Below are 54593 nucleotides of genomic sequence, written 5' to 3' on the forward strand. Positions count from 1 at the left end.
GTAGACCGCCGAGCGCACGAGCGGGTGGTACAGGGACACGACGCCCTCCTCGACGCGCAGCAGCCCGGCGCGCTCGGCCTCGTCCAGGGCGTCGTCGCCGGCACCGAGACGCTCCGCGGCGTCGCGGACCACGGCCGGCCGGCCGGTGTCGTCGGCCGCGGCGACCAGCAGGAACCGCTGTGCCGGCTCGCCGAGCCGCCGGAACCGGTCGAGGAACGCCCGCTCCACTCCGCCGGTCAGCGGCAGCTGCGCGGGCAACGGCGCCCGCCCGGCCAGCTGGTCGGCGGTGAGGGCGTCGGCGAGCTCGCCCAGCGCCAGCGGGTTCCCCCCGGTGGCGGTCACCAGCCGGTCGCGCACGCCCGGGTCCACCGCAGCACCGGACCGAGCGGCCAGCAGTGCCCCGGCGGCCGCGCCGGTGATCCCGCCGAGGACGACGGTGGGCAGGTCGGGCGCGTCGAAGGAGCGGCCCTCGCCGTCACGGACGGCGAACAGCAGCGCGACCCGCTCGGCCTGCAGCCGGCGCGCGGCGAACAGCAGCGCGGCCGCGGAGGCGTCGTCGAGCCAGTGCGCGTCGTCGACGACGGCCAGCACCGGCGCCTCCTCGGCGGCGTCGGCCAGCAGGCTCAGCGTGCCCAGGAACGCCAGGAACCGGTCGCCCTCGCCCTCGGCCTCGCCCAGCGCCGCACCCAGCGCCCGCCGCTGCGGTGCCGGCAGCGCGTCGAGGCCGCCGTGCAGTGGCCACAGCAGCCGCTGGAGCGCGGCGAAGGCCAGCGGCGACTCCGACTCCACGCCCTGCGTCCGGAGCACCCTCGTGCCCGTCGCGGCGGTCACCGCCTCGGCGAGCAGCGCCGACTTGCCCGACCCGGCCACGCCGCGCACCACCAGCGCCCCGCCCCGCGCGTCACGGGCCGCGTCGAGCAGGGCGGCCACCGTCGCCCGCTCGGCGTCGCGGCCGGCCAGCACGGCGCCGACCGTACCGGCCCGCGGGCGCCGGACCCGGCCCCGCGATCCCGGCGACGTCGCCGGTCCGAGCGCCTCCGGTCCCCGGCGACCCTCGGGTGGCACCCCACCCCACCGCCGCACCTGTTGGAGGACCCCGTGAGCAGCACCGCCGTCCGAGGCCGCCGGGACGACCACGGCCTGCGCACACCCGTGGCGTGGGGCGTCGTCCTCGGCGTCCTGCAGGCCGCCGCCCCGCTGGCCTTCCCGTGGCTGGCGCCCGTGACCGTGCACGCCCTGGGGCTGACGCTGATCGCCGCGGTCTACGTCGGGTTCGCCGTCGCCGACGGGCGCCGGCACGTCCTGGTCGTCGAGGTGGCCGTCGCGTCGGCCTTCGTGGTCCTCGCCGCGGCCGCGGTGCCCGGGTCGGGCTGGCTGGTGGTGATCGGCCTGGTCGGCCACGGCCTGAAGGACCTGTGGCAGCACCGCACCGGCTTCGTGGCCGGCACCCGCTGGTGGCCGCCGTTCTGCGCCACCGTGGACGTCGTGGCGGCCGCGCTCGTCGCCGTCGCGATCACCACCGGGCTGCCCGTGGCGCCCTGATCACGCGCCGGCGCGTCGGCCCTCGGGGGACGGCGCGGTCAGGACCGGGCCGAGTGGCGCCAGCCGCGGCCGTCCCGGGTGATGAGCGCGTCGGCCTCCGGCGGGCCCCACGTGGCCGCCTGGTAGAGCGGGATGGGCCGCGGGTCGGCGGCCCAGTACCGCATCACCGGGTCGACGATCCGCCACGACCGCCCGACCTCGTCGGCGCGGATGAACAGCGTCGGGTCGCCGATCAGGGCGTCGAGGATGACCCGCTCGTAGGCGTCGGGGGACTGCTCGTCGAAGCTCTCGTAGGAGAAGTCCATCGACGCCTTCTGCACCCGGAAGGCGTGGCCGGGCACCTTGGCGCCGAACTTCAGGCTCAGCCCCTCGTCGGGCTGGACGCGCACGACCAGCGCGTCGGGTTCGAGCCCCTCGGCCCGGCCGGGGAACAGCGGCAGCTGCGGCGGGCGGCGGAACTCCATGGCCACCTCGGTGAGCCGCGCGGGCAGCCGCTTGCCGGTGCGCACGTACACCGGGACGCCGGTCCAGCGCCAGTTCTGCACCTCCAGGCGCATCGCCACGAAGGTCTCCGTGGAACTCAGCGGGTCGACGCCGGGCTCGTCGCGGTAGCCGGCCATGAGGTCCTCCCGGGTGCCGCCCCGGGTGTACTGCCCGCGGACCGCGTTCGCCGCTATCTCCTCCTCGTCCTCCAGCGGCCGGATCGCGCGCAGCAGCTTCACCTTCTCGTCCCGGATCGCCTCCGCGTGGAACGACGTGGGCGGCTCCATCAGGAAGAGGGAGAGGACCTGCAGCACGTGGTTCTGGACGATGTCCCGCATGGCGCCGGTGGTCTCGTAGAACCCGCCGCGGTCGCCGACGCCCAGGGTCTCGGCGACGGTGATCTGCACGTTGTCGACCCAGGTGCGGTTCCAGATCGGCTCGAAGATCGAGTTGGCGAACCGCAGCGCCAGCAGGTTCTGCACCGTCTCCTTGGCGAGGTAGTGGTCGATCCGGAAGATCTGCTCCTCGGTGAACGCCGACGACAGGTCCGCGTAGAGGTCGCGGGCGCTGTCCTCGTCCCACCCGAAGGGCTTCTCGACGACGGCGCGGACGAAGGCGCCGTCGGTCGGCGCCGACAGACCCGCCTTGCCGAGGCTCACCGCGATCGGCCCGAACAGCCGGGGCGGCGTCGCCAGGTAGTACACCCGGTTCCCGGCGGTCCCGTGCCGCTCGTCGCACTCGGCCAGCACCTCGGCCAGGCGCTGGTAGGTGGCCGGGTCGTCGTAGCCGCCGTGCACGTAGCGGGCCGCCGCCGTGAGCTCCCGCCACCGCGGGTCGTCCCCGGACACGCTGCGGCGGCACAGCTCCCCGAAGTCGGCGTCGCTCATGGGGGTGCGGGCGACACCCACCAGGGCCACCTCCGGCGGGAGGGCCCCGTAGCCGGCCAGCCGCTCGAGTGCCGGCAGCAGCTTGCGCGCGGTGAGGTCACCCGAGGCACCGAAGATCACCAGCACGCACGGCGGGGAGCGGCGGTCCGGATCGAGGTCCACGTGCTGAGCATGCCGGGACCGGACGGCCACCGACAGTCCCCGGCCGGGCGCGGACGCCGGCCCGACCGACCGCTACTCGCGGACCACCCACACCTCGGCGGGCCCCTCGGGGGTGTCGCGCACCTGCACCGGCTCGTACCGCTGGTAGACGCCGAACCACCGGGGCCCGTCGTAGACCAGCACCGAGGACGTCAGCATCTCGGCCCGCAGGTCGTCGACCTCGCCGTGTCGGGGCCCGCCCCAGTGCAGCACCAACGGCATGACCGGCAACGTAGCCGGTCGGGGACCGCAACGGCGTCCCGGGGAGGTCCGCAGCCGGACACGCCTCCGTGGTGTCACGCTCCGCGAGCACACCGTGCGCCGTCTCCCGCCCCGACCTCCCGGGAGACGGCGGCGTCCGAGCGGGCAGGTCCCACCGGGGACGCCCGGCCCGACCTGTTGCCTGCGTCACACCGTGGGGTCGATGCTGCGCTGCATGACCTCGAAGCAGCGGTCCGGGGCGTCGGTCGAGGAGGCACCACAGTCGACCGGCAAGGTCGACACCGCGTGGTACGAGCGGGAGGTCGCGCGCCTGCAGGTGGAGCTGGTGAAGCAGCAGGAGTACGTCCGCGCACGGGGACTCCGGGTGGTCGTCGTCTTCGAGGGCCGTGACGCCGCCGGCAAGGGCGGGGCCATCCAGCGCATCACCGAGACGCTCAACCCGCGCGCCGCCCGCGTCGTCGCCCTCGCGGCACCCACCGAGCGCGAGCGGGGGCAGTGGTACTTCCAGCGCTACGTCCCGCACCTGCCGACCCGCGGCGAGATGGTCCTGTTCGACCGGTCCTGGTACAACCGCGCCGGCGTCGAGCGGGTCATGGGCTTCTGCACCGACGAGGAGTACGAGGAGTTCCTGCGCTCGTGCCCGGAGTTCGAGCGGATGCTCGTCCGCAGCGGCACCATCCTGGTCAAGTACTGGTTCTCGGTCAGCGACACCGAGCAGGAGAAGCGGTTCCAGAAGCGGCTGCAGGACCCGACCAAGCGCTGGAAGCTCAGCCCGATGGACCTCGAGGCGCGCAACCGCTGGGTCGACTTCTCCCGCGCGAAGGACGCCATGTTCGCCGCCACCGACATCCCCGAGGCGCCGTGGTGGGTCGTCGAGGCCGACGTGAAGAAGCGCGCCCGCATCAACGTGATGACGCACCTGCTCGGGCAGGTGCCCTACGAGGACCTCACCCCCGACCCGCCCGCGCTGCCCCCGCGGCCGCCGATCACCGACGACTACGTGCGGCCGCCCAAGGACAGCCAGCACATCGTCCCCGACGTCGTCCCCTGACCCACCCCCTGCCGGCCGCGCGGGGACGGTGACGACACCGATCGGATGACGGCGGCGAGGCGGACGCGCACGGAGCTTGCGCAGGTCGGCAGACTGCCCGGGTGACGGAGAGCGCCGACAGCACCGGGACGACGTCCCCGGCCTCCGTCCCGGCGCCCACCGCCGACACCCTGCTCGTCCCCGGCGAGACGTGCTGGCGCATCGAGCGGGCCGACCGGCACGCCGTCTTCGTCGACGCCGCCGACTACTTCGCCACCCTCAAGCAGGCGGTGCTGCGCGCGGAGCGGCGGGTGCTGTTCATCGGCTGGGACTTCGACCCCCGCATCCGGCTGGACCCCCGCGCCCCCGGCCGTGCCCACGACGACCGGCTGGGGCCGGTGCTCGAGCGGGCCGTGCGCGCCAACCCGCAGCTGGAGATCGGCGTCCTGCAGTGGGACCTCGGCATGGTGGTGGCGCTCACCCGGCGGATGGCGCCGATCGTGCTGCTCAACCGCCGCTCGCCCGACCGGCTGCGGTTCAGCGTCGACACCCACCACCCCATCGGCGGCGCGCACCACCAGAAGATCGTCGTCATCGACGACTGCCTCGCCTTCGCCGGCGGCATCGACGTGACCGCCGACCGCTGGGACACCTCCGAGCACCGCGACCGCCACCCGCTGCGCCACCGGCCGCACACCACCCGGCTGAGCGGGCCGTGGCACGACGTCACCAGCCTGGTCTCCGGCCCGGCCGCCCGCGCGCTCGGCGACCTCGCCCGGGAGCGCTGGGAGAGCGGCACCGGCGAGCACCTCGAGCCGGTGGACGACGTCGAGGCGTGCTGGCCCGACGTCGAGACCTTCCTGACCGACGTCGACGTCGCGATCTCCCGCACCCGCCCCGAGCACGGCGGGGCCGAGCTGGTCCACGAGATCGAGCTGCTGTGGCTCGCGGTGATCGCGGCCGCCCGGGAGACCGTCTACATCGAGACGCAGTACTTCGCCAACCGCCGGATCGCCGAGGCGATCGCCGACCGGCTCGGCGAGCCCGACGGCCCGGAGTTCGTGGTCCTCAACCCGCAGACCGCCGAGAGCTGGCTGGAGACCCGGGCGATGGACACCGCCCGGGTGAAGCTGCTCGACCTGGTCCGCCGCGCCGACCGGTACGACCGCTTCCGGCTCTACGTCCCGGTCGCCGAGGGCCGGCGGCCGGTGTACGTGCACGCCAAGGTCACGGTCCTCGACGACCGGCTGCTGCGCATCGGCTCGTCCAACCTCAACAACCGCTCGATGGGTCTGGACACCGAGTGCGACGTGTCGATCGAGGCGCGCACCGGCGACCCCCGCGAGGCGGAGATCCGGGCGGCGGTGCTCGGGATGCGGCACCGGCTGCTCGGTGAGCACCTCGGCGTGGAGCCCGGGGAGGTGGCCGCCGCCGTCGAGCGCTGCGGGGGCTCGCTGGTGCGCGCCATCGAGTCGCTGCAGCGGCCCACCGGCCGCTCGCTGGTCGCCTTCGAACCCCCCGAGCTCGCGCCGGTCGAGCGGTTCCTCGCCGAGACCGAGCTGCTCGACGCCGAGCACACCCCCAACCGGTGGCGCCGCGTCAAGCAGGCCTTCGGCGGCCGCCGGCGGCGTCAGCGGGGCTGAGTCCCGCCTGGTCGCGCTCCCCGTGGCGGGGTAGGGCACCGGGGGTGCCCTCCGCGCGCCCCCTCGACCTGCTGGCCGCACCCTCCAGCGCCGCGGCGCACTGGCCCGGGCAGGAGCGGGCCTGGGCCGCGCTGCAGCGGGCCGGGCTGCCCGGCGCCCTGGCCGCCGGCGGCGTCGACCTGCGCACGCCGGCCGACAACCCGACCGGCGTCGCCGACTCTATGGCGCTGGCGCACGTGCTGGCGCTCGACGGGTGCGACCCCGACCTGCTCGCCGTCGGGCCGGTGCCGCTGCTGCCGGTGGGGCGGGTGCGGGCCGTCGGGGTCCGCGCGACCGAGCCCGACGCCACCACCGCGGCGCGCACCGGCCCGGCCGTCGTCGGCGCCGCGGAGGTCGCCGCCGACCCGGCGGGGGTCGCGGCGGACGCCGTCGCGGCGGTGGGGGGCCCGGCGGGTTCCTCGTCCACTCGACGTCGTCACCGAGCTCGACCCCGACCACGCCGCCGGCCCCGGCGAGGTCCCGCGGCTGGTCGACGTGCTCGCCCGCGCGCTGGCGTGACCGCGCGCCCGTGCCGGGTAGGGCGCGGGTCATGAGCGGCTCAGCGACCTTCGACTTCACCGGCTCCGTCGTCCTCGTCACCGGCGGCGGCACGGGCATCGGCCTGGCCATCACCCGCGCGTTCCTCGACGCCGGCGCCACCGTCGCGGTCACCGGACGCCGGCGGGAGCGGCTGGAGGCCGCACTCGACGGCGTGCCCGCCGACCGTGGGGCGGCGCTGCCGTCCGACGTCTCCGACCCCGCGCAGGTGCGGCGGCTGGTCGACGACGTCGTCGACCGCTTCGGCCGGCTCGACGTCGTGGTGAGCAACGCGGCCGGCTACGAGAGCGGGGAGGTCACCGACCTCGCCGACGACGCCTGGGAGCGGATGCGCGCCACCAACGTCGACGCGTTCTTCCACCTCGCCAAGGCCGCGCTGCCGCGGCTGGCCGAGTCCGGCGGCACCCTGGTCGCCGTCTCCTCGGTGTCCGGGCTGCGCGGCGACTGGGGGCAGGCCGGCTACAACGCCACCAAGGCCGCGGTCACCAACTTCGTGCGGTCGCTGGCGCTGGACTGGGGCCCGCGGGGGGTGCGGCTCAACGCCGTCGCGCCCGCCTTCACCTTCACCGAGCTCAACGCCGACGCCCCCCGCGACGACGAGTCGCTCGCGCCGTTCCGCAACCGCATCGCGCTGGGCCGCCCCGGCGAGCCCGAGGACATCGCGCCGGCGGTGCTCTTCCTCGCCTCCGAGGGCGCCCGGTACGTCACCGGCGCGGTGCTGGCCGTCGACGGCGGCACCAGCGCCTCCACCGGCCAGGCGCACGTGTGAGCCCGCACGCCGCCTCCGACCGGCTGGCGTTCGTCGCCGGCGTGGTCGCGGCGGCGCCGGGGGAGCGCGTGCTCGAGGTCGGCTGCGGCGCCGGCGTCCTGGTCACCGAGATGGCCGTCGCGGTCGGCGGGGGCCGCGTGGTCGCCGTCGACCGGTCGGCGCGGATGGCCGCGGCCACCACCCGGCGCAACCGCGCGGCGGTCGACGCGGGCCGGGTCCGGGTGCTCGCCGCGCCGCTGCTGGACGCCGACCTCGACGGCGAGCGCTTCGACGCCGTGGTTGCCGTCGACGTCCGCGCGTTCTGGACCCCGCCGGCCCCCGAGTGGGACGCCGTCGCGGGCCTGCTCGCCCCCGGCGGGCGGGTGGTCGTCGGCTTCTCGGTGATGCGCCCGCAGGACCGCGACGAGGTGCCCGCCGCGGTGGCCCGCCTCGCCGGCCGGCGCGGGCTGGCGGTGACGGCGACGGCCGAGGCGGCGACGCTGCCGTACCCGACGGCCGCCGTCGCGTTGCGGGCCGCCGTCGCGGGTAGGTGAGGGCGACCCGACCGACGGAGGACCCGTGATGACCGACGAGCTGCCCGGCGACCTCTACGGCTACGAGACGCTGCTGACCGACGACGAGCGCAAGGAGCTGACCGGCATCCGGCGCTTCCTGAACGAGGAGGTCCGCCCGCGGGTCAACGACGCGTGGGCCGCCGCCGAGTTCCCGATGGACCTGGTGCCGCGCTTCGCCGAGGAGGGCATGGTCGGGCGCAGCTACGACCTCGAGCACCGCCCGCGCGCCTCCCGGCTGTTCACCGGGTTCATCGCCCTGGAGACCGCGCGGGTGGACCCGTCCATGGCCACCTTCCTCGGCGTCCACAACGGCCTGTCGATGGGCTCGATCGTGCTGCTGGGCTCCGACGAGCAGCGCGCCCGCTGGGTGCCCGGCATGGTGGCGCTGGACCGGATCGGCGCGTTCGCCCTCACCGAGCCGCACGGCGGCTCCGACGTCGCCCGCGGCCTGGAGACGACGGCCCGGCGCGACGGCGACGAGTGGGTGATCGACGGCGCCAAGCGCTGGATCGGCAACGGCACCTTCGCCGACGTCGTCGTCGTGTTCGCCCGCGACGTCGCCGACGACCAGGTGAAGACCTTCGTCGTCGAGAAGGGCACCCCCGGCTTCACGCCGGCGAAGATGGAGGGCAAGTACGCGCTGCGGACGGTGCAGAACGCCGACATCGTGTTCGACGGCTGCCGGGTGCCGGCGGAGAACAAGCTCGAGCACGGCAACTCCTTCAAGGACGTCAACCGGGTGCTCAAGCTGACCCGCGGCGGCGTCGCGTGGTCGGCGGTCGGCTGCCAGATGGGCGCGTTCGAGGCGGCGATCGCCTACGCCAAGGAGCGCTCGCAGTTCGGCCGCCCCATCGCCGGGTTCCAGCTGATCCAGGACCTGCTCGCCCGGATGGCCGGCAACGTCACCGCGAGCCTCGGCATGGCGGTGCGGGTGTCGCAGCTGCAGGAGGAGGGCGTCTTCCGCGACGAGCAGGCGGCGCTGGCCAAGTCCTTCGTCACCGCCCGGGCCCGCGAGACCGTGGCCCTGGCCCGCGAGCTGTTCGGCGGCAACGGGATCCTGCTGGAGAACGACGTCGTGCGGTACTTCGCCGATGCCGAGGCGCTGTACTCCTACGAGGGCACCCGCGAGATCAACAGCCTCATCGTCGGCCGCGCGCTGACCGGGGTGAGCGCCTTCGTGTGATGAAGGGCCCCCTCGCCCCCCACCGCTCGCGAGCTCGCGGCCGGCCCCTGCGAGGGGGCCGCGCGGCGGCAACTGCTCACTCGGCCGAGCGAGCCGCCGCTCCCCGGCTGCACCTGCCGCACCGCCGCGCCGAAGCCCTGCGGGAGACGGGCGGGACCGCCGCCCGCGGTGGGGAGGTGCGGTGGCCGCGCAGTCGGTGCTCGTCGTGGAGGACACCGCGGAGATCCGCGAGCTCGTCGTCACGGTGCTCACCCGCGCCGGACTGGACGTGCGCGCCGTCGGGTCGGCTGCCGAGTGCCTGGCCGAGGTGCGCCGGTCGGCGCCGGACCTGGTCGTGCTCGACCTCGGACTGCCCGACGGCGACGGCACCGAGGTCTGCCGGCAGCTGCGCGTCGAGAGCGGCTGCTACGTCCTCATGCTCACCGCGCGCGCCGAGGAGGTCGACCTGCTCGTCGGCCTCGCCGTCGGCGCGGACGGGTACATGGCCAAGCCGTTCTCCCCGCGGGAGCTCGTCGCCCGCGTGCAGGCCATGCTGCGCCGGCCGCGGACCGTCCCCGCCGCGACGGCGCCGGACACGGCCCCCGTCCGGCTGGCCGACCTCGAGATCGACGAGGACAGCCGCGAGGTGCGCGTCGACGGCGCGGTCGTGGACCTGACCCGCACCGAGTTCGACCTGCTCGCGGCGCTGGCGTCCCGGCCGGGCCGGGTGCTGCAGCGGGAGACGCTGCTGCGCGAGGTGTGGCGCACCGAGTGGGCCGGCAGCCTGCGCCTGGTGGAGGCACACATGTCCAACCTGCGCCGCAAGCTGCAGGCCGCGGGCCTGGCCGAGGCGCAGATCCGCACCGTCCGCGGGGTGGGCTACCGGCTGGTGGCCTGACCCCCGCGGGGCGCCGGCACGGTCCCGGCGGTCTCGGTCAGTTCGGCGACCAGTGCGTGCGCGACGACGCCGCGGCGGGCCTGCCGGGCGATCGCCCCGGACAGCCGCGCGACGGCGGGGTCGCCGAGCTGCCCGCTGCTGCCGGCCAGCGCGGTGGCGCCGTCGGCCAGGGCCGCGGCGTCCCCGGCGCGGGCGGCCCGGCCGATGGCGGCCAGCCGTCCCGGCAGGGCGTCGGCGTGCGCCGCGCGCAGCCGCTCGACGACGGCGGGGTCGACGACGGCGGGGTCGACCGCGGCGGGGTCGGAGGGGACGGCGGGCGCCGCCGCGGCGCGGTCCTCGAGGAAGGCCAGCAGGCGGGCGGGCAGGTCGCCGTCGGTCACGAGGGTCGTCCGTCGCTGCGGGGTGCGGTCCGCCGTGCTCACGCGGGGAGCCTGCCAGCGGGCCCGCAGCGCCTCCGCGCGACCCCCGCACGATCGGCGCAAGACCGGTGTGCTCAGCGGGGCAGGACCAGGGTGGCCGTGGTGCCGCGGCCCTCGGTGCTGACCAGCTCCAGGCGGCCGCCGTGCGCGGTGGCGATGGCGCGGGTGATCGCCAGGCCGAGGCCCGCGCCGGGCACCGACCGGCGCACGTTCGACCCGCGGGTGAACCGGGTGCCCAGCCCCGCCTGCTCGGCGGCCGGGACACCGACGCCGGTGTCGGCGACCGACACCCGGACCTCGTCCGGGGCGGCAACGACGGTGAGGTCCACCCGCCCGCCGCGGGGGGTGAACTTGACCGCGTTGGAGACCAGGTTGTCCAGCGCCTGGCCCAGCCGGACGGCGTCACCGGGCACCACCGGGCCGCCCGCGGGCACCCGCGCGGCGAGGGTCACGCCGGCGGCCGCCGCGGTGACCCGCGCGGACTCCTCGGCGGCGTGCACGAGGGTCCCGAGGTCGGCCTCGCCCGGCACGAGCGGGAACCGGCCGGCCTCCACCTGGGCGGTGAAGAGCAGGTCGCCGACCAGCCGTTCCAGCCGGGCGGCGTTGCGGGCGACGACGTCGAGGTACCGGCGGGTGTCCGCGCCCAGCGCCGGGTCGTCGAGGACGAGCTCGAGGTAGCCGAGCACCGACGACAGCGGGGTGCGCAGCTCGTGGCTGACCAGCGCGACGAACTGGTCCTTGAGCCGCTCGGCCTCGCGCACCCCGGTCACGTCGGTGCCGACGAAGGTCCACCCGCCGGGGCCGCCGTCGTCGGCGCGCGGGGTGACCGCCACCGACACCGTGCGGCGGGTGCCGTCGGCGGCGACGTAGGTCCAGTCGCGGACGTCGCTGCCGCGCTCGGCGGCGGTGGCCACCAGCGCGGCCAGGCCGCGGCCGGCGAGCTCGGCGGGGTCGTGGAAGTCGGTGACCCGGTGGCGGCGGACGACGTCGGCGCGGGGGAGGCCCAGCAGCCGCTCGGCGCCGGGGTTCCACACCCGGACGACGCCGTCGGAGTCGGTGCCGACGACCGACTGCTCGGTGATGGCGTCGACGACGCCGGTCATCGTGGCGGCGCGGGCGCGCAGCATCCGGGCGGCGACGGCGAGCTCCTCGCCGCGGTCGTCGACCAGCGCGGCCAGCGCCGACCGCTCGGCCTCCAGCTCGGCCACCCGCGCGCGCAGCGCGGCGAGCTCGGCCCCGGTCCCGGTCACGGGGGAGAGGTCGGCCCGGCCGGGGTGCCGCTGCAGCCGGGGCGGGGCCGGGTCACCCGGGCAGGGGAGGGCCCGGACACAGCAGCGCCCCGCCGGGTGGACCCGGCGGGGCGCTGGTGCGGTGCGGGGTGCTGTCAGGAGCTGGAGGTCTGGCTCTGCACGGACTCGCGGGACTGCTGGGCCTGGCCCTGCACGTCCTGCGCGGCCGACTGGCCCTCCTGCTTGACCGTCTGGGCGGCGTCCTGGGCGGTGCCCTTGACCTCCTGGACGGCCTCCTGGGCGGCCGGCTTCAGCTGCTCGCCGACCTCCTGGGCGGCCTGCTTGGCCGGGGCCAGCAGCTCGTCCTTGTGCTCGCGGAGGGCGGACTCGGCCTGCTGGGCCAGCTGCTGCTCCCTCTGCGTGGCCGGCAGCAGGCTGGAGACCAGCCAGCCGACGCCGAAGGCGATGAGGCCGGCCGCGAGGGGGTTCCCCTGCGTCTGGCGGATCACCGCGTCGGGGGCCTGCTGCACGGCCGAGGCCGCCTGAGAGGCGGCGTCCTGCACGGTGCCGGCCGCGTTGGAGGCGGCGCCCTGCACGGAGCCGGCCACGTTGGAGGCCGTCCCCTGCACCGAGCCGGCCACGTTGGAGGCCGTGCCCTGCACCGAGCCGAGCGCGTTCTGAGCGGTGCCGCGCGTCGAGGACCGGGTGTCGTGGGCCGAGCCCATGACCTTGTCCTTGACGTTGGCGAAGCGGCCCTTGGCCGCGCTCATCCGCCGGTCGACGACGCGGGCCGGGTTGACCTTCTCGTTGAGGGCGTCGACGTCGTAGCTGAGCTCGCGCCGCGTCTCCTCGATCTGCCGCCGGATGGCGTCCGGGTCACTGCTGGTCATGTCTGCTCCAGAGAGGTGTGGGGGCCGTGGGCCCGGGGTCAGTGGGGCTTCAGGGCGCCGGGGACCTGCTGGAGCGTGTCCACGGTCCGTTCGGGCTTGGGGTTGACCTGCCGGAACTTCTTGCGGCCCATCGAGAACGCGACCGCGCCGATGATCGCCCAGAGGACCGCGACGATGAGGGCCGACCAGCTGTGGCCGACCAGGTGGGACAGGGCCCACCACAGCGCGATGCTGAGGAAGATCACGGTCATCAGCCCGGCCAGGCCCGCGGCGCCGAACATGCCCGCGCCCTGCCCGGCCTTCTTGGCCTCGACCTGCAGCTCGGCCTTGGCCAGCGCGAGCTCCTGGCGCATGAGCACCGAGAGGTCCGTGGTGACCTCGCTGATGAGCTGCCCGACCGAGACGCCCTCGACGTCGGGCCGGCCGGCCTCGGTGGTCGGGGTGCCCAGGTTGCCGGCGTGGGCGCCCGTCGAGGCGCCGTAGGACTCGTCGGCGTAGGACTGCTCGCCGTAGGCGCTGCTGCCGGCCTGACCCTGGTCGTACGTGGGCGGGACGGCGTAGTTGGCCGGCGGGGGCTCCGGCGGGTAGCCGGACTGGCCGCCCACCGGCGTGGCGCCGGAGTAGGGAGAGGACATGGCTCAGACCCCCGTGCCCGGGCGGCGGGTGGGGTCGTCCCAGCCCGCGGGAGTGGTCGGCGGGACGACGCCGCCGGCCGGCGGGGTGGTGCCGTACGGCGGGGGCGGCAGCGGCGTGCCGGTGGTCCCGGTCTCGCCGTAGCCACCCGACGTGGTCGTCTCGTAGGTGGTGGTCGTCTCGTAGGACGGCGTCGACTCGTAGCCCGAGGTCGTCTCGTAGCCGGAGTAGGACGGCGTGGTGTCGACGAAGTTGCCGGTGCCCTGGGTCGTCCCCGTGTAGTGCCGGCCCGACGACGAGCTGGTGTCGGAGTGCGCGGCCTTGACGCCGCTGGTCAGCCGGCCCGCGAGGACACCGGCGAGTGCGGCGCCGAGCAGGAAGGAGCCGGGGCGGCGACGGGCGAAGCTGCGGACGTCCTCGAGCAGGTCGCCCGGCTCGCGGTTCTGCAGCATGCGGGCGAACTCCTCGACCCGGCCGGCGCCCTGCTGCAGCAGGTCACGGGCGGGGCCGGGGGCCGGGGCGTTGCCCTCGACCATGCCGCGCAGCTGCTCGGCGAGGCTCGCCAGGCTCTGCCCGGCCTTCTGCTGCTGGGAGACGACCTGCTGACGCACCTGGGTGCGGCCCTGCTGGACGAGGCCCTGGGCCTGCTGCTGTGCCTCGGCGACGACCGTCTTCGCCTGGTCGGCGGCGGTCGAGGCGACCTGGCTGCCGGCCTGCTTGGCCGTCTGCCCGACGTTGCGCGCCTCGTCCTTGGCCACGTCGGTGGTGGAGGGCGAGCCGGTGGTGGTCGTGGTCGAGGTCGTACTCGTGTCCCCGTAGCCGGTCGCACCCGAGGAGGGCGGCGGCGGGAGGGGGGCGTCGATGGAGTGGGTCATCGTTCCTCCTGAGTGGATCTCGGTCGGCGTCCTGCTACCCCGGAATGGATCACGCACACATCACCGGGCGACGGCCGTCGCCGGATCGTGTGCAGGTCGATCGGGGTCGGCACCGGGGGCGGTGCCGGCCCGTGAGTCGTGGGGAAGGGTGGTCGGGCGCCGTCCGGGGGAGCGGCGCGCGCCCGATGACGGCGCCGGGGAGGGCGTCGTTCCCGCAGGCCAGGGGCTACCCGGACGGAGCGGTCCGGAAACGGCGCCGACCTGCGGTGCACCGGAGGTAAGGTGAGCCTTCCCTGTCCTGAGGAGGGCCTGTGGCCGACCCGACCCCGCGCCGCCGGCGCACGCCGCGCACCGGCACCGTGATGAGCACCACCCGGCCGACGCCGCACCTCGTCCGCGTCGTCCTGGGCGGCGACGGGCTGGCCGGCTTCGCGCCCGAGCACACCGACTCCTACGTCAAGCTGCTGTTCCCGCCGCCGGGGGCGCCCTACACCGCGCCCTTCGACCTCGACGAGGTGCAGGAGCGGCTGCCCCGCGAGCAGTGGCCCTCGACCCGCACGTACACCGTGCGCTCCTGGGACGCCGCGGTCGGCGAGCTGACCATCGACTTCGTCGTCCACGGCGACGAGGGCGTGGCCGGACCGTGGGCGCTGGCCGCCCGCCCCGGGGACACGCTGCAGATGTTCGGGCCCGGCGGCGCGTACACGCCTGCGGCCGACGCCGCCTGGCACCTGCTCGCCGGCGACGAGACGGCGCTGCCGGCGATCACCGCCGCGCTCGCGGCGCTGCCCGCCGACGCCCGCGCGGAGGTCTTCGTGGAGGTGGCCGGGCCGCAGGAGCAGCAGCCCCTGCCCGGCGGCCCCGGGGTCCGGGTCACCTGGGTGCGCCGCGGCCGCGCGCCGGGCGTCGCCCTGGTCGCCGCCGTCCTCGGGGCCGACCTGCCCGAGGGCGACGTGCAGGTGTTCGTGCACGGCGAGGCCGGCGCGGTGCGCGAGCTGCGCCGGTTCGTGCGCTCCGGGCTCGGCGTCCCGCGGGAGCGGATGTCGGTGTCGGGCTACTGGCGGCTGGGCAGCACCGAGGACCGCTGGCAGGCCGAGAAGCGGGAGTGGAACGCCGCCGTCGAGGCGGAGGAGGCCGGCCTGGGCGTCGCCTGACCCCCGCGAGGTCCCTTCGTGGCGCTGTCGGCACCGTCGGGGGGTCAGCCGCGCCAGGGGAACCGGGGTGCGCGGCGCTCGGCGAAGGCGGCGACGCCCTCGGCGAGCTCGCCGGCGGCCGCGGTCTCCCGGTACCAGCGCCCGGCCAGCTCCTCGGCCCGGTCGTCGTCGCCGTCGTCCAGCGCGGCGGTGATCTCCTTGGCCGCCCGCTGGGTCAGCGCCGAGCGGCCGGCCAGCACCTCGGCGAACCGCCGCACCTCACCGGCCAGGTCGCCGGCCGGCAGCAGCCGGTCGACCAGCCCGGTGCGCAGCGCGGTCGCGGCGTCGACCAGCTCGCCGGAGTAGAGCAGGTAGCGCGCCGTCGCCGGCCCGACCAGCCGGACGAGCTGGCGGGTCGACGTCGGGGTGAAGACGATGCCCACCTTCGCCGGGGTGACGCCGAAGACGCCGGTCGGGTCGGTGAAGCGCAGGTCGCAGCAGGTGGCCAGCTCCACGCCGCCGCCGATGCAGTGCCCGCGGATCATCGCGATGGTCGGCTTGGGGAAGTCGCGCAGCGCGGCCTGGGCGGCGAGGTTGGCCTCCCGCACGGCCGCCATCGGGTCGCCGGCGTCGGGGCCGCCGAGCAGGTCGGCGATGTCGGCCCCGGCGCAGAAGCTCGGCCCCGCGCCGGTGACCACGAGCACCCGCACCGCGGGGTCGTCGGCCAGCTCGGCGAGGATCCCCGGCAGCGCCGCCCACATCTGCGCGGTGAGCGCGTTGCGCTTCTCCGGGCGGTCGATGACCAGGGAGGCGACGGCGCCGTCGCGGCCGGTCCGGAGGTCCCCGGTCACCGGCTCAGCCGAGGTCGTCGGTGGCGAAGGTGTCGCACTGCGCCGGGTCGCCGGTCTCGTAGCCGGTGAGGAACCACCGCTGCCGCTGCTCGGAGGAGCCGTGGGTGAAGGTGTCCTGGTCCACCGAGCCCCCGCTGAGGTTCTCCTGGATGAAGTCGTCGCCGATGCGGGCGGCGGTGTCGAGCGCGCGGTCGATGTCGTCCTGGGTGATGTCGGCGATCAGCGGCGCGCCGGACTCGTCGGGCACCGTCTCGGCGTGGTTGGCCCACACTCCGGCGTAGCAGTCGGCCTGCAGCTCCAGCCGCACGGTGCCGCTGGTGGGGCCGGTCTCGCCGGGGGTCACCAGCCGGTTGGTGCCGAGCAGGTTCTGCACGTGGTGGCCGTACTCGTGGGCGAGCACGTAGGCGTTGGGGAACGCCCCGCCCTCGGCGCCGAACTGGGTGCGGAGGGTGTCGAAGAAGGTCAGGTCGATGTACACGAGCTGGTCGGCCGGGCAGTAGAACGGCCCCGAGCCGCTGGTGGCGCCGCCGCACTGCGTCTGCACCTGGCCGGAGAAGAAGACGGTGTCGGTGGCCACGTACTGCCCGCCGAGCGCCTGGGACCAGTAGTCCTGGATGGAGTCGATGTCGGCGACGACGGCGCACTCCACCGAGTCGTTGGCGTCGCCGCTGTCGTCGCAGGACTGCTCGAGCGCGGTGTTGTCGGCCGTCTCGCCCTCGGCCAGGCCGCCGGAGAGCGCGCCGAGCCCGGCCCCGGCCCCGCTCCCGCCGCCCAGGACCTGGACGAGCACGACGACGAGCAGGCCGACGATCCCGAGCCCGCCGCCGCCGACGGCGAGCCCCCGTCCGCCGCCGAGCCCGCCGCCCCGGCCGCGCCGGTCCTGGACCGACGACGTGTCGAGCCGCCCGCCCTCCCTGTACCGCATCGCCTGCGCCCTCCCGGTCGTGTGTGCCGCTCGACGGTGCCACCGCCTCCCGGGCCCCGCGACCGGGAGGCGGCTCAGCGCCGCCGCCGGCGGGTGCCGAACAGGCCGCGGGTGAGCTCGCGGCCCAGTGCCGAGGCCGCCGACCGGGCGAAGCTGCGGAACACCGGCGAGGCCATGACGTCGGCGAGCACGCCGCCCTCCCCGGGCTCCTCGCGCCGGCGCGCCGGTTCCTCCCGCGCGGCCTCCCGCGGCGGCCCGGGAGGAGCCGGCGGGGCCAGCCGCGCGGCCAGCAGCTCCCGCGCGGACTCGCGGTCGACGGCGGTGCCGTAGCGGGGCTGCAGCGGTGAGGCCGCCACCGCGGCGGCCATCGCGTCCGGCGCCACGGTGCCCATCGAGGCCCGCGGTGCGCGCAGCACCGTCCAGGCCAGCGGCGTGGGCGCGCCCCGCTCGGACAGCACGGTGACCGCCGCCTCCCCGGTGCCCAGCGAGGTGAGCAGCGCGGCGACGTCGTCGTAGACGTCGCCGGCCGGGAAGGTGCGCACGGTCTTCCTCAGCGCGTCGGCGTCCTCCGGGGTGAAGGCGCGCAGCGCGTGCTGCACCCGGTTGCCGAGCTGGCCGAGGACGTCCGAGGGCACGTCGGTGGGCTGCTGGGTGACGAAGAAGACGCCGACGCCCTTCGAGCGGACCAGCCGCACCGTCTGGGTGACCGCCGTCAGGAACGCCCTGCTGGCGCCGCTGAACAGCAGGTGCGCCTCGTCGAGGAAGAAGACCACCTTCGGCTTCTCCAGGTCGCCGACCTCGGGCAGCTCCTCGAACAGCTCCGCGAGCAGCCACATCAGGAACGTGGAGAACAGCGCGGGCCGGTCGGCGACGGCGGGCAGCTCGACGGCGCTGATCACACCGCGGCCGTCGGGGGCGGTGCGGATCAGGTCGGCGGGGTCGAAGGCGGGCTCGCCGAAGAAGACGTCGCCGCCGAGGTCCTCCAGCGCCACCAGCTCGCGCAGCACCACGCCCACGGTCGCCTTCGACAGCCCACCCAGGCCCGCGAGCTCGGCCTTCCCCTCGGGCCGGGTCAGCCAGGTCAGCAGCGCGCGCAGGTCGGCCAGGTCGAGCAGCGGCAGGCCGGCCTCGTCGGCGTGGTGGAAGACCAGCCCGAGCGAGCTCTCCTGGGTGGCGTTGAGGCCGAGCACCTTGGCCAGCAGCGTCGGGCCGAAGTCGCTGACCGTGGCCCGTACGGGGACGCCGGTCCCGAGCCCGCCGAGGGCCAGGTACTCGACGGGGAAGCCGGTCGGCGTCCACCGGTCGCCGGTCTCGGCCGCCCGGCGGGTGATCCGCTCGCTCGCCTGCCCCGGCTCGGCGAGCCCCGCGAGGTCGCCCTTGAGGTCGGCGAGCACGACCGGGACGCCGGCGGCCGAGAGCTGCTCGGCCATGAGCTGCAGCGTGCGGGTCTTGCCGGTGCCGGTGGCGCCGGCGATCAGGCCGTGCCGGTTGAGGACCGACAGCGGCAGCCGCACCTGCGCGCCGGGGTGCGGGCGGCCGCCGACGGACACGGCGCCGAGCTCGAGGGCGGGCCCCTCGACCGCGTAGCCGGCCGCGATCCGGGCCGCCGCCTGCTCGTCGGGCTCCGGGCTGCTGGGGTCGCTCACGCGGCGACCGTAGCGGCGCCCCTGCTCAGGCGCGCTCGGCCGGCTCGGCGCCCGTGCGCGGGGCGGCGTCGGGTGCGTCGCGCAGGAACAGGTACCAGTAGGAGGTCCCGACGAAGACCACCGCGCCGACGAGGTTGCCCGCGCCGGCGAGCAGCCAGTTGGTCAGGGTGTCGCCCCAGTTGGCGCCCTCCACGCCGGCGAACTGGGCGGCCGGCAGGAAGAACATGTTGGCCACCACGTGGTCGAAGCCCATCGCGACGAAGGCCATGACCGGGAAGAAGACGGCGAGGATCTTGCCCGCGACGCTCGTGGTCGCCAGCGACATCCACACCGCCAGGCAGACCAGCCAGTTGCACCCGACGCCGCGCAGGAAGGTCTCCCACGCGGTGTGGTGGGTCTTGCCGTCGGCGATCTCCGCCAGCCGCGCGAACGTGAGCCCGGCGCTGCCGGTGCTGTCCGGGTCGCCGATGACCCCGGTCGAGACGGCGAGGAAGTAGGCGACGAACAGCGCGCCGATCAGGTTGCCGACCAGCACCAGCGACAGGTTCCGGAGGACGTCACCCACGGTGATCTTGCCGTTCATCGCGCCCAGCGGCACCAGCATCATGTTGCCGGTGGCCAGGTCGGAGCCGGCGATCAGCACCAGGACCAGCCCGAGGGTGAAGGCCGCGCCCATGAACAGCGTGGGCAGCGTGCCCCAGGTGGCCAGGTCCAGCCCGGAGGAGACGGTGATGGCGACCAGCGCGCCGAAGGAGATGTAGGCACCGGCGAGGAAGGCGCTCACCAGCACCCGGTCCCAGGTCCGGTGCACCTTCTTCGCCCCGGTCGCCGCAGCGACCCTGGCGACCTCGGCGGGTTCCTTGGCGGTCATCACGCCTCCCCGGGGCACGACGGCGTCGGTGCCCGGACCGTAGCGGCACGGGACCGTCCGCGCCGCCCGGCGGCCGTCCGGGGAGGCGACACGGCCTAGGGTCGGGGCGTCCACCGAGGCGGGAGGGGTCCATGGCGTTCTCGAACCGGGTGCGCAGCGCGTTGACGACGACGGTGCTGGCCACCGCCGCCACCGGGTTCCTCGCCGGCTGCGGCAGCGACGACGAGGAGGAGCAGGTCGCCTACTGCACCAACGAGGACGGCGAGATCGTCGACGACGACTACTGCGACGACGGCTACCGCGGGCCCGGGCTGTTCTTCCTCTACCTCGGCGCCTTCCGCCCCGGCCTGCCGGTCGGCACCGTGCTGCCCCGCGGCGGCACCCGGATCAACCCCGCCGACACCGCCGCCCGCCAGCGCTACGGACTGCCCGGCAGCGGCAAGGTCACCGGGGGCCAGCGGGTCTCCGGCGGCATCGGCTCGGGCACCGGCGGCACCGGCAGCTCGGGCTCCTGAGGCGTGCGGCGCGTCGAGGCCGGTGTCGTCCGGCCCGGGTGGGAGGCCGAGGTCGAGGCGCAGGGCCTGGTCTACAACCGCACCGCCACCCCCGGCGGTGAGGTGCGCAGCTACTGGCGCGAGGGCCCGTACTACGACTTCACCGCCGCGGAGGTCACCCGGCTCGAGGGCTGGGTGGCCCAGCTGTTCGAGATGTGCGTCGCCGCCGGCGACCACGTCATCGAGCACGACCTGTTCGACCGGATGGGCATCCCGCTGATCGCCCGCTCCGGCATCCGCGCCACCTGGGAGGCCGAGCCGCCCAGCGTCTACGGCCGCTTCGACCTGCGCTACGACGGCTCCGGGCCGCCCAAGCTCCTGGAGTTCAACGCCGACACCCCGACCGCGCTGGTCGAGGCGGCGGTCACCCAGTGGAACTGGCACCTGTTCACCGGGCAGGGCCGCGACCAGTGGAACGCGCTGCACGAGAAGCTCGTCGCGGCCTGGCAGCGCAACCTGACCCGCTGGGAGCGGCGGACGGGGGTGCGGCCGCGGGTGCACATGGCGTGGAGCAGCGCGGACACCTCCGGCGAGGACCGGATGACCGTCGCCTACCTCATGGACACCGTCGTGCAGGCCGGCTACGAGGCGGTGGAGGTCGTCGTCGAGGACATCGCGCTCGACTCCGGCGACGGCCGCTTCTACGACCCGGCCGGGCGCCACCTCGACGTCGTCTTCAAGCTCTACCCCTGGGAGTGGCTGGTCGACGACGAGTTCGGCGCCGCCGTCCTCGCCGACGCGGCCCGGCCCGGCGGCACCACCTGGATCGAGCCGGTCTACAAGATGCTGTGGAGCACCAAGGCGCTGCTGCCGGTGCTGTGGCGGCTCTTCGGCGGTGACCCGGTGCTGTCCGAGCTGCTGCTGCCGGCCTACTTCGCCGACGAGATGCCCTCGAGCTGGCGCGACTACGTGCGCAAGCCGCTGTGGGGCCGCGAGGGCGCCAACGTGCAGATCGTCCGCGACGGGCAGGTGGTGACGGCGATGCCCGGCCGCTACGGCACCGAGGGGTTCGTGGTGCAGGGGTTCGCGCCGCTGCCCGACTTCGCCGGCGTCGACGGCCCGCACCACCCGGTGCTCGGCGCGTGGGTGGTCGACGGCGAACCGGCGGGCCTGGGCATCCGGGAGAGCGACGGGCTGATCACCGACGACCTGAGCTTCTTCGTCCCGCACACCGTCGACGCCCGCTGAGCCGCCCTCACGCCGGCCGGTAGGTCAGCAGCGTGACCCCGGAGCGGAAGGTCCGGCCGCTGCCGGTGGCGGTGAGCCGGACGTCGGTGCCGTCGGGGAACAGCCGCCGGCCGCGGCCGAGGACCCGCGGGAAGACGAACAGCCGGTACTCGTCGACCAGCCCCGCGGCGATGAGCGCGTGGCAGAGGGTGATGCTGCCGGTGACGCCCACCTCGCCCTCGCGATCGGCCACCAGCCGGGCCACCTCCTCGACCGGGTCGCCGGCGAGCACGGTGGTGTTCGCCCAGCCGGGCTCGGTGAGCGTCCGGGAGACGACGGCCTTCTCCACCGCGTCGAGGTGGGCGGAGATGCCGGTGGTGTCGCCGGCCTGCTGCGGCCAGAAGCCGCGCATCTCCTCGAAGGTGCGCCGGCCGACGAGGAAGACCGACTGCCCGGCCATGTGCTCGCGGACGACGTCGAGCTGGTCGGGGGTGTCGGCGCCGTCGTCCTGCGGGACGAACCAGCCGCCGGTGGCGTCGACGACGCCGTCGAGGGTGCTGTTCTGCGTGATCACGAGCCGGCCCACGGGCCCTCCCTGTCGGTCGGGGTCTCGCGAGGGGTGACCGGCCCGGCGGCGCGGACTCATCGGTCCTACCGTCGCGGCATGCCACTCGAGGGGGAGTACGAGCCGAGCACGCAGGGCTGGGTGCGCGAGCAGGTGGAGCGCTACGAGGCCACCGGCGGCCGGGAGGCCAACACGCTGCGCGACACCGGGCTGCCCGTCGCGATCTTCACGACCCGGGGCGCGCGGACGGGCAAGGTGCGCAAGCAGCCGCTCATGCGCGTCGAGCACGACGGCGTGTACGCGATGGTCGGCTCGCAGGGCGGGGCGCCGCGGGACCCGGCCTGGGTGGCCAACCTGCGCGCGCACCCCGACCAGGTGACCGTGCAGGACGGCCCGGAGCCCTGGGACGGCGTGGCCCGCGAGATCAGCGGCGAGGAGCGGGCGCGGTGGTGGGAGCGCGCGGTGGCCGCGTACCCGCCCTACGCCGAGTACCAGGAGCGGACCGACCGCGTCATCCCCGTCTTCCTCGTCGAGCGGAGGCGCTGACGGCCGTTAGGCAAGGCTGTCCTAAGGTCCTCCTGGCGCCGGGTGGTCCGGCGCCGGGAGGAGGGCAGTGGTGCTCTGGGGACGGACCGGCCGTGGCCGGGGAGCCGGCGCGGTGCTGGCGGTGGCGGTGCTCAGCGGGTGCGGGTCGACGGAGGCGGGGGCCGGGAGCGAGGCCGAGGCGGCCCCGGCGGAGGACACCCGCACGGTCGAGCACGCGATGGGGGAGACCGAGATCGCCGGCGAGCCGGAGCGGGTCGTCGTCCTGGACACCGGTGAGCTCGACGCCACGCTGGCGCTCGGCGTGACGCCGGTCGGCGCGGTCCGCACCGACGTCAGCGACGAGCTGCCCGGGTTCGTGACCGCCGCCGGCGCCGACCCCGCCGACATCGCCGCCGTGGGCACCATCGCCGAGCCCGATCTGGAGGCGATCGCGGCGCTCGAGCCGGACCTGATCCTGTCCAACGCGGTGCGCCACGCCGACGTCTACGAGCAGCTGGCGGGGATCGCGCCCACCGTGTTCGCCGAGGCGATCGGCGAGAGCTGGCAGGAGAACCTGCTGCTGGCGGGGGAGGCGCTCGGCCGCGCCGAGGAGGCGCAGGAGCTCCTCGACGCCCACACCGCCCGGGCCGAGGAGGTCGGCGCGCGCTTCGGCGACCCGGCGGCCACCGAGGTCAGCGTCGCCCGCTTCCTCGACGGGACGCTGGTGCGCCTCTACGGCGAGGGGTCGTTCATCGGGTCGGTGCTGGCCGACGTCGGCTTCGCCCGGCCGCCGGTGCAGCGCACCGCCGAGACCTTCGTCGAGGTCTCGCCCGAGCAGGTGACCCAGGCCGACGGCGACCTGCTCTTCTACGGCGCCTACGGCGAGGAGGGGGCGACGGCGGCCGGGGAGATCACCGGCGGGCCGCTGTGGCAGTCGATCCCCGCGGTGGCGCAGGGGCGGTCGGTCGCCGTCGACGACGACCGCTGGTTCCTCGGCCTCGGCCCGCTCGGCGCCGGCCTGGTGCTCGACGACCTCGAGGAGCTGGCCGCCCGGCTCTGAGGGCGCTGGACGCGGCCCGCCCGGCACCGGGAGCATGCCGGGCACGACCACCGACCGGCTGCTGCGGGCCGCGCTGTACGTCAAGGGACTCGACGGCGCGGTGGAGCTGCTCGCCGGTGGAGCGCTGCTGGTCGTGGGTGCCCGCGAGCTCGGTGGGGTGACTCGCGCGGTCGTCGCCCACCACCTCCTCGGCAGCCCGGACGGCGCCCTGGCCGAGCGCTTCGCCGCCGGGGAGGCGCACCTCGTCGGCAGCGACCGGACCTTCGCCGTCGTCTACCTGGTCCTGCACGGGCTGGTGAAGCTCGGTCTCGTCGTCGCCCTGCTGCGGGAGGTGCTGCCCGCGTACCCGGTCGCGGTCGCCGTCCTCGGGGTGTTCTGCGCGTACGAGGCCCACGGGGCCGTGACCCGCGGCTCGTGGTCGCTCGGGGTCGCGGCCGTGCTCGACCTCGCGATCGTCGTGCTGGTGCTGCGGGAGTACCGGCGGCTCAGAAGCCGGCGACGGCGTGCGGGCGGTAGGGCGCCTCGAGCCGGGTGACCTCGTCGTCGGTGAGGTGCAGGTCGACGGCGGCGACGGCATCGTCGAGGTGCGCCGCCCTCGTGACGCCGACGATGGGCGCGGTGACCACCGGCTTGCTCAGCAGCCAGGCCAGCGCCACCTGCGCGCGGGGGACGCCCCGCTCGTCGGCCACGTCGGCCACCGCCTCGACGACCGCGCGGTCGCTGCGCTCGTCGTAGAGGCGGCTGCCGAACGCGTCGTTCTCCGAGCGGTGCGTCGTCTCGTCCCAGTCGCGGGTGAGCCGGCCGCGGGCCAGCGGGCTCCACGGCACCACGCCGATGCCCTGGTCGGCGCACAGCGGCAGCATCTCCCGCTCCTCCTCGCGGTTGAGCAGGTTGTAGTGGTCCTGCATCGACACGAAGCGGTGCCAGCCGTGCTCGCCGGCGGTGTGCAGCGCCTTGCTGAACTGCCAGGCCCACATGCTGCTCGCGCCCAGGTAGCGCACCTTGCCGGAGCGCACGGCCGAGTCCAGCGCCTCGAGGGTCTCCTCGATCGGCGTGTCCGGGTCCCAGCGGTGGATCTGGTAGAGGTCGACGTGGTCGACCTGCAGCCGCCGCAGGCTCGCCTCGAGCTCCCGCAGGACGGCCACCCGCGACAGCCCGCCGCCGTTGGGGCCCGGGCGCATCCGGCCGTGCACCTTGGTGGCCAGGACGACGTCGTCGCGGGTGGTGAACTCCCGGATCGCCCGCCCGGTGATCTCCTCGCTGGAGCCGGCGGAGTAGACGTTGGCGGTGTCGAGGAAGGTCACGCCGGCCTCGAGCGCCGTGCGGATCAGCGGCATCGCCTCGTCCTCGGGCAGGCTCCACGGCGTCATCCCGCGCCCCGGCTCGCCGAAGCTCATCATCCCCAGGCAGATCCGCGAGACCTCCAGGCCGGTCGCGCCCAGCCGCGTGTACTCCATGCGCCCACCCTGCTGCGGCGCCCGCCGCCCGGCCACCGCGGGCAGCGCGGCGCTCAGGGCAGTGCGGCGGCCCGTGCGGACACCTGCTCGGCGACGCCGTCGGGCAGCGTGGTGAACGGCTCGACGGTCACCGTCCGCCGCGCGCCGGTGCCGGTCCACCGCCAGGTGCCCACCGCGCACCCGCCGGTGACGACGGTGGGGCGGAAGACGCCGTTGCCGCCGGGCACGATCCGGTCGGCGTGCTCGGCCGGCACGGTGCAGCTGCGGTCGGCGTAGCCCAGGACGATCTCGTCGAAGCCGGGCAGCAGGTGCAGCCCCGCGGCCTCGGCGCGGCAGCCGGCCAGCCGGTCGGGCGTCTCCGGGTCCATGAGCATCTCGGTGCCGCCGACGTCGACCGCCGCCAGCCGGTCGCGCACCAGGGCGAGCCCGGCCCGCGCGTCGCGCACCGTCGTCCCCGCCCAGCGGACCAGGTCGGCGACGGTGGCCGGCCCGTGCCCGGTGAAGAAGCGCAGCGCCAGCTCGGCCAGCGCCTCCTCGCCGGCCAGCTGCCGGGGCCGCCGGATCCACTCGTCGAGCAGCACGAACGCCTGGTCGGTGCCCTCGGGCGGGCCGAGGACCAGCGTCCCGGTCTGCGCGAGGTACCAGAGCGTGTGGTAGCCCTTCTGGCCCGCGACGTCGCAGCCGCCGTCGGCCAGCGTGGCCAGCAGCTCCCGGCGGCCCAGCCGCCGGCCGCCGGAGAGGGCGGCCACCGCCGTCTCCCGCGAGCGCTCGAGGTCGGCCTCGGTCAGGCCGACGACCGCGCGCCGCTTGGCCGCGCCGGCCAGCGCGCGGGCGCCGAGCAGGTCGAGCATCCAGGGCAGGTCCTCGGCCGGCGTCAGGTGCAGCGTGCCGCGCATCGGCCACGAGCGGACGACGCTGCCGTCGGCCAGCGCCGCCTCGACGCCGGCCCGGGACCGGTCGGCGGTGCGCAGCGCCACCGACGTCAGCGCACCCGGCCAGTCCTGGCCCTGCACGGCCAGCAGCCCCCGGACGGCGGCCGCGGCGTCGGGGAACGGCGGCCCGGCGACCCGCTGGGCCACCAGCCGCAGCAGCGCGACCTCCTGCGGCGGGACCTGCGGCGTGGTCATGGAGCGACCCTGCCACGGCCCGCGGACGGGAGCGGGCCTCAGCGCACCAGGTGCAGGTAGACCACGTCCTCCGCGTCGGGCTCGGTGGTCAGCGCGGTGAACCCGGCGGCGGCCGCGGCGCGCAGGCTCGCGGTGTTGTCCGGCTCGATGCCGAGGACGAACTGCTCGACGTCGGCGGTCTCCGGCGCGGCGACCAGGGCCCGCAGCGTCGCCGCGCCGATCCCGCGGCCGCGGCGGGACGGCGCGACGACGTAGGCCGCGCCCATCGTCCGGCGGGGGTCGGTCGCCAGCACCCGCTCGGTCGCCGGGTCCCACACCGTCCAGCGGTCGTAGACGTCGCCGCCGACCTGGGCGACCACCACGCCGTCGTCGTCGAGCGCGACGAAGGTGCACGAGCGCAGCACCCGCCGGCCGCGGAACTCGTCGGTCCACACCGTGCTGCGCAGCGCGAACTCCCGCGCGGGCCAGTCGCGCCCGCCCAGCCGGCGCTGCGTCTCGGGGTCGTCGAACCACGGCAGCAGCCCGGGGAGGTGCTCCGGCTCGACGGGCGCCAGCCGGACCGTGCTCACCCGGACCAGCCTGGCCCGGCCGCGCACCGGCCGCACGGCAGGGCGGGCGCTGCCACACTGCCGCCCGTGCAGGCGGAGGACTGGGACGCGCGCTACGGCGAGCGGCAGCAGTGGTCGGGGGAGCCCAACGCGCTGGTGGCCGAGCTCGTGAGCGGCCTGCCGCCGGGCGAGGCGGTCGACGTGGCCGCGGGGGAGGGGCGGCACGCACTGTGGCTGGCCCGGCTGGGCTGGCGGGTGACCGCGGTCGACTTCTCCGCCACCGGCCTGGCCCGCGGACAGGCGCAGCCCGACGCCGACCGCGTCACCTGGGTCACCGCCGACGTCACCGGCTGGTCGGCCGACCCGGACTCGCTGGACCTCGTGCTGGTCGCCTACCTGCACCTGCCCGACCCGGCGATGACCGACCTGCTGCGGCGCGCCGTCGGGTGGCTGCGGCCCGGCGGGCGGTTCCTGCTGCTCGGCCACGACCTGGACAACCTGGCGCACGGGACCGGCGGCCCGCAGGACCCCGCGATCCTGCACAGCGCCGCCCGCCTGGCGCCGGTGGCCGCCCTGCTCGACGTCGACCGGCTCGGGCAGGTGCGCCGGGAGACCCCGGCCGGCACCGCCCTGGACACGCTGCTCTGGGGACGGCGGCCGGCTCCTCCCGTCGGTGCCGGCCGATAGCGTCGGCGGCGTGATGGGCATGGGCGGGGCCGGCGGGCCCGGGGCCGAGCGGCGACGGCGGCTGGTGGCCGCGGTGGTCGTCCTCGCGCTGGTGCTGGCCGCCGGCGCGACGGTGCTGTCCCTGGTGCTGCAGTGAGGAGGCCGCCGTGACCGACCCGGTCGAGGAGTGGTTCGCCGCCGCCGGCCCGCGCGCCGATGAGCTGCGCCGCGTCGACGCGCTGGTGCGCGAGGCCGCGCCCGGCCTCGACCGGCAGCTCGTCCCCGCCGGCTCCGGGCAGGTGCTCGGCTACGGGCTGATGCCCTACCGGCCGCGGTCGGCGAAGGAGACGACGCGGTGGCCGCTGGTCGCCCTCGCCGCGCAGAAGCGGCACCTGTCGCTCTACGTCTGCGCCGTCGTCGACGGGCAGTACCTGCCCGAGGCGCGCGCCGCGCGGCTGGGCACGGTGTCCTGCGGGAAGAGCTGCATCCGCTTCTCCTCCCTCGACCGCGTCGACACCGGTGAGCTCGCCGCACTGCTGCGCGACGCCGCGGCGGCCACCTCCGACCGGCGGAACGAGTTCTTCCCCGGCTGACCGCCGACGGGTGGACCTTGGTCCCTGGTGCCGGTGGGGTGGGAGCGCCACGCTGGTTCTGCCGGGTAACGAAACGGGAACGGACGAGAGGGCCCGCCTGCGCATGACCGCGATCCCCGAGTACGCCGCCGTCGCCGACACCTCCGTCGACGAGGCGGTGGCCCGACTCGTGGAGGAGTTCCGCCCGCGGCTGCGGCCCCAGGTGATCGGCACGGTCGTCGCCTCCTGCCGCCGCGACCTCAGCGGCGTCCCGGTCACCGCGCTGCCGGAGATGGTCGAGCGGCTGGCGCGCACCCGCCTGGAGTCGGTCGGCTGAATCCGCTTGCCCCGCCGCCGACGATGACCCGGTGGGCTACGTCGACGTGAGCGGGGTCCGGCACACGCTGCCGGACGGCCGGGTGCTGCTGGACGAGGTCTCCTTCCGCGTCGGCGAGGGCGCCCGGGCGGCACTGGTCGGGGAGAACGGCGCCGGGAAGACGACGCTGCTGCGGATCGTCGCCGGGGACCTCGTCCCCGAGGCCGGCGCCGTCGCCCGCAGCGGCGGTCTCGGCGTCATGCGGCAGTTCGTCGGCTCGGTGCGCGACGACACCACCGTGCAGCGCTTCCTCGTCGAGCTGTCCGCACCGGCCGTGCGCGCCGCGTGGGACGCCGTCGAGGCCGCCGAGCTCGCCCTCATGGAGACCGACGACGAGCCCGCGCAGCTGGCCTACGCCGACGCGCTGGCGCAGTGGGGCGACGCCGGCGGCTACGACGCCGAGGTCACGTGGGACACCGTGACCGTCGCGGCCCTGGGCGTGCCCTACGACCGGTGCAAGTACCGCGAGCTGTCGACCCTGTCGGGCGGCGAGCAGAAGCGCCTGGCGCTGGAGGCGCTGCTGCGCGGGCCCGAGGAGGTGCTGCTGCTCGACGAGCCGGACAACTACCTCGACGTCCCGGGCAAGCGCTGGCTGGAGGAGCGGCTGCTCGACACCCGCAAGACGGTGCTGTTCGTCAGCCACGACCGCGAGCTGCTCTCCCGCGTCGCCGACCGGGTGGTCACCGTCGAAGGCGGGACGGCGTGGGTGCACGGCGGCGGGTTCGCGAGCTACCCGGAGGCCCGCGCCGCGCGGCACGAGCGGATGGCGGAGCTGCGGCTGCGGTGGGACGAGGAGCACCAGCGGCTGGTCGACCTGGTGCGCACACTGCAGCAGCAGGCGGCCAACTCGCCGGACATGGCCTCGCGCTACCGGGCGATGCAGACGCGGCTGGCGAAGTTCGAGGCCGCCGGCCCGCCGCCGGACCGCCCGCCGGAGCAGAAGGTGGCCATGCGGCTGCGCGGCGGCCGCACCGGACAGCGCGCGGTCGTGGCCGAGCAGCTGGAGCTGACCGGGCTGATGCAGCCGTTCGACCTGGAGGTCTGGTACGGCGACCGGGTCGGCGTGCTGGGGGCGAACGGGGCGGGCAAGTCGCACTTCCTGCGGCTGCTGGCCGGGCAGGACGTCGCGCACACCGGCTCCTGGCGGCTCGGCGCCCGCGTCGTCCCCGGGTTCTTCGCCCAGACCCACGCCCACCCCGAGTGGCTCGACCGCACGCCGGTGGACCTGCTCTGGCACGGCGAGCCCGGGCGGCCGGGGGTCGACCGCGGCCGGGCCATGGCGGTGCTGCGCCGCTACGGGCTCACCGACTCCGCCGACCAGCCGTTCCGGACGATGTCGGGCGGGCAGCAGGCGCGCTTCCAGATCCTCGTGCTCGAGCTGTCCGGCGCCACGCTGCTGCTGCTCGACGAGCCCACCGACAACCTCGACGTGCTGTCGGCGGAGTCGCTGGAGGAGGCCCTCGCTGCCTTCGACGGCACGGTGCTCGCCGTCACCCACGACCGCTGGTTCGCCCGCTCCTTCGACCGGTTCCTCGTCTTCGGCGCCGACGGGCGGGTGTACGAGTCGGCCGAGCCGGTGTTCGACGAGGCCCGGGTCGCCCGGGCGCGGTGATGGCCCGTCAGGACGTCCTGACGGATGATGGGTCATGGACGTCGACGACCTCGAGCGCCGCTACACCCTCGCCGGCGCCGTCCGCCGCTACGACGAGCTGCGGGCCCGCGACTCGCTGGCCGACCCCGACGACCCCACCGGCCCGCGCCCGCTGAGCCGCGAGGAGGCCCTGGAGCTGCTCGCCCTCGGCGAGGTGATCGTCCGCCGCGCCGCCCAGGGCCGGCAGCTCACGGTGCGCACCGCCCGCACGACCGGGGCGTCCTGGGCGCAGATCGGCCGCGCGCTGGGCGCAACGCGCCAGTCGGCCTGGGAGGCGCACCGCCGCTGGATCGACGCCCAGGTCGACCACCCGGAGGGCTCGGGCGGGCTCACCCCGGAGGAGGCCGCCGAGGCCCGCGCCTGGCTGGCCAACGACGCCGACTAGCCTGCCGCCGGTCCGAGTCGATCATCGGGTCCTCGCCGCAGACGCGCGCGGACGCGCCGGTATGGGCGGCAACGAGCCGATGGTCAACGCCCGGTCCGCGGCCGGCCTCACCCGAAGGCGCGGCCCTCGCCGCGGTAGGTCGGGACGGCGCCGGTGAGCCGGTCACCGGCGAGGGTGTGCACGACGTCGACGTGCTCGCACACCTCACCGGCCTTGGCGTGGCGGAACCACACCCGGTCGCCGACCGCCAGGCCCCGGGCGCCGGGACCGCGCAGCGGCGTCTGCACCTCCCCGGCGCCCTCGGTGCCGAGCAGCCGCAGCCCCGCCGGGTGTACCGGCCGCGGGGAGCGGTCGGGGCCGGGCGGGCCGGAGGCGATCCAGCCGCCCGCCGCCACGGTGACGATGCCGGGGGCCGGGCGCCGGGTGACCGCCAGCGCGAACAGCAGCGCCGGCTCCCCGCGGACGGTGCGGTAGCCGTCGAACAGCGTGGGCCGGTACAGCCCCGACCCGGCGGCCAGCTCGGTCACCGCGGGGTCGGCCGCGGTGCGCTCGAGGCTGCCGGTGCCGCCGCCGTTGACGAACTCCAGCGGCGCCACCGCGGAGACGGCGGCCACCGCGGCGGCCCGCCGCCGGGCCAGCTCGCGCATCGACAGGGCCTGCACGCCGCGGACCGCGAGGGCCCGCAGCGGTCTGCCGGGCGGCGCGTCGGGCACCCCGGCCACCTGCGCCTCGTAGGCCATCAGGCCGGCCAGCCTGAACCCGGGCCGGTCGTGCACGGCCCGCGCCAGCGCCGCCGCACCGGCCGGGTCGTGCACCGGCGACCGGCGCACGCCGAGGTGCACCCGCCCGCCCGCGGCGCGCAGCGAGGCGTCGAGGTCGAGGCAGACGCGCACCGGCGGCCGGCGGCCGGGGGCGGCCACGGCGTCGACGAGGTCGAGGTGGTCGGGGGAGTCGACCACCAGCGTCACCCGGGCGGCGAGCACCGGGTCGGCCACCAGGCGGCGCAGCGCCGACCGGTCGGCCGACGGGTAGCCGACGACGACGTCGTCGCTGACCGGGTCCTCGCCCCCCGCCAGCCACAGCGCCTCGGCCAGGGAGTACGCGAGCACGCCGGCGAAGCCCGGCCGGGCCAGCACCCGCCGCAGCACCGCGCGGCAGCGGACGGACTTGCTCGCCACCCGCACCGGCCGCCCGCCCGCCCGGCGCACCAGGTCGTCGGCGTTGGCGTCGAGCGCGTCGAGGTCGACGACGGCCAGCGGCGGGTCGAGGTCGGCGGTGGCGGCGTCGAGGCGGGCCCGGGCGGTCACGGTCGGGGAGCCTCCCGGGCGGCGGAGTCAGCGGCAAGGGTCCTCGACGGGCGGTGCCGGGCCCGACAGACTGCCGCGGACACCGGGAGGACGACGTGGCGGGCACCCTGCGCACGGGCACTCTGCGCACGGACACGTGGCGCAACTGGGCGGGCGACCAGCGGGCGGGCGGGCTGACCGTCCTCGCCCCGGCCGGCACGGAGGAGGTCGCCGCGCAGGTGCGGGCGGCCGCCGCCGCGGGCCGCCGGGTGACGGCGCTGGGCAGCGGCCACTCCTTCAGCGGCATCGGCCGGCCGGAGGACGTGGCGCTCACCCTCCGCCGGCACGCCGCGCTGCTCGACGTCGACGACGCCGGCCTGGTCACCGTGCAGGCCGGCATGCCCCTGCACCGGCTCAACGGGGAGCTCGCCGCCCGCGGCTGGGCGCTGACCAACCTCGGCGACATCGACCGGCAGACCGTCGCCGGCGCGGTGTCCACCGGCACGCACGGCACCGGGGCGCGCTTCGGCGGGCTGGCCACCCAGCTGCGGGCGCTGGAGCTCGTCACCGCCGACGGCGGCGTGCTGCGCTGCTCCCCGGACGAGCACCCCGAGGTCTTCTCCGCCGCCCGCGTCGGGCTCGGCGCGCTCGGCGTGCTGACCACCGTGGCCCTGCAGGCCGTGCCCGCCTTCGCGCTGCGGGCCGAGGAGGGCCCGGCGCGGCTGCCGGACCTGCTGGCCTCCTTCGAGGAGGTCGTGACCTCGACCGACCACGTCGAGTTCTACTGGTTCCCGCACACCGACCGGTGCCTGCTCAAGCGCAACACCCGGGTACCGCTGTCGGAGGTGGCGCCGCCGTCGCGGGCCCGGGCGCTGTGGGAGGACGAGGTGCTGGCCAACGCCGGGTTCGCCGCCGTCGTCGCGGCCGGCCGCCGGGTGCCGGTGCTCGTCCCGCCCCTGGCCGAGCTCTCGGCGCGCGCGTGGGGCACGCGGACCCACACCGACCTCAGCCACCGCGTGTTCGTCTCCCGCCGGCGGGTGCGGTTCAGGGAGATGGAGTACGCGGTCCCGCGGGGGGCCGCCCCCGCGGTGCTCGCGGAGCTGCGCCGGGCGGTCGACGCCGGGCCGTGGCGCGTCCCGTTCCCGGTCGAGGTGCGGGTCGCGGCCGCCGACGACGTCCCGCTGTCGACCGCGTGCGGGCGCGACACCGCCTACGTCGCCGTCCACGTGCCCGCGCGCAGCGATCCCGGCGGCTTCTTCGCGGCGTTCGAGGCGATCACCGGCGCCGCCGGCGGCCGGCCGCACTGGGGCAAGCAGCACGGCCTCGACGCCGCCGCGCTGGCCGCCCGCTACCCGCGGTTCGCCGAGTTCACCGCGCTGCGGGCCCGGCTCGACCCCGGCGGCGTCCTCGGCAACGCCCACCTCGACCGGGTGCTCGGCCCGGTCGGGGCGGGTGTGGCCGGGTGAGCGCTCAGAGGTCGACGTCGGGCTCCCCGGTGCCGCCGATCCGGTCGAGCTCCTCCAGCTCCACGGGCCCGAGCACCCGCGCCGCGGCCTGCAGGTTCTCCTCCAGGTGGGCCACCGACGCGGTGCCCGGGATCGGCAGGGTGTTGGGCGAGCGCGCCAGCAGCCAGGCCAGCGCCACCTGCATCGGCGTGGTCTCCAGCCGCCGGGCCACGGTCTCCAGCGCTGCGGACTGCAGCGGGGTGAAGCCGCCGAGCGGGAAGTAGGGCACGAAGGCGATGCCCTCGTGGGCCAGCGCGTCGACCAGCGGGTCGTCGTCGCGGTGCACGAGGTTGTAGTGGTTCTGCACGCACACCACCGGGGCGATCGCGCGGGCCTCGGCGAACTGCTGCGTCGTCACGTGCGAGACGCCGAGGTGGCGGACGAGGCCCTCCTGCTGCATCTGCGCCAGCGCCCCGAACGGCTCGGCCAGGGAGCGCTCGACCGGGGTGCCCTGGCCCGGCATCCGCAGGTTCACCACGTCGAGGACGTCGACGCCGAGGTGCTCGAGGTTGTCGTGCACCGCCGAGCGCAGCTCCTCGGGGGAGAGCGCCTCGGGCCAGCCGCCGTCGGGGGTCCGCCGCGCGCCGACCTTGGTGGCGATCGTCAGGTGCTCGGGGTAGGGGTGCAGCGCCTCGCGGATGATCTCGTTGGTGACGTGCGGGCCGTAGTAGTCGCTGGTGTCGACGTGGTCCACGCCGAGCTCCACGGCCCGGCGGAGCACGGCGACGGCGGCGTCGCGGTCCGCGGGCGGGCCCATGACGTGCGGCCCGGCCAGCTGCATGGCCCCGTAGCCCAGGCGGTGGACCGTGCGGTCCCCGAGCGTGAACTGTCCTGACCTCTCGGCGGTCGTCATGCCCGCCTCCTACCCGTGCGGGCGGGGGCCGACCGTCGGGTCGGGCCCTCGCTCAGGCCGCCGTGTCGCTCAGGCCGCGGTGTCCAGCCGGTCGCCGACCGCGCGACGCCACTGCGCGACGTCGGCGTCGACCCGCGCGCGTTCGCGCAGGTCGGCCCGCCGCACGAGCAGCGCCAGGCCGGTGCCGACGACGGCCAGCCCGGCGCCGACCCAGATCGGCGCGGTGTAGCCGAGGTCGAGGGAGAGGACCAGCGCGCCCAGCGCCGCACCGATCGCGTTGGCCACGTTGAACGCCGCCTGGTTGGCCGCCGACACCAGGGTCCCGCCGCGCACGCGGGCGGCCTCGATGACGCCGTTCTGCACCACCGGGCCCATCGCGAAGGCGACGGTGCCGAAGAGCACGAGCAGCACGACGGCGGCGGCCGGGGTGCCGGCGAGCAGGGCGAAGGCCGCGAGCAGGCCGGCGGTGGTCAGCAGCCCGACGGCGACGAAGGCGAACCCGAAGCGGTCGCCGAGCCGCCCGCCGGCCAGGGTGCCGACGGTGGTGCCCACGCCGAACAGCGCCAGCACCGGCGTCACCCAGCCCGACGACAGGCCGGCCAGCTCGGTGAGGATCGGGGTGACGTAGCTGTAGACGGCGAACAGCGCGGCGAACCCCAGCATGGTCAGCGCCAGGACCAGCCACACCTGCGCCCGGCGGAACGCGGCCAGCTCCGACCTCAGGTCACCGCGCTCGCCGGCGCCGGCCGGCAGCCAGGCCAGCAGGCCGGCGATGGTGACCAGCCCGACGACGGCGATGCCGCCGAGGACCAGCCGCCAGCTCAGCTGCTGGGCCACCAGCGTGCCGAGGGGGACGCCGACGACGTTGGCCAGCGTGAGGCCGGTGATCATCAGCGAGATCGCCTGGGTGGCCCGCTCGGGCGCGACCAGCCGGCGCGCGGCCACCGCGCCCACGCCGAAGAAGGAGCCGTGCGCCAGGGCGGTGAGCACCCGCGCGGCGACCAGCGTCTCGTAGGTGGGGGCCAGGGCCGACAGCGCGTTGCCGACGACGAAGACGACCATCAGCGCGACCAGCGTCTGCCGGGGCGGGAAGCGCACCCCGAGCGCGGTCAGCGTCGGGGCGCCGAGCACGACGCCGACCGCGTAGGCGGAGATGAGCAGGCCGACGGCCGACACCGAGACGCCGAGACCGTCGGCGATCTCGGGCAGCATGCCCATCACCACGAACTCGGTGGTGCCGATGCCGAAGGCGCCGATGGCGAGGGCGAGCAGACCGCGGGGCACGAGAGGGACTCCCAGGGGACGACGGCGGACGGGGCGAGGCGGACGTCGTCGTCCGGAGTGGTTGTCCTACCCAACCGCAAGGCGCCGGCCGCGCGGGACATGCCCCGCGCGGCCGGTGGTCCTGCTCACGCTCGGGGCTGCAGGAGCACCTTCACCGCGCCGTCCTTCTTCTCGCGGAAGTCGGCGTAGGCCTGCGGCGCCTGCTCCAGCGGGACCCGGTGGGTGGCGAAGTCGTCGACGCCGAGCGGGTCGCCGTCGACCAGCAGCGGCAGGATGTCGGGCACCCAGCGCCACACGTTGGCCTGGCCCATGCGCAGCTGGATCTGCTTGTCGAACATCTTCGACAGCGGCATCGGGTCGGTCGCCCCGCCGTAGACCCCGGACAGCGAGATGGTCCCGCCCCGCCGGACGGCCTCGATCGCCGTGTTCAGGGCGGCCAGCCGGTCGACGCCGGCGACCTTCATCACCGGCGCCATGATCGCGTCGGGGATGACCGCCGTGGCCTTCTGCGCGAGGGAGGCGAGCGGGGAGCCGTGCGCCTCCATGCCGACCGCGTCGATGACCGCGTCCGGCCCGCGGCCGTCGGTCAGGTCGCGGATCGCGCCGACGACGTCGTCCTGGTCGGTGGAGCGGATCACCTCGGTGCCGCGGGCGGTGGCCCGGGCCAGCCGCTCCGGGACGACGTCGGAGGCCACGACGCGCTGACCCAGGTGGGCGGCGATGCGGGTGCACATGTCGCCGATCGGGCCGAGGCCCAGCACCAGCAGCGTGCCCCCGGGCGGGGTCGCGGCGTACTGCACCGCCTGCCAGGAGGTGGGCAGCACGTCGGAGAGGTAGACGAAGCGGTCGTCGGACGGGCCGTCGGGGACCTTGATCGGCAGCGTGTTGCCGAAGGGCACCCGCAGGTACTCGGCCTGACCGCCGGGCACCTGCCCGTAGAGCTTGGTGTAGCCGAACAGCGAGGCACCGAAGCCCTGCTCGCGGTTCTGCGTGGTCTCGCACTGCGACTGCAGGCCCTGCGAGCACATCCAGCAGGTGTTGCAGGAGATGTTGAACGGAACGACGACGCGGTCACCGGGCCTGACGGCGGTCACCGCGGAGCCGACCTCGCGCACGATCCCCATCGGCTCGTGCCCCATGACGTCGCCGGTGGACATGAACGGCGCCATCACCTCGATCAGGTGCAGGTCCGACCCGCAGATGCCGCTGGAGGTGATCTCGACGATGACGTCGGTGTCCTCCTGCAGCGTCGGGTCCGGGACGGTGTCGACCTGGACGTGGGCACGTCCGTGCCAGGTGACTGCGCGCATGAGTGGGCTCCTCGGGTCCTCGTCAAGGGGGTCTGTTCCGGGCTCCTGCCCCACGTGAGCCTCGTCGCGCCTGGTCAGCCCAGGTGCGCGGCGCGTCGGTGACGCTCCGTCAGTGGAGATGACCGGTGCGTGGAGAGACGTCCGTGTCATCCCGTGCTGGACGCCACACCAACCGGCTTCTGTACCCCCGTCGTCAGATCACGAAAACGTCACGGCGTGTTTACATGGGCCCCGCCCGCTCCCCCGGGCACCGCACGACGTCCCTGTCCCCGACGGAAGTCAGGTGCATGACCGAGCTCCACCACGACCGCCTCCTCGACGGAGGGACGGACCCGCGACCGACCGCGGCCGGAACCCTCCGCACGGCTCCGGCGGCGTCGCCCTCCCGGCGGCGCCCCTGGCCCGGGAAGGCCCGGCGCACGACCCCGCAGGGACGTCAGGGGGAGACGTCCTCGGCCGCGGAGTCCACGCCGACCCGGAACGCCGGCGGCCTCGAGGTCCGGGCCGTCGTCCTCACCGGCAACACCGTCGTCGACCCCCCGGGGGACGACCGGGCCGCCGCGCCCGCCGACGTCGTCGAGGAGGTCCTCGCCGCCGAGCCGGTGACCGCCGTGGCCGACGCCGCCGAGCTGGTCGAGGCCGCCGACGCCCAGGCGCTGGCCGTCGTCGCCGGGCCCGCCGCGGAGGTCCGGCCCGGCGACGGGCCCGTCGCCTCCTCCCCTCGGCGCTCCCGGTTCCGGGTGCCGCGCCGCCGCCCGGCCTTCTACCTCGCCGCCGCGCTCGTCGGCGCCCTGGCCGTCGGCAGCACCTCCGCCGGCGACGGCGTGGCCCGGGCCCACGGCACCGAGCCGGTGAGCTCCTCGGTCAGCGTGGCCGAGGAGCTCGGCCTCGACCGCGAGGACCTGGCCGCCGACGCCGCCGCGCAGGCCGACGCCGCCGCGCTCGGCGAGGTGACCGCCAGCCGCAACGCCCGCGAGGCCGAGGCCGCCGCGGCTGCCCAGGCCCAGGCCGAGGCCGACCGGGTCGCCGCCGAGGCGGCCGCCGCCGCGGCCGCGGAGGCAGCCCGGCCGAAGGCCGTCCTGCCGGTGGCCGGCGGCCGGCTCACCAGCACCTTCGGCGCCCGCTGGGGCACCCTGCACGCCGGCATCGACCTCGCCGCCCCCATGCTCACCCCCGAGTACGCCGCCGCCGACGGCGTCGTCCTCGAGGCGGGCCCGGCCAGCGGGTACGGCAACGCCGTCTACATCCAGCACGACAACGGCGACGTCACCGTCTACGGGCACATGGAGGAGATCCTCGTGCAGCCCGGCCAGGTGGTCCGCGCCGGCGACACCATCGCCCTGCTGGGCAACCGCGGTCAGTCGACCGGACCGCACCTGCACTTCGAGGTGCACGTCGGCGGCATCGACGGGCAGAAGATCGACCCGATCCCGTGGCTGCAGGAGCGCGGCGTCAGCGTCTCGTAGCCGCGACCCCGTCCCGGCGCGCCCCCTCCCGGCAGGTCCGGGCAGGGGGCGGCGCCGTCCGGGGACACTGCGAGGGGACGTCGAGGGGAGGTGGCGCGGGTGGGAGCCGGGCACCGGCACGACCACGGCACTGCCGCCGGCGCCTCCCGCGGCCGGCTCGCGGCGGTCCTCGTGCTCACCCTCGCGGTGCTCGCGGCCGAGGTCGTCGGGGCCCTGGTCTCGGGTTCGCTGGCGCTGCTGGCCGACGCCGGCCACATGGCCACCGACGCCCTCGGGATCGGCCTGGCCCTCGGCGCGGTGACGCTCGCCCAGCGCCCGGCCCGCGGCCGGCGCACCTTCGGCTGGCAGCGGGTGGAGATCCTCGCCGCCGTCGCCAACGGGCTGCTGCTGGCCGGGGTCGCGGTGGTGGTGGTCGTCGAGGCCGTCCGCCGCATCGGCGACCCGCCGGAGATCGACCCCGCGGTGGTGCTCGCGGTCGCCGCCGCGGGGCTGCTGGCCAACCTCGCCGGGCTGGCCCTGCTGCACCGGCGCCGCGGGTCGCTGGCCGTGCGCGGCGCCCACCTGGAACTGCTCGGGGACGCGCTCGGCTCGGTCGCGGTCCTGCTCGCCGGCGCCGTCGTCGCCCTCACCGGGTGGACGCCGGCCGACACCGTCGCCGCGCTGCTGGTCGCCGCCCTGGTGCTGCCGCGCGCCTGGACCCTGCTGCGCGAGTCCCTCGACGTCCTGCTCGAGGCCGCCCCGCGCGACGTCGACCTCGACCGGGTCCGCGCCCACATCCTCCGGGTGGACGGGGTCGTCGGGGTGCACGACCTGCACGCCTGGACGATCACCTCGGGCCTGCCGGTGCTGTCGGCGCACGTCGTCGTCACCGACGAGGCGCTGGCCGCCGGCCACGGCGGGCGGGTGCTCGACGCGCTGTCGGGGTGCCTGGGCGACCACTTCGACGTCGCCCACTGCACCTTCCAGATCGAGGCCGAGGCGCACGCCGGGCACGAGGCCCCCGTCCACGATTGACGGAGGACCCCCTCGCCCCCCACCGCTCGCAGGCTCGCGGCGGGCCCCTGCGACGGGGCCGCACCCCCGGGGGCCGTGGTGGGACAGTGGGGAGCGACCGCGGAGGACCGGAGGTACAGGTGGAGCACGGGCACCACTCGGGCATGTGGGTGCCCGGCGAACCACCCACGTGGGGACGGCTGTTCCTGCCGCACCTCGACGCGTGGTCGGTGCTGCCGGTGCTCGCCCTGCTCGGCCTGGTCGCCTACCTCGTCGGCGTGGTCCGGCTGCGCCGCTCGGGCGTGACCTGGCCGTGGTGGCGCACGGCGTCGTGGGCGGCGGGGTGCCTGTCGCTGTTCGCCGTAACCGGGACCTGGCTCAACGGCTACGGCATGGTGCTGTTCAGCGTGCACATGGCGCAGCACATGGTGCTGTCGATGGTGGCGCCGCTGCTGCTGCTGCTCGGCCGCCCGGTGACCCTCGCGCTGCGGGCGCTGCCGCGGGGGAGGGGAGTGGCCGGGGTGCCGCGGGCGCTGCTGCTCGACGCCCTGCACAGCCGGGTGGCCCGCTTCCTCTCCCACCCGCTGTTCACGCTGCCGCTGTTCCTGGTGAGCCTCTACGGCGTCTACTTCACGCCCGTCTTCGACGCCCTCATGGGTGACCCGCTCGGGCACCAGTTCATGCTCGCCCACTTCACCGTGACCGGGCTGCTGTTCTTCGGGCCGATCCTGGCCCAGGACCCGTGGCCCCGACAGGTCGGTCACGCCGGCCGGATGCTCGAGCTGCTGATCCCGATGCCGCTGCACGCCTTCTTCGGCGTCGCGATCATGATGTCGTCGTCGCTGGTGGTGCGGACCTTCGTCGACCCGCCGGCCGGCTGGGGCGTCGACCCGCTCACCGACCAGAACACCGCCGGCAGCATCGCCTGGTCCTTCGGCGAGCTGCCGACGGTCCTCGTCCTGGTGGTCGTGCTGGCGAGCTGGATGCGCTCGGAGGAGCGTCGCGGCCGCCGGATCGACCGGGTCGCCGCCCGCACCGACGACGCCGAGCTCGAGGCCTACAACGCCCGGCTGCGGGCCATGGCCGCCCGCAGGTGACCGGCTGGAACGGCCCCGCTGCAGGGGCCCGCGCCGAGCGTGCGAGGCGTGGGCAGCAGCGGGGTCCTTCGTCTACCCGACGTGGACGACGCCGTCGCCGGTGGGGACGTCGTCCTTGGTCGCCTTGATCAGCAGCCCGGCCACGATCGAGCCGGCGACCAGCAGGGCCGCCGCCCAGGTGAACGCCGTCGTGTAGCCCTCCACCTGGCCCTGCAGGCCCACGGTCGGGTCCTGCGGGTTCGCACCCGAGGACAGCGCGTCCGCGGTGTAGGCGCTGATGGCGCCGACCGACAGCGAGGCGAGGACCGCGGTGCCGATCGAGGCGCCCACCTGCTGGGTGGCGTTGAGCACCGCGCTGGCGGCGCCGGCGTCCTGCTCCCCGGCGCCCACGAGCGCCAGGTTGGACAGCGGCACGAACGTGAAGCCCAGGCCCAGGCCCAGCAGCAGCTGACCGGGGAAGGGCAGGGTCCAGAAGCTGGTGCCGAGGCCGACGAACGACAGGGTGAACAGGCCCGCCGCGGCCAGCAGCCCGCCGACCACCATGAGCGGCTTGGGCCCGAGCCGCGGGGTGAGCGCGCTGGCCGCGCCGGCCGAGACGAAGACGCCGAGGGTGGTGGGCAGCGAGGCCAGCCCCGCCCGCACCGGCGTGTACCCGAGCACCTGCTGGAAGTAGAGGCTGAGGAAGAAGAACGCCCCGATCAGCCCGGCGCCGACCAGCGTGGAGGTCAGGTAGGCGCCGCCGCGGTTGCGGTCGAGGACGATGCGCATCGGCAGCAGCGGGTTGCGGGTGCGCAGCTCCAGCAGCACGAACAGCGCCACCAGCACCAGGCCGGCGACGATGAACACCCACGCCGGCCCGTCGGTCCAGCCGCTCTCGGGGGTGAGCAGCGTGGTGCTGCCCTGCGCCGCCGCCTGGGCGTTGGCGGCCGCGGTCTCGGCGGCGTTGGTCTGGGACGCCTCGGCGACCCGGGTGAACCCGTACACGATCGACGCGAGGCCCAGGGTCACCAGCACGGCGCCGGGGATGTCGTACCGCGTGTCCCCGGGTGCCTTGCTCTCCGGGACGATCGGGATGGCCAGCGCGATGGCCAGCAGGGCGACCGGCAGGTTGACCCAGAAGCACCAGCGCCAGTCGGCGTACTCGGTCAGCACCCCGCCGAGCAGCAGCCCGACCGCCGACCCGCCACCGGCGATCGCGCCGTAGACGCCGAAGGCCTTGGCCCGCTCCCTCGGGTCGGTGAACAGCACGGTGAGCAGGGCCAGCGAGGCCGGCGCCAGCAGGGCGCCGAAGACCCCCTGCAGCGCCCGGGCGCCGAAGAGCATCGCCTCGTTCTGTGCGAGGCCACCCACCGCCGAGGCGACGGCGAACCCGGCCGCGCCCACGAGGTAGGTGCGCTTGCGGCCCCAGAAGTCGGCGATGCGGCCGCCGAGGAGCAGGAAGCCGCCGAAGGTCAGGGTGTAGGCGGTGACGATCCACTGCTGGGTCGCCGCGCTGATGTCCAGCCCGCCCTCGGAGGCGGGCGCGGACACGGCGGGCAGCGCGATGTTGACGATCGTCGCGTCGAGGATGACCAGCAGGACGGTCATCGCGATGACGCCGAGGGCCAGCCAGCGCTTCTCGTAGGGCTCCGCGGCCGGGGTGTCCGCGGACGTGGACGACGGGTGGCTCATGTGGGTCCTCGGGGACTCGTACGGGGGTGGACCGGGTCATCGGCCGTACGCAACGTAGTGCCCTGCGACGATGGTCCGGTGCCCCTCTCGCTGGTGGTGACGTCCGACACGCACCTGCCCAAGCGTGCACGTGACCTGCCCCACTCCCTCTGGGACGCCGTCGACGCCGCGGACCTCGTCGTGCACGCCGGCGACTGGGTCGACGTCGCCCTCCTGGACCTGCTGGAGGCCCGCTCGCGCCGGCTGCTCGCCGTCCACGGCAACAACGACCACGGCCCGCTGCGCGAGCGGCTGCCCGAGGTCGCGCGGGCCGAGGTGGAGGGTCTGCGGATCGCCGTCGTGCACGAGACCGGCGACGCCAAGGGCCGCGAGCGCCGGTGCGCCGCCCGCTTCCCCGACACCGACGTGCTGTTCTTCGGCCACAGCCACATCCCGTGGGACAGCACCACCGGCACCGGCCTGCGGCTGCTCAACCCCGGGTCGCCCACCGACCGCCGCCGCCAGCCCCACGGCACCTTCCTCACCGCCGTCGCCGACCGCGGCGCGCTCACCGCGGTGACGTTCCACCCCGTCCCCCGGTGACCCGGTGAGCCGGCGACCCTGGCCACCGGGCGCCGTCGCGCTGCTGGCCTGCCCGGTGTGCGGCGCGCCGCTGTCGGCCCTGCCCGGCGACGCCGGCCTGCGCTGCCCGGCCGGGCACTCCTTCGACCGGGCGCGGCAGGGTCACGTCACGCTGCTGCCACCGGGCCGCACGCCGCCCTCGGGCGACAGCGCGCAGATGGTCGCCGACCGGGCCGAGGTGCTGGCGGCCGGCACGTACGCCGGACTGACGAGCGTGCTGGCCGACGTCGTCGCCGCGGGGGGAGACCCGGCCCGGTCCGTGCTCGACCTCGGCGGCGGCACCGGGCACCACCTCGCCGGGGCGCTCGAGCGGCTGCCCGGTGCCGTGGGCGTCGTGCTCGACTCCTCCCGCTACGCCGCACGCCGTGCCGCCGGCGCCTCGCCGCGCGCGCTGGCCGTCGTCGCCGACACGTGGGCGCGGCTGCCCGTGCGCGACGGCGTCGTCGACCGGGTGCTGGTCGTGTTCGCCCCGCGCAACGGGGCCGAGACCGCCCGGGTGCTGCGCCCCGGCGGTCGCCTGGTGGTGGCGACGCCGGCCCCGGACCACCTCGCCGAGCTCGTCGGGCCGCTGGGGCTGCTCCGGGTCGACCCGGACAAGGCCGCCCGGCTGGCCGGCTCGCTGGAGCCGCACCTGCGTCCGGCGGGAGCGGTGGCGCACCGGGAGCACCTCGAGCTCGACCACCGGGCCGTCGCCGCGGTGGTGGGGATGGGGCCGCACGCCCGGCACCTGGCGCCCGCGCGGCTGGCCGCGGCGGTGGCCGGCCTGCCCCCGCGGGTGCGGGTCACCCTCGCCGTCGACGTCACCACCTGGACCGGCTGACCCCGCGGACGCACGGAGGGGCCCGGCCGGGACGGCCGGACCCCTCCGGGAGGACTCACCACAGGGCCTCGCGGGAGGCCCGAAGGTCACACGCGGGTGCCGCGGGCGCGTCCCCGCGTGGCGAACACGTAGACCAGCAGCACCACGATGGCGCCGATGATCGAGCCGATGATCCCCGAGGTCCCGAGCTCGAAGCGCCCCTCGAAGATGAGGCTGCCGAGCAGGTTGCCGACGAGCGAGCCGATGATGCCGAGCACGATCGTCATGCCGACGCTCATGGACTGCTTGCCGGGGACGACGGCGCGGGCGATGAAGCCGGCGATCGCGCCGACCACGATCAGGACGATGATGTTCCAGAGAATGTCCACGGTGGACCTCCCGAGGGGGCGGCCGAGGTGGCCGGGGTCCTGGGATCTCCAGGACCAGACGCTCCTGTTCCCCCGCTGACCTGCGCGGAAACCCGGATTGATCATGACGGCTCGGTAACGGTCCCCACACCGGGCCGGGGGGACCGGCGCGCCCGCCCGGTCGGCCCCGACGGGTCGGCCACGCACGGTCTAAGCTGCGGCCGTGACGATCGCGCCTGCACCGATCGTGAGCCGGCCGAGCCCGGCTCGCGAGGTCCAGCGGGGTGCGCGGCTCTCGAACCTGCTGCGGACCACGGACCACAAGACCATCGGCCTGATGTACATGGCCACCGCCTTCGCCTGGTTCATCGTGGGTGGCTTCATGGCCATGCTGATCCGCGGTGAGCTGGGCCAGCCCGGCCTGCAGTTCCTCTCGCCGGAGCAGTACAACCAGCTGGTCACGATGCACGGCACGATCATGCTGCTGATGTTCGCGACGCCGTTGTTCTTCGCGTTCTCGAACCTCATCATGCCGCTGCAGATCGGTGCGCCCGACGTCGCCTTCCCGCGGCTCAACGCGTTCTCGTTCTGGCTGTTCTTCTTCGGCAGCATCATCGTCGTCTCGGGCTTCCTGACCCCCGGCGGCGCCGCCGACTTCGGCTGGTACGCCTACGCCCCGCTCTCCGACGTCGTGCACACCCCCGGCGCCGGCGTGAACATGTGGTTCACGGGTCTGGCGGTCAGCGGTCTGGGCACCATCCTCGGCGCGGTCAACTTCACCGCCACGATCGTCTGCCTGCGGGCGCCGGGCATGACCCTGTTCCGGATGCCGATCTTCACCTGGAACACGCTGGTCACCAGCCTGCTGGTGCTGCTGGCCTTCCCGATCCTCACCGCCGCGCTGCTCGGCATGCTGGCCGACCGCAACCTCGGCGCCCTCGTCTTCTCCGACGAGAACGGCGGCCCGATGCTGTGGCAGCACCTGTTCTGGTTCTTCGGCCACCCCGAGGTCTACATCATCGCGCTGCCGTTCTTCGGCATCATCACCGAGATCATCCCGGTGTTCTCGCGCAAGCCGCTGTTCGGCTACAAGGGCATGGTCGGCGCGACGCTGCTCATCGGTGGCCTGTCGCTGACGGTGTGGGCCCACCACATGTACGCCACCGGCGCGGTCCTGCTGCCGTTCTTCGCCTTCCTGACGTACCTGATCGCCGTTCCCACCGGCATCAAGTTCTTCAACTGGATCGGCACCATGTGGCGCGGCCAGCTGACCTTCGAGACGCCGATGCTGTTCTCGATCGGCTTCCTGGTGACCTTCCTCCTCGGCGGGCTCACCGGCGTCCTCCTGGCCAGCCCGCCGCTGGACTGGCACGTCAACGACAGCTACTTCGTCGTCGCCCACTTCCACTACGTCGTCTTCGGCACCGTGGTGTTCGCCGCCTACGCCGGCATCTACTTCTGGTTCCCCAAGATGAGCGGCCGGATGATGGACGAGCGGCTGGGCAAGCTGCACTTCTGGCTGGTCTTCATCGGCTTCCACACGACGTTCCTGGTCCAGCACTGGCTGGGCACCGAGGGCATGCCGCGCCGGTACGTCGACTACCTGCCCACCGACGGGTTCACGACCCTGCACGTGATCTCCACGATCGGGTCGTTCATCCTGGGTGCCTCGACCATCCCGTGGCTCTACAACGTGGTGAAGTCGTGGAAGTACGGCCGGCTCGCGCTGCGCGACGACCCGTGGGGCCACGGCAACTCGCTGGAGTGGGCCACCTCCTCGCCGCCGCCGCGGCACAACTTCACCGAGATCCCGAAGATCCGGTCGGAGCGCCCGGCGTTCGAGGCGCACTACCCGCACCTGATCGAGCGACTGCAGCGCGAGGCGCACGTGGGCAAGCGCCACGAGCCCTACGGCGGGGTCAGCGAGCTGGCCGGCGGCACCGGCGCCCGGCAGGGCCCGAACGACCCCGACCCCTTCTAGAAGGACCACCCTTCCCCCACGCCTCACAGGCTCGGCGCGGGACCCTGAAGGGCGGCCGTTCCAGATCGTCACCAGACGCCCCGTCGGCTCCGGCCGGCGGGGCGTCGCCGCGTCCCGGGCGGTCGTCGCGCCCCCCCACCGGCTGCCGGGACGGGCCTGCCGGTGCGGCACGATGGCCGCCGTGCCGCTCGACCCCGCACCCCGCGTCCGACCGCAGTCCGCCGAGGAGGGGCCCCGCGCGCTGCTCACGGTCACCGGTGCCGACCGGCCGGGGGTGACCGCCCGGCTGTTCGGCGCGCTGGCCGAGGGCGGTGCCGGCGTCGCGCCCGTGGAGGTGGTCGACGTCGAACAGGTCGTGGTGCACGGGCACCTGGTCCTCGGCGTCGTCGTCGGGGCGCTGCCGGCCGACGGGCCGGTCGACGAGGAGGACTTCCTCACCGGGCTGGGGCGGCTGGCCGCCGACGTCGCGGCGGCCACCGGGGTGCAGGTGGCGGTGGAGTCGGCGTCAGACCGGGGCCCCGACGGCGCCCGCCCGGGCCGGCCGCACCACGTCATCCTGCTCGGCCGGCGGGTGCCCCCGGGCGCGGTCGCGGGCGCGGCCACCGCCATCGCCGGGGCCGGGGGCAACATCGACGCGATCCGGCGGCTCTCCGACCACCCGGTCACGGCCCTGGAGCTGACCGTCTCCGGCGCCGAGGCGACCGAGCTGCGCACCGCGCTGGCCGTCGTCGCCAGCACCACGGGCGCCGACATCGCCGTCGAGCAGGTGGGGCTGGCCCGCCGCAGCAAGCGGCTGATCGTCCTCGACGTCGACTCCACCCTGGTACGCGGCGAGGTCATCGACGAGCTGGCCGCCCGCGCCGGCCGGGCCGCCGAGGTCGCCCGCATCACCGCCGCGGCGATGAACGGCGAGCTGGACTTCGCCGAGTCGCTGCGCGCGCGGGTGGCCACCCTCGCCGGACTGCCGGTGGAGGTCCTCGACGAGGTCCGCGAGCACCTGGAGCTCACCCCCGGGGCGCGCACGCTGATCCGGACGCTGCAGCGGCTGGGCTTCCGCTGCGGGATCGTCAGCGGCGGGTTCACGCAGATCACCGACCCTCTCGCGCGGTCCCTCGGGCTGGACTTCGCCGCGGCCAACACCCTCGAGGTGGCCGACGGGAAGCTGACCGGCGGGCTGGTCGGCGAGATCGTCGACCGCGCCGGCAAGGCCCGGGCGCTGGCGCGCTTCGCCGCCGAGCACGGGATCCCGCTGGACCAGACGGTCGCCGTCGGCGACGGCGCCAACGACCTCGACATGCTCAACGCCGCGGGGCTGGGCATCGCGTTCAACGCCAAGCCGGTCGTGCGCGAGCAGGCCCACGCCGCGCTGAACCAGCCCTACCTCGACGCCGTCCTGCAGGTCCTCGGCTTCACCCGCGACGAGGTCCTCGACGCCCTGTGATCTGTCGGCCCACCGGCCTGCGCACGCTCACCTCCCTGGGCCGAGGGAGGTGCCTTTGTAGCGCTGATGGCTGCCGTGGACGGCGCCCGCCAGCTCGACGCCGGCCGTGCGGAGCTCCTCGAGGGCGGCGTCGGTGGAGGCCTGCGCCACCCCGGCGGTCAGGTGCAGCAGCACCCGCGTGGCGAAGCCCTCGGAGACGGCGTCCAGGGCGGTGGCGCGCACGCAGTGGTCGGTGGCGATCCCGGCGACGTCCACGGCCTCCACGCCGCGCTCGTGCAACCAGTCGGCCAGCGGCACGCCGTCGGCGCGTCCCTCGAAGCCGGAGTAGGCCGCGGCGTACTCGCCCTTGTCGAACACCGCCTCCAGCCGCGACCGGTCCAGCGCCGGGTGCAGCTGCGCCCCCTCGGTGCCGGCCACGCAGTGCGCCGGCCACGTGTCCAGGTAGTCCGGCTCGTCGGCGAAGTGGCCGCCGGGGTCGACGTGGTGGTCACGGGTGGCGACGACGTGGGCGTAGGTGGCCTCCCGCAGGTGCTCGGTGATCGCGGCGGCCACCGCCGAGCACCCCTCGACGGCGAGGCTGCCGCCCTCGCAGAAGTCGTTCTGCACGTCGACCACCAGCAGCGCACGCCTCACCGCGGACCCCCCGTTCACGAGCTCACCGTCTCCAGCACAGGTTCCCCGCGGGAGAGCGCCCATGCCTCCGGCGGCAAGGCCTCCCGGACCCGCCGGTGGTGCTCGGCGGCCGCCGACAGCGCCTCGGCCGGCGACGACGGCGCCACCACCTCGCCGCCGCGCACCAGGGGGACGAGCAGCTGCCGGTCGCCGTCGCGCGACTCGACCGGCCCGCTGGTGACCACCTCGGCGGTCGCCGTGCCGTCGGGGTCGTGCCGGCGGACGGCGGACTTCCGCCCGCCGGTGGAGTTCTTGCCCTCCGAGCGCTTGGCCACCGGCACCCCGTCGCGCTCGACCAGCTTGTAGACCATCCCCGCCGTCGGCGCGCCCGACCCGGTCACCAGCGAGGTGCCCACGCCGTACCCGTCGACCGGGGCGGCCATCAGGCCGGAGATCGCGAACTCGTCGAGGTCGCTGGTCACGATGATCCGCGTCCCGGTCGCGCCCAGCTCGTCGAGCTGGCGCCGCGCGGCGGTGGCCAGCGTCGGCAGGTCGCCGGAGTCCAGCCGGATGGCGCCCAGCCCGGGCCCGGCCACCTCGACGGCGGTGGCGATGCCCTTGGCGACGTCGTAGGTGTCCACCAGCAGCGTGGTGCCCACGCCCAGCGTGTCGACCTGCGCGCGGAAGGCCGCGGCCTCGTCGTCGTGCAGCAGCGTGAAGGCGTGCGCGCTGGTGCCCGTCGTCGGCACGCCGTACCGCCGGCCGGCCTCCAGGTTGGAGGTGGAGACGAAGCCGACCAGGTGGGCGGCCCGCGCCGCGGCGACGGCGGCCTGCTCGTGGGTGCGCCGCGAGCCCATCTCGATGCACGGCCGCTCGCAGGCGGCGGCCACCATGCGCGCGGCCGCCGACGCGATCGCGCTGTCGTGGTTGAGCACCGAGAGCACCAGCGTCTCGAGCAGCACCCCCTCGGCGAACGGCGCGCGCACCGTCAGCACCGGTGAGCCGGGGAAGAACAGCTCGCCCTCGGCGTAGCCGTCGACGTCGCCGGAGAAGCGGAAGTCGGCCAGCCAGTCCAGCAGCCGGGCGTCGGTCAGCCCCTGCTCCCGCAGGGTGGCGAGCTCGCCGTCGCCGAACCGGAAGCGGGGCAGCAGCTCCAGCAGCCGTCCGGTGCCGGCGACGACGCCGTAGCGGCGGCCGTGCGGCAGCCGCCGGGCGAAGACCTCGAACGCGCAGTCGCGGGAGGCGGTCCCGTCGGCCAGGGCGGCGGCGACCATGGTGAGCTCGTACCGGTCGGTGAACAGCGCGGGGCCCGTCGGCATGGCACGGGAGCCTAGGTCGGTCGCGGCGCCCGCACCGGGGGAGGCGGGGCAGCGGCCGTCCTATGGTGGTCCCGTGGCCGGACCACTCGCCCCGAGCCGGACGACCGACCCCACGGTCGAGGAGGTCGAGGACCTCGACCGCCCGTGGGTGACCATCGTCTGGAACGACCCCGTGAACCTCATGACCTACGTGACCCACGTGCTGCGCGAGCTGTTCGGGTACGACGAGCCCACGGCGACCACCCTCATGCTGCAGGTGCACAACGACGGCAAGGCCGTGGTCAGCTCCGGCCCCCGGGAGCGGATGGAGCACGACACCAGCCGGCTGCACGCCTACGGCCTGTGGGCCACCTACCAGCAGGACGCATGAGACCGTTCCGCAGGAAGGGGCAGGACGTCGTCGCGCGGCTGGAGCCGGCCGAGTCCGGCGTCCTGGGGCTGCTGCTCGACCAGCTCGAGCAGCTGCTGACCGCCGACCCCGACGACGTCGACGGCGACCCGGTGATGGCCCGGCTGCTGCCGGCCGGGCACCGCAGCGACCCCGAGCTGGCCGCGGACTACCGCGGGCTGACCGAGACCGCGCTGCGCAGCGGCAAGACCGACGACCTGGCCGCCGTCCGCGCCACCCTGCCCGACGGCGGCGGGGAGGTGCGGCTGGACCCGGAGCAGGCCGGTGCCTGGCTGCGCACCACCAACGACCTGCGGCTGGCGCTGGGGGAGCGGATCGGCGTCACCGAGGAGACCGAGCCGCCGGAGGACCCGGTCGGCGACGAGGGGCAGCAGCTGGCCGTCTACTACTGGCTCACCGCGTTGCAGGGGTCGCTCGTCGACGCGGTCGCCGCCGCGCGCGACGCCCGAAGGTGAGCAGCACCAGCGTCGCCAGCAGCAGGTCGAGCAGGAAGAACACCGGGACCAGCCCGGGCAGCTCGAGGTCGCGGACCGCCGCCCCGACGGCGGAGACGAGCGTGACCGCGGTGAGGGCGAGCACCAGCAGCAGCACCAGCAGGCGGACGGTGACCAGCAGCACCAGCGAGGCGCGGTCGGCGGAGACGTCGCTGCTGTAGTGACCGCTGCGCAGGGCCAGCCCCCGGGCGCCCAGCCACAGCGCCGGCAGCGCGACGAGCAGCACCCCGGCGACCATGAGCAGCTCGACCACCACGGGTCCGCACGCTAGCGGTCGGCGGCCGGGCGACCGTCGTCCGGGAGCGGCGGGGACGCCGCCTAGACTGGTGGCGTGCTGCGCATCGACCGCGCGACCTACGACGCCATCGTGGCCCACGCCCGGGAGGACCACCCGGACGAGGCCTGCGGCGTCGTCGCCGGACCCGAGGGCAGCGACCGTCCCGAGCGCTTCGTCCCGATGCTCAACGCCGCCCGGTCGCCGACGTTCTACGAGTTCGACTCGGCCGACCTGCTGCGCCTCTACCGGGACATGGACGACCGGGGCGAGGAGCCGGTGGTGATCTACCACTCACACACCGCCACCGAGGCGTTCCCGTCGCGCACCGACGTCAGCTACGCCTCCGAGCCGAACGCGCACTACGTCCTCGTCTCCACCCGGCACCACGGCCGGGAGACCGGCCTGGCCGGGGACGAGGTCGAGTTCCGCAGCTTCCGCATCGTCGACGGCGAGGTGAGCGAGGAGGACGTCGAGGTCGTCGAGTCCTACCTGTTCGGCCACTCGCCGACCACCGTCGTCTACGACTGAGCAAGGACCCCCTCGCCCCCCACGACGCGCTCCGCACGCCGCGGGGCCCCGCGAGGGGGCCGACCGGACGGAATCACCGCCCGGTCCCCGGCGTTACCTCCACCGACACGCGCCCCGAGGCGCTCCCGCACGTCCCCGTCCCCCCGAGGAGAACCGCACGCCATGGCCATCGAGGTCCGGATCCCGACCATCCTGCGCACCCACACCGGCGGCAACAAGACCGTCGAGGGCAGCGGGGACACCCTGGCCGCGCTCGTCGACGACCTCGACGCCAAGCACCCCGGCCTCAAGGGCCGCCTGGTGACCGAGGAGGGCAAGCTGCACCGCTTCGTCAACGTCTACGTCAACGACGAGGACGTGCGGTTCACCGGCGCGCTGGACACCCAGGTCAAGGACGGCGACTCCGTCACCATCCTCCCGGCGGTCGCCGGCGGCTGCTGAGACAGCGCCGCACCGTCCCGCCCCGACTCCCGGAAGAGCCCTGCGCATGGCCCGCTTCGCCTCCCTGCTCGACTCGCTCGGCGGCACCCCGCTGGTCGGGTTGCCGAACCTGTCGCCGACGCAGGACGTGCGGCTGTGGGCCAAGCTCGAGGACCACAACCCCACCGGGTCGATCAAGGACCGCGCCGCGATCTCGATGATCGAGGCGGCGGAGAAGGACGGGTCGCTCACCCCGGGCGCCACCATCCTGGAGCCGACCAGCGGCAACACCGGCATCTCGCTGGCGATGGTGGCCCGGCAGCGCGGCTACCGGCTGGTGTGCGTCATGCCGGAGAACACCTCCGTCGAGCGCCGCCAGCTGCTGGAGATGTACGGGGCGCGGATCATCAGCTCCCCGGCCGCCGGCGGCTCGAACCAGGCCGTGGCGATGGCCAAGGAGCTGGCCGCCGAGCACGACGACTGGGTGATGCTCTACCAGTACGGCAACCCGGCCAACGCCGAGGCGCACTACACCGGCACCGCCCCGGAGATCCTCGCGGACCTGCCCTCGATCACCCACTTCGTCGCCGGCCTGGGCACCACCGGCACGCTGATGGGCTGCTCGCGCTACTTCCGCGAGCACAAGCCCGGGGTGCAGGTCATCGCCGCCGAGCCGCGCTACGGCGAGCTGGTCTACGGGCTGCGCAACATCGACGAGGGCTTCATCCCCGAGCTCTACGACCCCGAACTGCTCGACTCGCGGTTCTCCGTGGGCCCCGAGGACGCCCTGCACCGCACCCGCCAGCTCGTGGAGCGCGAGGGCATCTTCGCCGGGATCTCGACCGGCGCCATCCTGCACGCGGCGCTGGGCGTCGCCGACCGCGAGGTCGCCGCCGGGCGCCGGGCCGACATCGTGTTCGTCGTCTGCGACGGCGGCTGGAAGTACCTGTCCACCGGCGCCTACGCCGGCACGCTGGAGGAGGCCACCTCCGCCCTGGAGGGCCAGCTCTGGGCCTGAACCGGCAGATCCCCGCGAGGGGCCTGCTGTTCGACAACGACGGCGTCCTGGTCGACTCCGACGCCGCGGTCACCGCCTCCTGGTCGCGCTGGGCCGCCGAGCACGACCTCGTCCCGGCCGAGGTGCTGGCCGTCGTCCACGGGCGGCGGTCGGCCGACACCGTCGCCGCGCTGGTCCCGGAGTCGCGGCGGGCCGCCGCGACGGCGCTCATCGACCGCTTCGAGCTCGAGGACGCCGGGACGGTGCCCGCCGTCGCGGGCGCGGCCGAGCTGCTGGCGTCCCTGCCGCCGGCGGTCTGGGCGGTCGTCACCTCCGGCACACCCGAGCTGGCCGCAGCCCGGCTGCGCGCCGCCGGCCTGCCGCTGCCCGGCGCACTGGTCAGCGGCTCCGACGTGCGCACCGGCAAGCCCGACCCCGAGGGCTACCTGCTCGGCGCCCGCCTGCTGGGCGTGCCGCCGGAGGAGACCGTCGTGGTCGAGGACAGCCCGGCCGGCATCGCCGCGGGCCGGGCGGCCGGCGCGCGCGTCCTCGGCGTCGGGCAGCGGGCGCTGGGGGCCGGTGCCGACGTCGTCGTCACCGACCTGACCGGGCTGTCCTGGGCCGACGGCGTGCTGTCGGTGCCCGCGGACCGCCTGCTGCAGCCCGGCGGCTAGCCTGACGCCCGCCATGGGGAGCGAGCAGGGGACCGCCGGTCAGGGACGTGCGGCGTGAGGCTGACGGTGGTCGGCTGCTCGGGCAGCGGCCCCGGCCCGTCGTCGGCCGCCTCCTGCTACCTCGTCGAGCACGACGGGTTCCGGCTGCTGCTCGACCTCGGCAACGGCGCGTTCGGCGCGCTGCAGGCGCTCGCCGACCCCGACACCGTCGACGCGGTCTACCTGTCCCACCTGCACGGCGACCACTGCCTCGACGTCGTCCCGATGGTCGTCTGGCACCGCTACTCCGGCCGTTCCTCGCGCCGTCGCGTGCCGCTGATCGCCCCCGCCGGCGCCCAGGAGCGGCTGCAGCAGGTCTACGACTCCGGTGGCGCCCCGCTGACCGATGTCTTCGACTTCGCCGTCACCCCGGTCTCGGCCCTGCTCGGGCCGTTCACCGTGCAGACCACGCGCACCGCGCACCCGGTCGAGTGCCACGCCGTGCGGCTGACCGCGCACGGCTCCTCGCTGGTCTACACCGGGGACACCGGCCCCAGCCGGGCCGTGGTCGACCTGGCCCGCGGTGCGGACGTGCTGCTGGCCGAGGCCGCCCAGCCCGAGGGTGACGACCAGCCCCGCGACCTGCACCTGACCGGCCGCCAGGCCGGCGAGGCCGCGGCCGCCGCGCAGGTGCGCCGGCTGCTGGTCACCCACGTCCCGGCCTGGGTGGACCCCGTCGCGCAGCTGGCCGCCGCCCGGTCGGTGTTCCCCGCCGCCGAGCTCGTCCGGCCCGGCGTCACCTACGAGGTGTAGGACAGGCTTGCCCGTCCTGCCCGGGGCGGGCACGGTGGCCGGGTGGTCGACGACGAACGGGACGGCGTCCGGCTGACCAGCCTCGACGCGCCGCTGGGCGACGGGCTCGAGGTCACCAAGGGCGACCTCCTCGACCACCTCGACCGCTTCGCCGACCGCCTGGTGCCCCAGCTGGCCGGCCGGCCCCTGACGGTGAAGCGGGTGCGCCCGGGCCAGCAGCCGTTCGTGCAGCGCGACGTCCCCAAGGGCGCCCCCGGCTGGGTGCGCACCGTCCCCGTCTGGTCCTTCGGCGCGCACCGCGAGGTGCACCAGGTGCTCTGCGACGACCGCCGCACGCTGCTGTGGCTGGCCAACCAGCGCGCCGTGGAGTTCCACGTCCCCTTCTCCCGCGCCGGAGCGGAGACCGAGCCGACCGGGATCGTGCTCGACCTCGACCCGCCCGAGGACGCCGGGTTCGACGTCGTGGTGCAGGCGGCGGACCTGGTGCGGCGGGCGCTGGCCGACAGCGGGCTCGCGGGGGCGGTCAAGACCAGCGGGTCCAAGGGCGTGCACGTCGTCGTCCCGGTGAGCGGCGTGGGTCCCGAGGACGCCGCCGCCGCCACCCGCGCGCTGGCCGCCCGCGCCGCGGCGCTGGACCCCGACCTGGCGACCACCGCCTACATCAAGGAGGACCGGCACGGCCGGGTCTTCCTCGACTCCACCCGCTCGGGCTCCTCGACGATCGTCGCCGCCTACAGCCCGCGGATCCGCCCCGGCCTGCCGGTGTCGGCGCCGGTCGCCTGGGCGGACCTGCCGGCGCTGCGGCCCGGGGACGTCACCGTGCGGACGGCGGCGCAGCGGCTGGGCGACGGCGACCCGTGGACGGCGCTGCTGCCGGGCCCGCAGGACCTGCCCGCCGACCTGGTGACCGAGGGGCACACGATCCCGGTCGCCCGGGTGGCCGCGATGCACGAGGGCAAACGGCGGGCGCGGGCCAAGCGGGCCGCCGGGGACTGAGGCACCGACGATCCGGGCGCCGTCGTCCACAGCCGGCCCGCCCGTCCACCGCCGGGCCGGCGTTCCGGCGTCCTGTCGGTGCCCGGTCGCAGGCTCCTGGCATGACCACCGACCCGCAGACCACCGCCTGGCTCGACCAGGAGGACGCCCACCTCGCCGCCGTCATCCGCCGCGCGCGCTTCGCCGTGCAGTACGTGGGGCCGGGTGACCTGCCCGACGAGCCCGCCTTCGGCTACACCATCGGGCTGTTCGGGCTGGGGCACCCGGAGCTGGTGGTCGCCGGGCTG

62 protein-coding genes (1 of these 62 running past the window's edge) are annotated in these 54593 nt (G+C 75.5%); 37 read left to right on the plus strand and 25 right to left on the minus strand.

The annotated features are described in order from the left end of the window. A partial coding sequence (locus CHC04_RS22380; protein WP_176450151.1) for an AAA family ATPase occupies positions 1-963 on the minus strand: 963 nt, incomplete at its 3' end. A 135-nt stretch (positions 964-1098) separates the two neighbouring features. Between CHC04_RS22380 and CHC04_RS24395 the strand changes: the two genes are divergently transcribed. Continuing rightward, on the plus strand, positions 1099-1542 hold the full coding sequence (locus tag CHC04_RS24395) for a hypothetical protein (protein ID WP_089406176.1): 444 nt from the start codon (positions 1099-1101) through the stop codon (positions 1540-1542). A 38-nt stretch (positions 1543-1580) separates the two neighbouring features. Here CHC04_RS24395 and zwf read toward each other — a convergent pair whose 3' ends face one another. Further along, positions 1581-3074 carry a glucose-6-phosphate dehydrogenase gene (gene zwf, locus CHC04_RS22390; RefSeq protein ID WP_089406177.1) on the minus strand — a complete coding sequence of 498 codons (1494 nt, stop codon included), beginning with the start codon at positions 3072-3074 and terminating at the stop codon, positions 1581-1583. Between the two features lie 72 nt (positions 3075-3146). Continuing rightward, the gene (locus CHC04_RS22395; RefSeq protein ID WP_141233894.1) at positions 3147-3335 is read right to left on the minus strand and encodes a hypothetical protein; all 189 of its coding nucleotides are present in this window, start codon (positions 3333-3335) and stop codon (positions 3147-3149) included. A gap of 214 nt (positions 3336-3549) precedes the next feature. Here CHC04_RS22395 and ppk2 point away from each other — a divergent pair, with 214 nt between their 5' ends. The 7 genes from ppk2 (at position 3550) to CHC04_RS22430 (ending at position 9988) form a co-directional block, all read left to right on the plus strand. After that, positions 3550-4386, plus strand: coding sequence for a polyphosphate kinase 2 (gene ppk2 / locus CHC04_RS22400; protein WP_217897513.1), 837 nt, complete (start codon positions 3550-3552; stop codon positions 4384-4386). Positions 4387-4487: 101 nt separating this feature from the next. Further along, on the plus strand, positions 4488-6008 hold the full coding sequence (locus tag CHC04_RS22405) for a phospholipase D-like domain-containing protein (protein WP_089406179.1): 1521 nt from the start codon (positions 4488-4490) through the stop codon (positions 6006-6008). A gap of 44 nt (positions 6009-6052) precedes the next feature. Next, complete coding sequence (locus tag CHC04_RS22410) at positions 6053-6601, plus strand: hypothetical protein (RefSeq protein ID WP_089406180.1); 549 nt, start codon at positions 6053-6055, stop codon at positions 6599-6601. Further along, the gene (gene budC, locus CHC04_RS22415; RefSeq protein WP_089406181.1) at positions 6598-7374 is read left to right on the plus strand and encodes a meso-2,3-butanediol dehydrogenase; all 777 of its coding nucleotides are present in this window, start codon (positions 6598-6600) and stop codon (positions 7372-7374) included. The genes CHC04_RS22410 and budC overlap by 4 nt, the downstream gene beginning before the upstream one ends. Further along, the gene (locus CHC04_RS22420) at positions 7371-7907 is read left to right on the plus strand and encodes an SAM-dependent methyltransferase (protein ID WP_089406182.1); all 537 of its coding nucleotides are present in this window, start codon (positions 7371-7373) and stop codon (positions 7905-7907) included. The genes budC and CHC04_RS22420 overlap by 4 nt, the downstream gene beginning before the upstream one ends. Before the next feature lie 28 nt (positions 7908-7935). After that, positions 7936-9111 (plus strand): acyl-CoA dehydrogenase family protein, encoded by a 1176-nt coding sequence (locus CHC04_RS22425; protein ID WP_089406183.1) that lies wholly within the window; start codon positions 7936-7938, stop codon positions 9109-9111. Positions 9112-9292: 181 nt separating this feature from the next. Further along, entirely contained in the window at positions 9293-9988 is a 696-nt protein-coding gene (locus CHC04_RS22430) for a response regulator transcription factor (RefSeq protein WP_089406184.1), read from the plus strand. Here CHC04_RS22430 and CHC04_RS22435 read toward each other — a convergent pair. From CHC04_RS22435 to CHC04_RS22455, 5 genes are all read right to left on the minus strand, one after another. Then, the gene (locus CHC04_RS22435) at positions 9970-10410 is read right to left on the minus strand and encodes a hypothetical protein (protein ID WP_089406185.1); all 441 of its coding nucleotides are present in this window, start codon (positions 10408-10410) and stop codon (positions 9970-9972) included. The two genes, CHC04_RS22430 and CHC04_RS22435, sit on opposite strands and share 19 nt — an antisense overlap. A gap of 71 nt (positions 10411-10481) precedes the next feature. Continuing rightward, positions 10482-11657 (minus strand): PAS domain-containing sensor histidine kinase, encoded by a 1176-nt coding sequence (locus tag CHC04_RS22440; protein WP_089406186.1) that lies wholly within the window; start codon positions 11655-11657, stop codon positions 10482-10484. Between the two features lie 134 nt (positions 11658-11791). Further along, positions 11792-12526 carry a DUF3618 domain-containing protein gene (locus CHC04_RS22445; RefSeq protein ID WP_089406187.1) on the minus strand — a complete coding sequence of 245 codons (735 nt, stop codon included), beginning with the start codon at positions 12524-12526 and terminating at the stop codon, positions 11792-11794. 38 nt (positions 12527-12564) lie between these two features. Beyond that, the gene (locus tag CHC04_RS22450) at positions 12565-13161 is read right to left on the minus strand and encodes a phage holin family protein (RefSeq protein WP_089406188.1); all 597 of its coding nucleotides are present in this window, start codon (positions 13159-13161) and stop codon (positions 12565-12567) included. Between the two features lie 3 nt (positions 13162-13164). Then, the gene (locus CHC04_RS22455; protein ID WP_089406189.1) at positions 13165-14034 is read right to left on the minus strand and encodes a hypothetical protein; all 870 of its coding nucleotides are present in this window, start codon (positions 14032-14034) and stop codon (positions 13165-13167) included. Positions 14035-14345: 311 nt separating this feature from the next. Between CHC04_RS22455 and CHC04_RS22460 the strand changes: the two genes are divergently transcribed. Next, entirely contained in the window at positions 14346-15188 is an 843-nt protein-coding gene (locus CHC04_RS22460) for a siderophore-interacting protein (RefSeq protein ID WP_245817668.1), read from the plus strand. A 44-nt stretch (positions 15189-15232) separates the two neighbouring features. On the opposite strand, the gene CHC04_RS22465 is transcribed toward CHC04_RS22460, so the two are convergent. The 4 genes from CHC04_RS22465 to CHC04_RS22480 form a co-directional block, all read right to left on the minus strand. Then, positions 15233-16018, minus strand: coding sequence for an enoyl-CoA hydratase/isomerase family protein (locus CHC04_RS22465; protein WP_089406190.1), 786 nt, complete (start codon positions 16016-16018; stop codon positions 15233-15235). A gap of 4 nt (positions 16019-16022) precedes the next feature. Next, positions 16023-16943 (minus strand): KPN_02809 family neutral zinc metallopeptidase, encoded by a 921-nt coding sequence (gene ypfJ / locus CHC04_RS22470; RefSeq protein WP_089406191.1) that lies wholly within the window; start codon positions 16941-16943, stop codon positions 16023-16025. A 74-nt stretch (positions 16944-17017) separates the two neighbouring features. Continuing rightward, on the minus strand, positions 17018-18589 hold the full coding sequence (locus CHC04_RS22475; RefSeq protein WP_089406192.1) for a helicase HerA-like domain-containing protein: 1572 nt from the start codon (positions 18587-18589) through the stop codon (positions 17018-17020). 25 nt (positions 18590-18614) lie between these two features. Continuing rightward, positions 18615-19460 (minus strand): formate/nitrite transporter family protein, encoded by an 846-nt coding sequence (locus tag CHC04_RS22480; RefSeq protein ID WP_089406193.1) that lies wholly within the window; start codon positions 19458-19460, stop codon positions 18615-18617. Positions 19461-19591: 131 nt separating this feature from the next. Here CHC04_RS22480 and CHC04_RS22485 point away from each other — a divergent pair, with 131 nt between their 5' ends. Then, positions 19592-19975 (plus strand): hypothetical protein, encoded by a 384-nt coding sequence (locus tag CHC04_RS22485; RefSeq protein WP_089406194.1) that lies wholly within the window; start codon positions 19592-19594, stop codon positions 19973-19975. Between the two features lie 3 nt (positions 19976-19978). Beyond that, entirely contained in the window at positions 19979-21202 is a 1224-nt protein-coding gene (locus CHC04_RS22490) for a glutathionylspermidine synthase family protein (protein WP_089406195.1), read from the plus strand. 7 nt (positions 21203-21209) lie between these two features. Here CHC04_RS22490 and CHC04_RS22495 read toward each other — a convergent pair whose 3' ends face one another. Further along, positions 21210-21767 (minus strand): dihydrofolate reductase family protein, encoded by a 558-nt coding sequence (locus tag CHC04_RS22495; protein WP_089406196.1) that lies wholly within the window; start codon positions 21765-21767, stop codon positions 21210-21212. Positions 21768-21845: 78 nt separating this feature from the next. Here CHC04_RS22495 and CHC04_RS22500 point away from each other — a divergent pair, with 78 nt between their 5' ends. The 3 genes from CHC04_RS22500 (at position 21846) to CHC04_RS22510 (ending at position 23866) form a co-directional block, all read left to right on the plus strand. Further along, complete coding sequence (locus CHC04_RS22500; RefSeq protein WP_089406197.1) at positions 21846-22292, plus strand: nitroreductase family deazaflavin-dependent oxidoreductase; 447 nt, start codon at positions 21846-21848, stop codon at positions 22290-22292. 70 nt (positions 22293-22362) lie between these two features. Further along, entirely contained in the window at positions 22363-23331 is a 969-nt protein-coding gene (locus tag CHC04_RS22505) for an ABC transporter substrate-binding protein (RefSeq protein WP_089406274.1), read from the plus strand. 34 nt (positions 23332-23365) lie between these two features. Next, positions 23366-23866 carry a DUF2127 domain-containing protein gene (locus CHC04_RS22510; protein ID WP_089406198.1) on the plus strand — a complete coding sequence of 167 codons (501 nt, stop codon included), beginning with the start codon at positions 23366-23368 and terminating at the stop codon, positions 23864-23866. Here CHC04_RS22510 and CHC04_RS22515 read toward each other — a convergent pair. Genes CHC04_RS22515 through CHC04_RS22525 form a run of 3 tightly spaced genes read right to left on the minus strand, consistent with a single transcriptional unit; the run spans position 23817 to position 26484 of the window. After that, positions 23817-24788: an aldo/keto reductase gene (locus tag CHC04_RS22515; RefSeq protein ID WP_089406199.1), complete on the minus strand. Its 972-nt coding sequence runs from the start codon at positions 24786-24788 to the stop codon at positions 23817-23819. The genes CHC04_RS22510 and CHC04_RS22515 overlap by 50 nt on opposite strands. A 53-nt stretch (positions 24789-24841) precedes the next feature. Continuing rightward, positions 24842-25915 (minus strand): winged helix DNA-binding domain-containing protein, encoded by a 1074-nt coding sequence (locus CHC04_RS22520; RefSeq protein ID WP_089406200.1) that lies wholly within the window; start codon positions 25913-25915, stop codon positions 24842-24844. A gap of 38 nt (positions 25916-25953) precedes the next feature. Further along, positions 25954-26484, minus strand: a complete 531-nt coding sequence (locus tag CHC04_RS22525) for a GNAT family N-acetyltransferase (protein ID WP_176450152.1) — start codon at positions 26482-26484, stop codon at positions 25954-25956. A 66-nt stretch (positions 26485-26550) separates the two neighbouring features. Between CHC04_RS22525 and CHC04_RS22530 the strand changes: the two genes are divergently transcribed. The 6 genes from CHC04_RS22530 (at position 26551) to CHC04_RS22550 (ending at position 30113) form a co-directional block, all read left to right on the plus strand. Continuing rightward, positions 26551-27150 carry a class I SAM-dependent methyltransferase gene (locus tag CHC04_RS22530; protein WP_089406276.1) on the plus strand — a complete coding sequence of 200 codons (600 nt, stop codon included), beginning with the start codon at positions 26551-26553 and terminating at the stop codon, positions 27148-27150. Next, positions 27137-27286: a hypothetical protein gene (locus CHC04_RS24400; protein WP_176450150.1), complete on the plus strand. Its 150-nt coding sequence runs from the start codon at positions 27137-27139 to the stop codon at positions 27284-27286. The genes CHC04_RS22530 and CHC04_RS24400 overlap by 14 nt, the downstream gene beginning before the upstream one ends. A 10-nt stretch (positions 27287-27296) precedes the next feature. Next, a complete protein-coding gene (locus CHC04_RS22535) occupies positions 27297-27722 on the plus strand; it encodes a DUF1801 domain-containing protein (RefSeq protein ID WP_089406201.1) in 426 nt (141 codons plus the stop codon). A 103-nt stretch (positions 27723-27825) separates the two neighbouring features. After that, on the plus strand, positions 27826-28038 hold the full coding sequence (locus tag CHC04_RS22540; RefSeq protein ID WP_089406202.1) for a three-helix bundle dimerization domain-containing protein: 213 nt from the start codon (positions 27826-27828) through the stop codon (positions 28036-28038). A 31-nt stretch (positions 28039-28069) separates the two neighbouring features. Beyond that, positions 28070-29689 carry an ABC-F family ATP-binding cassette domain-containing protein gene (locus CHC04_RS22545; protein WP_089406203.1) on the plus strand — a complete coding sequence of 540 codons (1620 nt, stop codon included), beginning with the start codon at positions 28070-28072 and terminating at the stop codon, positions 29687-29689. A 34-nt stretch (positions 29690-29723) separates the two neighbouring features. Then, complete coding sequence (locus CHC04_RS22550; protein WP_089406204.1) at positions 29724-30113, plus strand: hypothetical protein; 390 nt, start codon at positions 29724-29726, stop codon at positions 30111-30113. Between the two features lie 107 nt (positions 30114-30220). Here CHC04_RS22550 and CHC04_RS22555 read toward each other — a convergent pair whose 3' ends face one another. Further along, positions 30221-31420 carry an amino acid deaminase/aldolase gene (locus CHC04_RS22555; protein ID WP_089406205.1) on the minus strand — a complete coding sequence of 400 codons (1200 nt, stop codon included), beginning with the start codon at positions 31418-31420 and terminating at the stop codon, positions 30221-30223. 95 nt (positions 31421-31515) lie between these two features. On the opposite strand from CHC04_RS22555, the gene CHC04_RS22560 reads away from it, so the two are divergent. After that, positions 31516-32865 carry a D-arabinono-1,4-lactone oxidase gene (locus tag CHC04_RS22560; RefSeq protein WP_245817670.1) on the plus strand — a complete coding sequence of 450 codons (1350 nt, stop codon included), beginning with the start codon at positions 31516-31518 and terminating at the stop codon, positions 32863-32865. Positions 32866-32869: 4 nt separating this feature from the next. Here the strand turns inward: CHC04_RS22560 and CHC04_RS22565 are convergent, their stop codons facing one another. The 3 genes from CHC04_RS22565 to CHC04_RS22575 all read right to left on the minus strand — a co-directional run bounded on the left by CHC04_RS22565 (position 32870) and on the right by CHC04_RS22575 (position 36351). After that, positions 32870-33757 carry an oxidoreductase gene (locus CHC04_RS22565; RefSeq protein ID WP_089406206.1) on the minus strand — a complete coding sequence of 296 codons (888 nt, stop codon included), beginning with the start codon at positions 33755-33757 and terminating at the stop codon, positions 32870-32872. 69 nt (positions 33758-33826) lie between these two features. Next, complete coding sequence (locus CHC04_RS22570; protein WP_089406207.1) at positions 33827-35041, minus strand: MFS transporter; 1215 nt, start codon at positions 35039-35041, stop codon at positions 33827-33829. A 125-nt stretch (positions 35042-35166) separates the two neighbouring features. Continuing rightward, positions 35167-36351, minus strand: a complete 1185-nt coding sequence (locus tag CHC04_RS22575) for an alcohol dehydrogenase catalytic domain-containing protein (RefSeq protein ID WP_089406208.1) — start codon at positions 36349-36351, stop codon at positions 35167-35169. Between the two features lie 287 nt (positions 36352-36638). Between CHC04_RS22575 and CHC04_RS22580 the strand changes: the two genes are divergently transcribed. From CHC04_RS22580 to CHC04_RS22590, 3 genes are all read left to right on the plus strand, one after another. Continuing rightward, positions 36639-37817 (plus strand): M23 family metallopeptidase, encoded by a 1179-nt coding sequence (locus CHC04_RS22580; protein WP_089406209.1) that lies wholly within the window; start codon positions 36639-36641, stop codon positions 37815-37817. A 99-nt stretch (positions 37818-37916) separates the two neighbouring features. Next, positions 37917-38831 carry a cation diffusion facilitator family transporter gene (locus tag CHC04_RS22585; RefSeq protein ID WP_089406210.1) on the plus strand — a complete coding sequence of 305 codons (915 nt, stop codon included), beginning with the start codon at positions 37917-37919 and terminating at the stop codon, positions 38829-38831. Positions 38832-38950: 119 nt separating this feature from the next. Beyond that, positions 38951-39907 carry a cytochrome c oxidase assembly protein gene (locus CHC04_RS22590; protein ID WP_089406211.1) on the plus strand — a complete coding sequence of 319 codons (957 nt, stop codon included), beginning with the start codon at positions 38951-38953 and terminating at the stop codon, positions 39905-39907. Between the two features lie 72 nt (positions 39908-39979). On the opposite strand, the gene CHC04_RS22595 is transcribed toward CHC04_RS22590, so the two are convergent. Then, positions 39980-41578, minus strand: a complete 1599-nt coding sequence (locus CHC04_RS22595; protein ID WP_089406212.1) for an MFS transporter — start codon at positions 41576-41578, stop codon at positions 39980-39982. A gap of 78 nt (positions 41579-41656) precedes the next feature. Between CHC04_RS22595 and CHC04_RS22600 the strand changes: the two genes are divergently transcribed. Both CHC04_RS22600 and CHC04_RS22605 read left to right on the plus strand, forming a co-directional pair. Next, a complete protein-coding gene (locus CHC04_RS22600; RefSeq protein WP_089406213.1) occupies positions 41657-42160 on the plus strand; it encodes a metallophosphoesterase family protein in 504 nt (167 codons plus the stop codon). 4 nt (positions 42161-42164) lie between these two features. Further along, positions 42165-43019, plus strand: coding sequence for a putative RNA methyltransferase (locus tag CHC04_RS22605; protein ID WP_089406214.1), 855 nt, complete (start codon positions 42165-42167; stop codon positions 43017-43019). 86 nt (positions 43020-43105) lie between these two features. Here CHC04_RS22605 and CHC04_RS22610 read toward each other — a convergent pair whose 3' ends face one another. Next, positions 43106-43387 carry a GlsB/YeaQ/YmgE family stress response membrane protein gene (locus tag CHC04_RS22610; RefSeq protein WP_245817673.1) on the minus strand — a complete coding sequence of 94 codons (282 nt, stop codon included), beginning with the start codon at positions 43385-43387 and terminating at the stop codon, positions 43106-43108. 202 nt (positions 43388-43589) lie between these two features. Between CHC04_RS22610 and ctaD the strand changes: the two genes are divergently transcribed. Then, complete coding sequence (gene ctaD / locus CHC04_RS22615; RefSeq protein ID WP_089406215.1) at positions 43590-45347, plus strand: aa3-type cytochrome oxidase subunit I; 1758 nt, start codon at positions 43590-43592, stop codon at positions 45345-45347. 172 nt (positions 45348-45519) lie between these two features. Continuing rightward, positions 45520-46788 carry a phosphoserine phosphatase SerB gene (gene serB / locus CHC04_RS22620; protein ID WP_089406216.1) on the plus strand — a complete coding sequence of 423 codons (1269 nt, stop codon included), beginning with the start codon at positions 45520-45522 and terminating at the stop codon, positions 46786-46788. Positions 46789-46815: 27 nt separating this feature from the next. On the opposite strand, the gene CHC04_RS22625 is transcribed toward serB, so the two are convergent. Further along, positions 46816-47421, minus strand: coding sequence for a nicotinamidase (locus tag CHC04_RS22625; RefSeq protein WP_089406217.1), 606 nt, complete (start codon positions 47419-47421; stop codon positions 46816-46818). A gap of 14 nt (positions 47422-47435) precedes the next feature. Continuing rightward, complete coding sequence (locus CHC04_RS22630; protein ID WP_089406218.1) at positions 47436-48719, minus strand: nicotinate phosphoribosyltransferase; 1284 nt, start codon at positions 48717-48719, stop codon at positions 47436-47438. Between the two features lie 73 nt (positions 48720-48792). On the opposite strand from CHC04_RS22630, the gene clpS reads away from it, so the two are divergent. Beyond that, on the plus strand, positions 48793-49089 hold the full coding sequence (clpS, locus tag CHC04_RS22635; RefSeq protein WP_217897514.1) for an ATP-dependent Clp protease adapter ClpS: 297 nt from the start codon (positions 48793-48795) through the stop codon (positions 49087-49089). Beyond that, on the plus strand, positions 49086-49583 hold the full coding sequence (locus CHC04_RS22640) for a DUF2017 family protein (RefSeq protein ID WP_089406220.1): 498 nt from the start codon (positions 49086-49088) through the stop codon (positions 49581-49583). The genes clpS and CHC04_RS22640 overlap by 4 nt, the downstream gene beginning before the upstream one ends. Here CHC04_RS22640 and CHC04_RS22645 read toward each other — a convergent pair. Next, positions 49522-49878 carry a hypothetical protein gene (locus tag CHC04_RS22645; RefSeq protein WP_089406221.1) on the minus strand — a complete coding sequence of 119 codons (357 nt, stop codon included), beginning with the start codon at positions 49876-49878 and terminating at the stop codon, positions 49522-49524. The genes CHC04_RS22640 and CHC04_RS22645 overlap by 62 nt on opposite strands. Positions 49879-49953: 75 nt before the next feature. Between CHC04_RS22645 and CHC04_RS22650 the strand changes: the two genes are divergently transcribed. The 7 genes from CHC04_RS22650 to CHC04_RS22680 form a co-directional block, all read left to right on the plus strand. After that, positions 49954-50427: a M67 family metallopeptidase gene (locus tag CHC04_RS22650; RefSeq protein WP_089406222.1), complete on the plus strand. Its 474-nt coding sequence runs from the start codon at positions 49954-49956 to the stop codon at positions 50425-50427. Positions 50428-50589: 162 nt separating this feature from the next. Then, positions 50590-50868, plus strand: a complete 279-nt coding sequence (locus tag CHC04_RS22655) for a MoaD/ThiS family protein (RefSeq protein ID WP_089406223.1) — start codon at positions 50590-50592, stop codon at positions 50866-50868. 46 nt (positions 50869-50914) lie between these two features. Continuing rightward, positions 50915-51865 (plus strand): PLP-dependent cysteine synthase family protein, encoded by a 951-nt coding sequence (locus tag CHC04_RS22660; protein WP_089406224.1) that lies wholly within the window; start codon positions 50915-50917, stop codon positions 51863-51865. Positions 51866-51891: 26 nt separating this feature from the next. Continuing rightward, positions 51892-52518, plus strand: coding sequence for an HAD-IA family hydrolase (locus CHC04_RS22665; RefSeq protein WP_281252271.1), 627 nt, complete (start codon positions 51892-51894; stop codon positions 52516-52518). A 54-nt stretch (positions 52519-52572) separates the two neighbouring features. Beyond that, positions 52573-53310 (plus strand): MBL fold metallo-hydrolase, encoded by a 738-nt coding sequence (locus CHC04_RS22670; RefSeq protein WP_089406225.1) that lies wholly within the window; start codon positions 52573-52575, stop codon positions 53308-53310. Positions 53311-53352: 42 nt separating this feature from the next. Further along, positions 53353-54306, plus strand: a complete 954-nt coding sequence (locus tag CHC04_RS22675; RefSeq protein WP_089406226.1) for a DNA polymerase domain-containing protein — start codon at positions 53353-53355, stop codon at positions 54304-54306. Between the two features lie 101 nt (positions 54307-54407). Next, a protein-coding gene (locus CHC04_RS22680; protein WP_089406227.1) for a DUF4262 domain-containing protein crosses the window boundary here: on the plus strand, positions 54408-54593 show its start. 300 nt of this gene lie beyond the right edge of the window; only the first 186 of its 486 coding nucleotides appear in the window; it begins with the start codon at positions 54408-54410; the stop codon falls past the right edge of the window.

The organism is Geodermatophilus saharensis (genome assembly GCF_900188205.1).
GTDB lineage: Bacteria > Actinomycetota > Actinomycetes > Mycobacteriales > Geodermatophilaceae > Geodermatophilus > Geodermatophilus saharensis.

Coding starts and splice junctions, on each gene's coding strand:
- budC (WP_089406181.1), top strand. CDS start 6,598: ATGAGCGGCTCAGCGACCTTCGACTTCACCGGCTCCGTCGTCCTCGTC.
- CHC04_RS22640 (WP_089406220.1), top strand. CDS start 49,086: ATGAGACCGTTCCGCAGGAAGGGGCAGGACGTCGTCGCGCGGCTGGAG.
- ypfJ (WP_089406191.1), bottom strand. CDS start 16,943: ATGCGGTACAGGGAGGGCGGGCGGCTCGACACGTCGTCGGTCCAGGAC.
- CHC04_RS22425 (WP_089406183.1), top strand. CDS start 7,936: ATGACCGACGAGCTGCCCGGCGACCTCTACGGCTACGAGACGCTGCTG.
- CHC04_RS22540 (WP_089406202.1), top strand. CDS start 27,826: ATGACCGCGATCCCCGAGTACGCCGCCGTCGCCGACACCTCCGTCGAC.
- CHC04_RS22520 (WP_089406200.1), bottom strand. CDS start 25,915: ATGACCACGCCGCAGGTCCCGCCGCAGGAGGTCGCGCTGCTGCGGCTG.
- CHC04_RS22445 (WP_089406187.1), bottom strand. CDS start 12,526: ATGACCAGCAGTGACCCGGACGCCATCCGGCGGCAGATCGAGGAGACG.
- CHC04_RS22515 (WP_089406199.1), bottom strand. CDS start 24,788: ATGGAGTACACGCGGCTGGGCGCGACCGGCCTGGAGGTCTCGCGGATC.
- CHC04_RS22630 (WP_089406218.1), bottom strand. CDS start 48,719: ATGCCGACGGGCCCCGCGCTGTTCACCGACCGGTACGAGCTCACCATG.
- CHC04_RS22550 (WP_089406204.1), top strand. CDS start 29,724: ATGGACGTCGACGACCTCGAGCGCCGCTACACCCTCGCCGGCGCCGTC.
- CHC04_RS22575 (WP_089406208.1), bottom strand. CDS start 36,351: ATGCGCGCAGTCACCTGGCACGGACGTGCCCACGTCCAGGTCGACACC.
- serB (WP_089406216.1), top strand. CDS start 45,520: ATGGCCGCCGTGCCGCTCGACCCCGCACCCCGCGTCCGACCGCAGTCC.
- CHC04_RS22595 (WP_089406212.1), bottom strand. CDS start 41,578: ATGAGCCACCCGTCGTCCACGTCCGCGGACACCCCGGCCGCGGAGCCC.
- CHC04_RS22450 (WP_089406188.1), bottom strand. CDS start 13,161: ATGTCCTCTCCCTACTCCGGCGCCACGCCGGTGGGCGGCCAGTCCGGC.
- CHC04_RS22660 (WP_089406224.1), top strand. CDS start 50,915: ATGGCCCGCTTCGCCTCCCTGCTCGACTCGCTCGGCGGCACCCCGCTG.
- CHC04_RS22455 (WP_089406189.1), bottom strand. CDS start 14,034: ATGACCCACTCCATCGACGCCCCCCTCCCGCCGCCGCCCTCCTCGGGT.
- CHC04_RS22655 (WP_089406223.1), top strand. CDS start 50,590: ATGGCCATCGAGGTCCGGATCCCGACCATCCTGCGCACCCACACCGGC.
- CHC04_RS22485 (WP_089406194.1), top strand. CDS start 19,592: ATGGCGTTCTCGAACCGGGTGCGCAGCGCGTTGACGACGACGGTGCTG.
- CHC04_RS22500 (WP_089406197.1), top strand. CDS start 21,846: ATGCCACTCGAGGGGGAGTACGAGCCGAGCACGCAGGGCTGGGTGCGC.
- CHC04_RS22480 (WP_089406193.1), bottom strand. CDS start 19,460: ATGACCGCCAAGGAACCCGCCGAGGTCGCCAGGGTCGCTGCGGCGACC.
- CHC04_RS22580 (WP_089406209.1), top strand. CDS start 36,639: ATGACCGAGCTCCACCACGACCGCCTCCTCGACGGAGGGACGGACCCG.
- CHC04_RS22565 (WP_089406206.1), bottom strand. CDS start 33,757: ATGACGACCGCCGAGAGGTCAGGACAGTTCACGCTCGGGGACCGCACG.
- ppk2 (WP_217897513.1), top strand. CDS start 3,550: ATGACCTCGAAGCAGCGGTCCGGGGCGTCGGTCGAGGAGGCACCACAG.
- CHC04_RS22395 (WP_141233894.1), bottom strand. CDS start 3,335: ATGCCGTTGGTGCTGCACTGGGGCGGGCCCCGACACGGCGAGGTCGAC.
- CHC04_RS22510 (WP_089406198.1), top strand. CDS start 23,366: ATGCCGGGCACGACCACCGACCGGCTGCTGCGGGCCGCGCTGTACGTC.